General features: G+C 44.7%; 49 protein-coding genes (1 of these 49 running past the window's edge). 32 read left to right on the forward strand and 17 right to left on the reverse strand.

The genetic code is table 11. From position 1 onward, the window contains the following. Positions 1-60 precede the first annotated feature (60 nt). The 5 genes from GPLA_RS17495 (at position 61) to GPLA_RS17515 (ending at position 4,262) form a co-directional block, all read left to right on the forward strand. Complete coding sequence (locus GPLA_RS17495; protein WP_007106297.1) at positions 61-1,470, forward strand: flavin monoamine oxidase family protein; 1,410 nt, start codon at positions 61-63, stop codon at positions 1,468-1,470. 36 nt (positions 1,471-1,506) lie between these two features. Continuing rightward, complete coding sequence (locus GPLA_RS17500; protein WP_007106298.1) at positions 1,507-1,845, forward strand: MliC family protein; 339 nt, start codon at positions 1,507-1,509, stop codon at positions 1,843-1,845. A 161-nt stretch (positions 1,846-2,006) separates the two neighbouring features. Then, on the forward strand, positions 2,007-2,840 hold the full coding sequence (locus GPLA_RS17505; RefSeq protein ID WP_226993146.1) for a helix-turn-helix domain-containing protein: 834 nt from the start codon (positions 2,007-2,009) through the stop codon (positions 2,838-2,840). Between the two features lie 120 nt (positions 2,841-2,960). Further along, positions 2,961-3,761 (forward strand): SDR family NAD(P)-dependent oxidoreductase, encoded by an 801-nt coding sequence (locus tag GPLA_RS17510; RefSeq protein ID WP_007106300.1) that lies wholly within the window; start codon positions 2,961-2,963, stop codon positions 3,759-3,761. Positions 3,762-3,950: 189 nt separating this feature from the next. Beyond that, entirely contained in the window at positions 3,951-4,262 is a 312-nt protein-coding gene (locus GPLA_RS17515; protein ID WP_007106301.1) for an EthD family reductase, read from the forward strand. A gap of 391 nt (positions 4,263-4,653) precedes the next feature. On the opposite strand, the gene GPLA_RS17520 is transcribed toward GPLA_RS17515, so the two are convergent. Beyond that, entirely contained in the window at positions 4,654-5,619 is a 966-nt protein-coding gene (locus GPLA_RS17520; protein WP_007106302.1) for an NAD(P)H-dependent flavin oxidoreductase, read from the reverse strand. A gap of 714 nt (positions 5,620-6,333) precedes the next feature. Here GPLA_RS17520 and GPLA_RS17525 point away from each other — a divergent pair. The 3 genes from GPLA_RS17525 to zapE (GPLA_RS17535) all read left to right on the forward strand — a co-directional run bounded on the left by GPLA_RS17525 (position 6,334) and on the right by zapE (GPLA_RS17535) (position 8,372). After that, entirely contained in the window at positions 6,334-6,756 is a 423-nt protein-coding gene (locus GPLA_RS17525; protein ID WP_007106303.1) for a PaaI family thioesterase, read from the forward strand. A gap of 109 nt (positions 6,757-6,865) precedes the next feature. Beyond that, a complete protein-coding gene (locus tag GPLA_RS17530) occupies positions 6,866-7,744 on the forward strand; it encodes an alpha/beta fold hydrolase (protein WP_007106304.1) in 879 nt (292 codons plus the stop codon). Between the two features lie 217 nt (positions 7,745-7,961). Next, positions 7,962-8,372 carry an AFG1/ZapE family ATPase gene (gene zapE, locus GPLA_RS17535; RefSeq protein WP_040515276.1) on the forward strand — a complete coding sequence of 137 codons (411 nt, stop codon included), beginning with the start codon at positions 7,962-7,964 and terminating at the stop codon, positions 8,370-8,372. Here zapE (GPLA_RS17535) and GPLA_RS17540 read toward each other — a convergent pair whose 3' ends face one another. Beyond that, positions 8,373-9,254: a LysR family transcriptional regulator gene (locus GPLA_RS17540; RefSeq protein WP_007106306.1), complete on the reverse strand. Its 882-nt coding sequence runs from the start codon at positions 9,252-9,254 to the stop codon at positions 8,373-8,375. Between the two features lie 90 nt (positions 9,255-9,344). Here GPLA_RS17540 and GPLA_RS17545 point away from each other — a divergent pair, with 90 nt between their 5' ends. Then, positions 9,345-9,773 (forward strand): PACE efflux transporter, encoded by a 429-nt coding sequence (locus tag GPLA_RS17545; protein WP_007106307.1) that lies wholly within the window; start codon positions 9,345-9,347, stop codon positions 9,771-9,773. 38 nt (positions 9,774-9,811) lie between these two features. Here the strand turns inward: GPLA_RS17545 and GPLA_RS17550 are convergent, their stop codons facing one another. Then, entirely contained in the window at positions 9,812-10,132 is a 321-nt protein-coding gene (locus tag GPLA_RS17550; protein WP_007106308.1) for an ArsR/SmtB family transcription factor, read from the reverse strand. Beyond that, positions 10,132-10,569 carry an SRPBCC family protein gene (locus tag GPLA_RS17555; protein WP_007106309.1) on the reverse strand — a complete coding sequence of 146 codons (438 nt, stop codon included), beginning with the start codon at positions 10,567-10,569 and terminating at the stop codon, positions 10,132-10,134. Before GPLA_RS17555 ends, GPLA_RS17550 begins: the two co-directional genes overlap by 1 nt. Positions 10,570-10,806: 237 nt before the next feature. Between GPLA_RS17555 and zapE (GPLA_RS17560) the strand changes: the two genes are divergently transcribed. The 3 genes from zapE (GPLA_RS17560) to GPLA_RS17570 all read left to right on the forward strand — a co-directional run bounded on the left by zapE (GPLA_RS17560) (position 10,807) and on the right by GPLA_RS17570 (position 14,412). After that, positions 10,807-11,997: a cell division protein ZapE gene (gene zapE / locus GPLA_RS17560; protein WP_083882112.1), complete on the forward strand. Its 1,191-nt coding sequence runs from the start codon at positions 10,807-10,809 to the stop codon at positions 11,995-11,997. 221 nt (positions 11,998-12,218) lie between these two features. Continuing rightward, the gene (locus tag GPLA_RS17565; RefSeq protein WP_007106311.1) at positions 12,219-13,322 is read left to right on the forward strand and encodes a hypothetical protein; all 1,104 of its coding nucleotides are present in this window, start codon (positions 12,219-12,221) and stop codon (positions 13,320-13,322) included. Between the two features lies 1 nt (position 13,323). Beyond that, positions 13,324-14,412, forward strand: coding sequence for a hypothetical protein (locus tag GPLA_RS17570; RefSeq protein WP_007106312.1), 1,089 nt, complete (start codon positions 13,324-13,326; stop codon positions 14,410-14,412). Between the two features lie 84 nt (positions 14,413-14,496). Here GPLA_RS17570 and leuA read toward each other — a convergent pair whose 3' ends face one another. After that, complete coding sequence (gene leuA / locus GPLA_RS17575) at positions 14,497-16,164, reverse strand: 2-isopropylmalate synthase (protein WP_007106313.1); 1,668 nt, start codon at positions 16,162-16,164, stop codon at positions 14,497-14,499. Positions 16,165-16,320: 156 nt separating this feature from the next. On the opposite strand from leuA, the gene GPLA_RS17580 reads away from it, so the two are divergent. Then, positions 16,321-16,782, forward strand: a complete 462-nt coding sequence (locus tag GPLA_RS17580; RefSeq protein WP_007106314.1) for an Lrp/AsnC family transcriptional regulator — start codon at positions 16,321-16,323, stop codon at positions 16,780-16,782. A 97-nt stretch (positions 16,783-16,879) separates the two neighbouring features. Here GPLA_RS17580 and GPLA_RS17585 read toward each other — a convergent pair whose 3' ends face one another. The 8 genes from GPLA_RS17585 to GPLA_RS17615 all read right to left on the reverse strand — a co-directional run bounded on the left by GPLA_RS17585 (position 16,880) and on the right by GPLA_RS17615 (position 26,424). After that, positions 16,880-18,835: a PAS domain-containing hybrid sensor histidine kinase/response regulator gene (locus GPLA_RS17585; RefSeq protein ID WP_040515280.1), complete on the reverse strand. Its 1,956-nt coding sequence runs from the start codon at positions 18,833-18,835 to the stop codon at positions 16,880-16,882. 11 nt (positions 18,836-18,846) lie between these two features. Further along, on the reverse strand, positions 18,847-19,650 hold the full coding sequence (locus GPLA_RS17590; RefSeq protein ID WP_007106317.1) for an alpha/beta fold hydrolase: 804 nt from the start codon (positions 19,648-19,650) through the stop codon (positions 18,847-18,849). A gap of 528 nt (positions 19,651-20,178) precedes the next feature. Beyond that, entirely contained in the window at positions 20,179-22,449 is a 2,271-nt protein-coding gene (locus tag GPLA_RS17595; protein ID WP_007106318.1) for a TonB-dependent receptor, read from the reverse strand. A 38-nt stretch (positions 22,450-22,487) separates the two neighbouring features. After that, positions 22,488-22,643, reverse strand: coding sequence for a hypothetical protein (locus GPLA_RS24105; RefSeq protein ID WP_007106319.1), 156 nt, complete (start codon positions 22,641-22,643; stop codon positions 22,488-22,490). A gap of 249 nt (positions 22,644-22,892) precedes the next feature. Beyond that, the gene (locus GPLA_RS17600) at positions 22,893-23,459 is read right to left on the reverse strand and encodes a VOC family protein (protein ID WP_007106321.1); all 567 of its coding nucleotides are present in this window, start codon (positions 23,457-23,459) and stop codon (positions 22,893-22,895) included. A 142-nt stretch (positions 23,460-23,601) separates the two neighbouring features. Next, positions 23,602-24,300 (reverse strand): Crp/Fnr family transcriptional regulator, encoded by a 699-nt coding sequence (locus GPLA_RS17605; protein ID WP_007106322.1) that lies wholly within the window; start codon positions 24,298-24,300, stop codon positions 23,602-23,604. A 25-nt stretch (positions 24,301-24,325) separates the two neighbouring features. After that, on the reverse strand, positions 24,326-25,330 hold the full coding sequence (locus tag GPLA_RS17610) for a VOC family protein (RefSeq protein WP_007106323.1): 1,005 nt from the start codon (positions 25,328-25,330) through the stop codon (positions 24,326-24,328). After that, a complete protein-coding gene (locus GPLA_RS17615; protein ID WP_007106324.1) occupies positions 25,330-26,424 on the reverse strand; it encodes a VOC family protein in 1,095 nt (364 codons plus the stop codon). The genes GPLA_RS17610 and GPLA_RS17615 overlap by 1 nt, the downstream gene beginning before the upstream one ends. A gap of 68 nt (positions 26,425-26,492) precedes the next feature. Between GPLA_RS17615 and GPLA_RS17620 the strand changes: the two genes are divergently transcribed. Next, the gene (locus tag GPLA_RS17620; protein WP_007106325.1) at positions 26,493-27,623 is read left to right on the forward strand and encodes a VOC family protein; all 1,131 of its coding nucleotides are present in this window, start codon (positions 26,493-26,495) and stop codon (positions 27,621-27,623) included. A 106-nt stretch (positions 27,624-27,729) separates the two neighbouring features. After that, a complete protein-coding gene (locus tag GPLA_RS17625; RefSeq protein WP_007106326.1) occupies positions 27,730-28,224 on the forward strand; it encodes a GNAT family N-acetyltransferase in 495 nt (164 codons plus the stop codon). A gap of 65 nt (positions 28,225-28,289) precedes the next feature. Here the strand turns inward: GPLA_RS17625 and GPLA_RS17630 are convergent, their stop codons facing one another. After that, positions 28,290-29,750, reverse strand: a complete 1,461-nt coding sequence (locus GPLA_RS17630; protein WP_007106327.1) for a sulfatase family protein — start codon at positions 29,748-29,750, stop codon at positions 28,290-28,292. Between the two features lie 84 nt (positions 29,751-29,834). Continuing rightward, on the reverse strand, positions 29,835-32,672 hold the full coding sequence (locus tag GPLA_RS17635) for a TonB-dependent receptor (RefSeq protein WP_007106328.1): 2,838 nt from the start codon (positions 32,670-32,672) through the stop codon (positions 29,835-29,837). 564 nt (positions 32,673-33,236) lie between these two features. Between GPLA_RS17635 and GPLA_RS17640 the strand changes: the two genes are divergently transcribed. Continuing rightward, a complete protein-coding gene (locus GPLA_RS17640; RefSeq protein WP_007106329.1) occupies positions 33,237-33,908 on the forward strand; it encodes a GntR family transcriptional regulator in 672 nt (223 codons plus the stop codon). A gap of 73 nt (positions 33,909-33,981) precedes the next feature. On the opposite strand, the gene GPLA_RS17645 is transcribed toward GPLA_RS17640, so the two are convergent. Together GPLA_RS17645 and GPLA_RS17650 are read right to left on the reverse strand one after the other, a co-directional pair. Next, positions 33,982-34,884, reverse strand: coding sequence for a sugar phosphate isomerase/epimerase family protein (locus tag GPLA_RS17645; protein ID WP_007106330.1), 903 nt, complete (start codon positions 34,882-34,884; stop codon positions 33,982-33,984). An 83-nt stretch (positions 34,885-34,967) separates the two neighbouring features. After that, the gene (locus tag GPLA_RS17650) at positions 34,968-35,984 is read right to left on the reverse strand and encodes a LacI family DNA-binding transcriptional regulator (RefSeq protein WP_007106331.1); all 1,017 of its coding nucleotides are present in this window, start codon (positions 35,982-35,984) and stop codon (positions 34,968-34,970) included. A gap of 290 nt (positions 35,985-36,274) precedes the next feature. On the opposite strand from GPLA_RS17650, the gene GPLA_RS17655 reads away from it, so the two are divergent. The 16 genes from GPLA_RS17655 to GPLA_RS17730 form a co-directional block, all read left to right on the forward strand. Beyond that, on the forward strand, positions 36,275-37,447 hold the full coding sequence (locus GPLA_RS17655) for a Gfo/Idh/MocA family protein (RefSeq protein WP_040515301.1): 1,173 nt from the start codon (positions 36,275-36,277) through the stop codon (positions 37,445-37,447). Between the two features lie 75 nt (positions 37,448-37,522). Then, on the forward strand, positions 37,523-38,575 hold the full coding sequence (locus GPLA_RS17660; RefSeq protein ID WP_007106333.1) for a sugar phosphate isomerase/epimerase family protein: 1,053 nt from the start codon (positions 37,523-37,525) through the stop codon (positions 38,573-38,575). 106 nt (positions 38,576-38,681) lie between these two features. Continuing rightward, positions 38,682-39,902, forward strand: coding sequence for a nucleoside permease (locus tag GPLA_RS17665; protein ID WP_007106334.1), 1,221 nt, complete (start codon positions 38,682-38,684; stop codon positions 39,900-39,902). Next, positions 39,895-40,794, forward strand: coding sequence for a TIM barrel protein (locus GPLA_RS17670; RefSeq protein ID WP_007106335.1), 900 nt, complete (start codon positions 39,895-39,897; stop codon positions 40,792-40,794). Before GPLA_RS17665 ends, GPLA_RS17670 begins: the two co-directional genes overlap by 8 nt. Before the next feature lie 41 nt (positions 40,795-40,835). Beyond that, positions 40,836-42,521 carry a GMC oxidoreductase gene (locus GPLA_RS17675; protein ID WP_007106336.1) on the forward strand — a complete coding sequence of 562 codons (1,686 nt, stop codon included), beginning with the start codon at positions 40,836-40,838 and terminating at the stop codon, positions 42,519-42,521. 2 nt (positions 42,522-42,523) lie between these two features. Beyond that, positions 42,524-43,123, forward strand: a complete 600-nt coding sequence (locus GPLA_RS17680) for a gluconate 2-dehydrogenase subunit 3 family protein (RefSeq protein ID WP_007106337.1) — start codon at positions 42,524-42,526, stop codon at positions 43,121-43,123. 151 nt (positions 43,124-43,274) lie between these two features. After that, on the forward strand, positions 43,275-44,039 hold the full coding sequence (locus GPLA_RS17685; protein ID WP_007106338.1) for a 3-keto-disaccharide hydrolase: 765 nt from the start codon (positions 43,275-43,277) through the stop codon (positions 44,037-44,039). 371 nt (positions 44,040-44,410) lie between these two features. Further along, positions 44,411-45,979 carry a sodium/sugar symporter gene (locus GPLA_RS17690; RefSeq protein ID WP_007106339.1) on the forward strand — a complete coding sequence of 523 codons (1,569 nt, stop codon included), beginning with the start codon at positions 44,411-44,413 and terminating at the stop codon, positions 45,977-45,979. A 299-nt stretch (positions 45,980-46,278) separates the two neighbouring features. Beyond that, positions 46,279-47,481, forward strand: a complete 1,203-nt coding sequence (locus GPLA_RS17695) for an aldose epimerase family protein (protein ID WP_007106341.1) — start codon at positions 46,279-46,281, stop codon at positions 47,479-47,481. A 6-nt stretch (positions 47,482-47,487) separates the two neighbouring features. After that, positions 47,488-48,495, forward strand: coding sequence for a LacI family DNA-binding transcriptional regulator (locus tag GPLA_RS17700; RefSeq protein ID WP_007106342.1), 1,008 nt, complete (start codon positions 47,488-47,490; stop codon positions 48,493-48,495). A gap of 16 nt (positions 48,496-48,511) precedes the next feature. After that, positions 48,512-49,951, forward strand: coding sequence for an MFS transporter (locus tag GPLA_RS17705; protein WP_007106343.1), 1,440 nt, complete (start codon positions 48,512-48,514; stop codon positions 49,949-49,951). Positions 49,952-49,965: 14 nt separating this feature from the next. Beyond that, positions 49,966-50,982 carry a LacI family DNA-binding transcriptional regulator gene (locus GPLA_RS17710; RefSeq protein ID WP_007106344.1) on the forward strand — a complete coding sequence of 339 codons (1,017 nt, stop codon included), beginning with the start codon at positions 49,966-49,968 and terminating at the stop codon, positions 50,980-50,982. 505 nt (positions 50,983-51,487) lie between these two features. After that, the gene (locus GPLA_RS17715; protein WP_007106345.1) at positions 51,488-54,130 is read left to right on the forward strand and encodes a TonB-dependent receptor; all 2,643 of its coding nucleotides are present in this window, start codon (positions 51,488-51,490) and stop codon (positions 54,128-54,130) included. 169 nt (positions 54,131-54,299) lie between these two features. Continuing rightward, entirely contained in the window at positions 54,300-55,787 is a 1,488-nt protein-coding gene (locus GPLA_RS17720; RefSeq protein ID WP_226993147.1) for a sulfatase family protein, read from the forward strand. A gap of 56 nt (positions 55,788-55,843) precedes the next feature. Further along, positions 55,844-57,409: a sulfatase family protein gene (locus GPLA_RS17725; RefSeq protein WP_007106347.1), complete on the forward strand. Its 1,566-nt coding sequence runs from the start codon at positions 55,844-55,846 to the stop codon at positions 57,407-57,409. Between the two features lie 85 nt (positions 57,410-57,494). Further along, positions 57,495-57,671, forward strand: partial view of a right-handed parallel beta-helix repeat-containing protein gene (locus GPLA_RS17730; RefSeq protein ID WP_007106348.1) — the 5' end (the start) only. It continues 1,626 nt past the right edge of the window; 177 of the gene's 1,803 nt are visible here — the first part of the coding sequence; its start codon is at positions 57,495-57,497; the stop codon falls past the right edge of the window.

The raw sequence follows: 57,671 nt of genomic DNA on the forward strand, positions 1-57,671 counted from the left end.
CGAGTTATCTCGCTTTTTTATTGGCTGAAATTCAGCATCTAGCAATGACAAGGGAACCCGATGCAACGCAGGCAGATCGTAAAAGGCTTAGCTGCCAGTTCATTATTATTGGCCGCTGGCGGAGTAAGCGCACCACTTTGGGCGACAAGTGATACTAGCCTAGATGTTATTATCATTGGTGCCGGTTTGGCAGGGTTAACCAGTGCGGAATATTTAAAAAATCTGGGCTATAAGGTGCTGTTGTTAGAAGCTCGGGATCGAGTGGGGGGGCGTATATTGAGCTTGAACACACAGCCAAATTCACCAGAAGCCGGCGCACTGCAAATTGGTCAAGGTTACGGCATGATGCGTACCTTCGCCCAGCGCTTAGGTTTGCCTTTGGTGCCGTTAGGCAATTACGCTACACAAAACATCTTTGTGATAAACGGCCAACGTATTCAGGCCGCTGATTGGCCTACTCATGGTAGTAATCATTTACCTGAAGCAGACAAGCATACCTTACCGTCAAGCTTATATTTTCAAGCTCTGGGCAAGGGCCCGCAATATGCCTTGCCATCAGACTGGGCATCAGAAAAGTATGCGCACTTGGACATTCCGCTTAGGCAATACTTTAAACAGCAGAACTTGTCAGATGAAGCCCTGCGCTTAATCGACTCGAATTTAAATGCCTTGAGCTTACAGGGCCTGTCTGCGGCGGATGCTTTTTACCGCCTAAGTTTGGCGCGCATTGGTGGCCGGGGAGCCCATCGAATTGAAGGGGGCAATAGCCGTTTTACCCAAGCCTTAGCTAGCAACCTACAGGGGGTGATAAACACTAAAAAGGTGGTTAGCCGTATTAATCATGGTGGCGAGAAAGTCATAGTGGGCTGTGAAGACGGCAGCGAATATCGCGCTAAACGCACTATCATCACCACACCCTTTAGCACATTAAAAGACGTTGAATTAACGGGCGGTATTCGTGCATTTAAGCACAGGGCAATTAATGAAGCTGTGTACACTCCTGTTACCCAAGTGCATTTCGCCGTTAAAAAACAGGCCGACGTAGCCGCGCTTGAAGCGACAAACTTATGGACTGACAACGCGTTAGGGCGGGTGTTTAGCCAAATGAATAACAAGGGCCAACTAACGTACTTAACCAGTTGGGTAAACGGCAAACAGGCACAGGCGTTAGATAACCTTTCTGCTAAAGACGCGATAGCCACTGTCAGCGCCGCATTAGCGAAATATTGCCCGGCGTTAAAAGGCAAAGTCGAAGTTGTGCATCATCAGTCTTGGAGCAGTGAACGCTTTTCAAAAGGTGCGTATATTCAATTCGCTCCAGGACAAGTGCAAACCTTAGTACCGCATATGGCGTGTATCGAAGGCAGATTACATTTTGCCGGAGAGCACACAGAGTTTATGTACTCGGGAATGGAGTCTGCGATAGTATCTGGGTTACGGGCAGCACAGGAAGTTACTGAACGGTTATAATATCCCTGTGCTGGGACATTGATAAGGAGCACAAATATGAAATTTATTCTGGTCATCTCGTTTATTGCTGTTGGGCTTATGGCCTGTAGTCCACAAAATCAACAAGATGTAAAACAACAAAAAAGCGCAGAGGAGGCAGAGCAATCTACTCAGGTCATATTTGAATGTGAACGCGATGAAGCGATTACAGTACGTTTTTTCACCGACAGCGAACGTGCGGTGATGACCCGTAACAACGAAGACATTGAGCTAAAACAGGAACGCGCGGCATCGGGCTTTTTGTATAGTAATGGTCCCAATAGCATTCGCGGAAAAGGGGATGATTTGACGTTACATATAGGCCGCATGGCGCCAATCAACTGCCGAGCCATGTAGCGCCTTTGTATATTGAGCGATAGGTTATTACAGCCTGGTCAGGTCAGCCAGATGTGGCCAAGACGCCAGCAGTGAACAAACTGCTGGCGTAAAAAGCACATATAGCACATACTTGAACGACTGTTCATTTATGCCTTGTCACACTCATGCACGGTTCAGCCATGGAAAAAACACTTGAATACAAAGGCCATGTGGTCTTTAAGAAACTCACCGTTCCCAGGTTTAAACGTTTCTCCCGGGAATTTGCCTCTAACGAAGCCTGTTTTGCGTTTTTCACCCAAGGCGAATATCAGGTACGTACCGCTACGGGGGTATTAACAGTCAACCGTGATGTCGGGCTGCTGGCGAAATGTGTTAATTATTTCTACCAAACCGCCAGCGGTCAGGTAGAACAAGGCCGTGGTGAAGTGATTGGTGTTTTTTTATTTCCTGATATTTTTCAACGTTTATTCAGTTTCGATTTTAGTCAGTCCGACTACCGGGTCGATTACGACTTAAAGCAAGTGGAGTTAGATCAGCTGTTGACCCACTACCGTGACAGTATTTCGATTTTGCTCGACTCCCCTGATTTAGCCAGTCCGTTAATGATAGAAACCAAGTTGCGTGAATTCGTTCTTTTGATGACACAAAAGGTCTCTGCGCCGTCTGAGCTCGATTTTTTAGCGTCTATGTTCAAGCCCAACTTTGCTAAAGTTGAAGAAGTGATACAGCATAATTTATTCAGCGATTTAAACATCGATGAATTGGCGGCTTTGTGTCATATGAGTGTGTCGAGCTTCAAACGCAAGTTTAGCGACGTTTATGGGCAACCTCCAAAGAAGCACATTACCCAGTTGAAAATAGATAAAGCCATTAGCTTGTTAGGCGAGTCAAATTCCCGGGTCTCTGATATTGTTTTTCAAACTGGTTTTGAGTCGATATCCACGTTTAACCGCGCCTTTAAAAATCATACCGGTTGCTCGCCGTCAGAGTATCGTCAACGCCATTCCCATTAATTACACGCTTTGGCCTAAAGTGACCATTAACTGAACTTTTTTGATAAGTAGCTAGGTTAGTTATTGCGTAAAGTTGGCCCATTGAATTTCCACTGACAATGTGTAAAAGAGGCAACAAACATGAGCAATCAATTTAAACAACGTTATGGTGACTGGGCTTTAATCACAGGGGGTACGTCTGGTATCGGCGCTGAAATAGCCAGCCAACTTGCGGGTGAGGGCATGAACATTGTGCTTGTGGCGCGTAACGAGCAGGACTTAATTGCGCAAACAGAGCGTTTACAGCGCCTATATAAGGTTAAAACACAGTATATTTCTGCTGATCTTGCTACTCAACAAGGCATGGAAAAAGTGACGCAGGTTAATCAAGATATCGCCTTACTTGTTCACGCAGCAGGAGTAGAAGTTAGCGGTGCGTTTGAAAAAACGCCATTAGAAAAAGAAATGCAACTGGTTCAGCTTAATGTGACTTCAACCCTGTATTTGAGTCATTTTTTTGCTCAACAAATGGTTGCGCGTAAGCGCGGTGGCATTTTGTTGGTTTCCAGTTTGGTGTCGCACATGGTATCGCCATATTTTGCTAACTATGCGGGCTCTAAATCCTATGTGCTTAACTTAGGCGCGGCCTTATATGGTGAGCTTAAGCCCAAAGGCGTTGATGTCAGTGTGCTTTCGCCAGGCTTAACCAATACCGCTATGGCCGCTGGCGCTGATGTTGATTGGAGCAAATTACCCATGGCGCAAAAAGAACCTGCTGCAGTAGCAGAATTAGCATTAAGTGGCTTAGGTAAGCGCTTTTTAACCATTCCTGGTTTGCGCAATAAAATCATGTCATGGATGATGAATTTAACGCCGTTCGGACTACAAGCGACAATCGATCAAAAAATGATGGTGCGTGCTATTCCGAGCAACCGTTTGTAACATACCGAACAGAAAGCACAGGGCATAGGTCTCTGTTGCTGACCTTTAAAATGTGTACTGAGCATATTTATGGGGCATTAACAATTTGTGAATGAGAAGTGTGTCGACCGTTGCTTACGACAAAAGCCTCACGGCTGGCCAGTTCTTTAAATTATCTAGTATGTAACCTTAACCAAAAAAGAGAATGTTATGATTAAAGTCAGTGTATTGTACCCAAATAGTGATAGCGCTACCTTCGATATGGATTATTATCTTAATACCCATTTACCCCTTGTGGCTGAGTTAGTAGGCGAAGCACTTCTTAGTGGTCATGCAGATAAGGGTCTTGCGGGTGGCGCTCCCGGCGAAGCACCTGCGTACATCGCTATGGGGCATCTAACCTTTGATTCAGTTGAATCGTTCCAACAATCATTTGGTCCTCACCAAGGAGCGATATTGGCTGATTTAGCAAATTTCACTAACACGCATCCTACCGTGCAAATCAGTGAAATAAAGCAGTAAGTAAGGTTGCCGCGTCTTAGAATAACGAGGCGTTTTTAAGCCAGCGTTTTCGCTGGCTTTTTACTATCAGAGCGCTTAAAGCGGACGGAACGAAAAGAGCAGAGGGTGCGCAGAGAACATCGAAAACGCTGAGAGAAAACAGAAAGAGCGCGGACAAAGTAATGAACGCTAAGTACATTGCGCAGCGGTGAGTGTTGCTTATCGCGAGTCCATAGGCATATTATTTAATCAATGTAACATAGCGGCTAGGGCGCCTTGGCAGTAAATCGCGTATTTCTGCGGCGTCAATACACTTTGATTTGACCCTATACGGCGCGGGATAAGTCTCTAAACATTATCCCTTTCATATAAGGCTATTATTTGCTTTTCAATACTCTACCAGCTCTTATTTTTAAAGGGCTAGCAGCCTTTTTTTCGCTGCTTTATACTCAGACGTCAATTTGCTAACAAGATCTTGTGTAGATTGAACTTGTTTAATCGCGTTAATGCCCTGACCACAGCCCCATATATCTTTCCACGCTTTCGCTTTTGAAGTACTGCCTGAGCCAAAGTCCATCTTCAAAGCGTCGCTTTGGGGCAAGTTATCGGGATCCATGCCTGCTGCCACAATGGAAGGCTTTAGATAATTACCATGAACACCTGTAAATAAATTGGTATATACAATATCGCTCGCCGCATAGTCCACTAAGGCCTGCTTATAAGCTTGGTCTGCATTGGCTTCTTTAGTGGCGATAAAGGCAGACCCGATATAGGCTAAATCAGCGCCCATAGCTTGCGCTGCTAATACATTTTGGCCTGCAGAAATGGCCCCAGATAACAAAACAGGCCCATCGAACCACTCCCTCACTTCTTGAATAAACGCCATAGGTGAAAGGGTGCCTGCATGACCGCCCGCACCGGCAGCGACGCAGATAAGTCCGTCGGCACCTTTCTCAATTGCTTTTTTGGCAAAGCGATTGTCAATTACGTCGTGTAAACAGATCCCGCCATAAGAATGAATAGCATCAAATACCTCCGGTCTTGCCCCTAACGATGTGATGACAATGGGTACTTTGTGCTTTACGCATATTTCCACATCATGCATTAACCGATCGTTTGAGCTGTGCACTATCTGATTAACCGCGTAAGGAGCCGCCGGGCAGTCAGGGTTCGCTTGATTGTATTCATCTAGCTCTGTGTTGATTCTGGTCAGCCAGGTATCTAACATTTCTGCTGGGCGCGCATTTAATGCTGGGAAAGAACCAACAACTCCCGCTTTACATTGGCTGATCACTAATTCTGGTCCTGAAATAATAAATAGTGGAGCGCCAACGACAGGTATGGATAGACGACCTTGCATGACTTTTGGTATAGACACTTTATTCTCGATATTTAAATTAGGGGTTATTTACATATCTAAATAACCATTGATAAACAGCTTAAGGAAGCGATGAAAATTAGATTGATTTAAAATAACGTTCGATACATGAAGCCAATCAGTAATTTGGAACATCAGCCTATTAATGACGTAAGGAAAATGTATATAAATCTCAAAAATTAAAAGGTCAAAAACAAACCTTATCCTTGCAATGAAACAACAGTATATCCGCCTTGATATAGGTAAACGAACGATTGAAATTTATACTAACCCATAGTTTGCATTTATTAGAAAACTTGCGTTTCAAAAAGGTTAATGAATCTGGACGCAATTAGGTGGGGTTCCTTTGGTGCTGTTTAATAACGTCTATTTAAGTGTGGCATAACCACATCAATGCAAGATGAGCGATAGGACCGTCTGCAGTAATAAGTCACTATTTCGACAACGAAAATCAGGCAGCAAATAAACTATTATCGGGTGAAATTCAGATGTGCTATTCAAATAAATGCGCATTAATAGCAGCTGTTAATTTATCAGTCGATATTTCAAATTCAACAAAGTCTGTGCAGTGCCTAGTCTTGTAGACATTTTCCTTGCGTTATAAATACTCATCATCAGATGAAATTATCCATGCTTCATGGTATCGACAATAATTGCTCATGCTTATCGCGAGGCACTTTGCCGTATCACATGAAAACATAGGGAACTATTTTTATGACAAGTAAAGAACAAGCAATTGAAAAGATAAATCTGCATGCTCCCAAGTTCATCAGTTTACTTGGCGGAAAGTTAGTTGATTTTGATGTTGAAACAGACGCTTGCCAATTTGAATTCAATATTGGCAGAGACTTTTGTCATTCTATAGACGTTGTACAAGGAGGCTTTGTTACTGCCATGCTAGATACAGCGATGAGTCACGCGGTAATGGCACTAAATAAAGAGATTACTAATATTTCCTCGTTAGAAATAAAAACGACGTATCTGGAGCCAACACGTGCAGGAAAGTTGCGGGTTGAAGGTTGGGCGATAAAAAAAGGCTATAAAGTCGCCTTTATGGAAGGCCGAATTTATAACGAAAATAATGAGCTGACAGCCACTGCGAGTTCGGTGGCTAAACTATCCAGAGCGGCTAAATAATATTCCTGTAAATGCGCACAAGCCTGAGTGTGCTTAATTGCACATAAATCAGCGAGTGGTTTTGTCGGTAAACATCTCACGTAAACCATAACTTGAATTCGGAAATTTAATGCCACAACGTCGACCTAAAAATTACTCTGTTGAATTACACGCCGGTAAAGCAAATAGCACCGCCTTGAATGTTTATGAGTGGGAAGGTATAGGCCCGCCGTTGCTATTGGTTCACGCAGCTGGGTTTCATGGCCGGATGTGGGACAAAATAATCAAGGATCTGGGTAATCGGCACGTTTACGCCGTGGATCTGCGTTGTCATGGGTTAAGTGAATATTCTGCATCACCTTATAGCTTTCAGCTATTTGGTGATGATGTTGTGGCGCTAATTGAACGCCTAGATTTGTACAATATTATCGCGTGTGGGCACTCAATGGGAGGTCATGTGGTTTTACATGCAGCGAGCACGTTGCCTCATCGATTCACCCATGCTTTGCTATTAGATCCGGTGGTTTTCCCACCGAATACACCCGACCCGATACAAACGGACCCAGCAAAAAGCCCTATAGCCTCTAGGCGCAACGAATGGACATCTGCAGCTGAAATGTTCACTCGTTTTAGCAGTCGTGCACCGTTTAGCGAGTGGGACTCTGAGGTATTGAAAGACTATTGCGACTATGGGCTGGTTCATAAAAACAAAGGGGAATTGTTTGAGTTGGCTTGCCCGCCAGTCTGCGAGGCGGCAATTTACCAAAGCTCAGGCAACGGTTTATTATTGGACAAGGTGTCATCAATCACCGCAAGCGTAAAAATATTGCGAGTGAAAGAACGCACGCCAGAGGACGAGCCTTTTGATTTTCGACCATCCACCACATACAAGGGCTTAGTCGACCTAATACCAAAAGCAACAGAAACTTACTTGCCCAACCACACGCATTTTGTTCCTATGGAAGATCCTCATTTAGTCGCCAGCGAAATTACCGGACTAGGCACATAAACCCCTTATGCTAAAAGTGCTTTTTTAGGCAAAAAGCGATGTTTAGTATCATCCAATAGTCACTAAACTTCATTTGGCTCGCGGGTTAAAAGTAGTTAGAGTGCCGGTGTATTGATTGTTTACCTTGGTACTAATTAGCACGCCTGATGGGCACAGCCTACGCTCAATGTCACATTCACCACTGGCCGTTTATCAGTCTCAACTGGGTAAACCTTAATTGAAGATACTAATCAGCGCCAAACGATTGAAGCTCTTGATAGTCTTTATCATCAACTCAGCAAACCAAAGTGGGCCTGCTCAAGTAAAAGGGCTTTATTTGTGGGGAGATGTGGGCCGAGGTAAAATATTTTTGCTGGACTTGTTTTACGATTGTTTACCGCAAAAGGGCAAGCTACAGTTACACTTTCATCCCTTTATGGCACGTATTCATCAGGCACTTAACGAGCAAACTGGCCAGCAGGACCCATTGATACAGATAGCGAAAAACCTCGCTCAAAAGTTGCATTATAAACGTTATTTCATGGTAGGTAGATTTGTACTGCAATATCACTTTCGTGTTTGTTTAACTCGCCATGCGAGGTTAAAAAGGGTTGCTTGCGCACCTATGACGTTTACATACGCAAACTAATCAGTCTTTTAGTAAGTTACGTAATAATTGCCTGAGCACGCTAAACACCGCTAAATTACTGTGGCGCTGATGTTGTAACACATCAACATTAGCCTGCCAGCCCATTTCTTTGAACTCCAGTGGTAGTTTAACCAGTGCGCCGCTTAGCACTGATTCATTGGCTACATGCTCAGGTAATAAACACCATCCGTGCCCCTGCAGCGCTAGCTCTAGTAATAAGTAGTAGTTGTCGGCGTACCAAGTGTCTGGGCTTATTTTTAATTGAAAGCTACTTGTTTGGGTATTTCGCGAGCGGATCAGTAACTGACGATGCAATCGTAAACCGTCTATATTTTTACATACTTGACCCGCTAAGGGATGGGTTTGGGCAACGTACAAGTCAAATTTCACACTGCCAATACACTCATAATCTAAATAACTGGGGATATCCAATTCGCTAAAAATAATCCCCGTCAGTACTTTCTGGCGCTTTAACATGTCGATGATATCGAGGCTGGAGGCACTTAAAAATTCTAGGGTGACAAACGGGTATTTCGTCTGTAACTCATTAATAGTATGCGTGATTTTTTGAAAGGGAATACCTTCATCAAGGGCTATTGTGATTTCGCTCGGTGTTTTGTCGCTCAGTGCTAACGCAGCATTTTTTAAGCGCTGATGCTGATTGAGTAATGCCTGAGCCTGGGGTAATAACTTGATACCTGCGTCGGTAAGTTTTGGATAGCGGCCAGAGCGCTCAAACAGTGTGGTATTGCAGTCTATTTCTAAGTTAATAATATGCTGGCTCACGACAGACTGCACTTTACCTAAGCGCCGAGCTGCTGCTGAAAACGAGCCCGTCTCGACGGTAATCACAAACGCCTGAAGTTGTTCCACACTAAACATATCGTTTTTCCAGATACTAGTTAACTATTACGTATCTTCATTTTGGATGAAAATGACGCCATCGTCACTTAAAACAGCAATAAACATATTATGAAAACAATCGAGCGAGTCTTTCAGGCCATATTTTTTGAAGTCAGTACATTGTCGATAGTCGTGCCTGTTAGCGTGTTAATCGGCGGTTTCGAAACGGGCAAAATGGCAATTGTGGGTATTGGATTATCTCTGTTTGCCATGGTTTGGAATTATGTTTACAACATAGTGTTTGATAAATGTGTAGGCAACAACCGGGTTGCGCGAGGAATGGCTATTCGCATGACTCATGCCATTGGGTTTGAGCTGGGTATGGTGGTTATCACGTTGCCCGTATTGGCGTGGTTTCTCGATATAACCTGGTTAGTCGCGACTATTCTAGAGGCCGGATTTTTAATCTTTATATTATTTTATACCTTGCTCTTTAATTGGCTTTACGACAGGTATCAACCTTACCAAAAGTGGTTCAGTAAAACACAATACATCTAATGCTAAGTTAGGTGTAAACCCGTTAAGATGGATTGAGATTATGAAGTGGGATCGTCTTGGACCAATTTTTTCAGGGCGTGGAGTCTTAGATCCCACTGAGCCTCTAATTTAGCGATAAACAGTCCGGCGACCTTTAACTTAGTCGTATCTAAGGTCACTGCTGTTTCTCGTCCTTTGGGTAACAAACGGACCAAATTTGCCGACACCAGTACCTGAAGTTGCTTTCTGGCTCCTTGGCGAGATACCCCAAGGTTTTTTGAAAGTTCAGTAATCGTGTTAGATGATCCGTTAGCAAGCCGCCTTATGATTTCTAACCTAACTGGATCACCCAAGGCCTTGTAAATATCAGCTTCGATCATTAGGGTTGCAAATACGTCACTAACCGTCCTAGCATAAAGTCCCAGCCACCTGAGTTTTGCTCGAACGCGGCTGCCATCATTTCACTTGGTAATTCAGCAAAGCCTGTTTCTGTGAGTACTAGCTTACATGATCCTGAGGACTCTTCATAAATTCGAAACTCTACGAGAGTATTTGGCACACTGCGTACATCTCCAATAAAATTGTTGGCCCCAGGCACCCAGCGATAGGCAAAATAATCATGGGGGGTAGCCTGCACTATATAAATCTGATTTTTGCCGTACTCGCCAAATCCTAAAATAGGCTGTTGACCAACAGCCAAGTCACCGTCTAGGGTTTCTGGGAACCATAGTACCACTTGCTCAGGTGTGGCTATTGCCCGATAAATCCTTTCCTTGGAAGCGTTAATGATAATTTCACGTTGAATGGTATTTTGCATCTTACGTTTCTCTTTTCGCTGTGTATTGGACGTTCAAATAAGTAAAGTACAGAGTAATCAATTATGCAACAAAATGGTTGCATGTTTATTGGCTAAGCATTACCAGTCCGAAAATATCTAGGGATTTTCCGGTAAAACTAAAGCGGGGCAGGGCAAAAGTAATTTACATTTGGCTGGGCTGCTAAAAATCGCTAAAGTCCTCGTTTGTTGTTAGTCATTCAAGTGGATAAATTTACTATGCCTGATGGGGCAAGCGCTACACCAATACTCAATTCTCCCCTGGCTGTCTACCAAGCGCAATTGGGCAGCAAGCTTGTCGAGGATCCCGCCCAGATCGAAGCGATAAAAAGACTCGATACATTATTTGGGCAGTTACATCAGCAAAATACTGCGCCTTTTGAACCTACAACGGGAATATATTTGTGGGGTGATGTGGGCCGGGGTAAAACATTTTTAATGGACCTGTTTTACGATTGCTTGCCAACAAAAGGTAAGTTAAGGCTTCACTTTCATCGCTTTATGGCGCGTATTCATCAGGCGCTTAACGCGCAAGCTGGCATGCAAGATCCTCTGGTAGGCATTGCCAACGATCTGGCTAAAGAATGCCGTATATTGTGTTTTGACGAGTTTTTTGTGTCCGACATTGCTGATGCCATGATATTGGCCGGGTTATTCAAGTCGTTGTTTGAGCACGGTGTGATATTAGTCGCCACATCGAATATTCCCATTGAGCGTTTATATGAGAATGGCTTAGCCAGGCATAAATTTTTGCCTTGCATCGCGTTACTGCAGCAGCATACGCACATGTTGCATCTAGCGGGCGAGCAAGACCATCGCTTGCATCAATTACATGCTTCACAAAACGGCGCCTTATTGAGCCGAGGATCTAAGAATGTGGGCACGACAGCCGAAATGGATTTAGCCGCTATTTTTTCTGCGCTAACCCACACAACCGAACCAGCGAACGTTCGTGCTACCAGCATTAATATTTGCCACCGGGATATCCCAGTGGTTGGTGTTACTGATATCAATAGCCCAAATGCACTCGTATGGTTCGACTTTTACGCTTTGTGTGAAGGCCCACGTTCGCAGCTGGACTACATGGAAATCGCCACACGTTTCAACACTGTATTGTTAAGTGGTGTGCCACAACTAGGCGGCGAAGTAAGGGGATGGATTAAGGCTCGAGGCACTGAAGATGGCACAGGTGACAATCAAGCTGCCAGTACCGGGGAACGCGTTTTATCTTATTCTGTGAACGACGATAAGGCCCGACGTTTTATCAGCTTAATCGATGAGTTATATGACCAAAACGTCACCCTGTATTTAAGCTGTGATGTGCCGTTGGCAGAGCTTTATTTAGAAGGTGCACTGATCTTTGAATTTCGCCGTACCTATAGTCGTTTAATTGAAATGAGTCAGGGTTAATGGCGTCTACATGTGTGGCTGGATGACGAACAGGATAGCAATAGTGCAACCTAGCATACACTCAAGTAAAACAACCTAGCGAGATAATAAGGCCGTTATAAATCTTTGTAAGTAAACAAAAAATAAACTAGCCTTTTTTTGTACAACTTATCTTGCAATGGAAATGCAGTAATGTTCTATCAGTATGCAAGTGGCTAACTTGAATCATATTGGAACACACTATGAAACCACCTATTGTACTAGTCATTCATGGCATGGGTACACACGTTACTGGCGATGTTATTAAAGAGGTTAAAACAGGATTAAACGCCTCAGCGTCATTTCTCGGACTGCAAAATTTTGCCCTAGATACCCATTTCGACTTTGAGGAATATAACTATTCTGAATATTTCGATGAGCAGCGAAAAGCACAAGGAGATTTTTTCAAAGCACTGGGCAAGGTTATTCCATTTTCATCAAGATTTCTCCAAGAACTGTTTCAATTTCAAGCAAAACTCGCTGACGATAGTTTCTTTTATACCCACTGGTTAGACGTCATTACCTATGGTGTACTAGATACCATCCGTATTACCGCTATGTTGCGCTTAAAAGAGAAATTGCTGACGCTCTTAAGAGATGCTGCCAATGATGCCGAGGGGAAACGTGACGTTATTGTGGTTGCCCATAGTCTTGGTACCGCTATGACTCACGATGTGCTGACATCGCTTTATTTACGTCCTGACGAACCCGACGACGATGAAAAAATTCGCTACATTAATCATCCTTTGTCGGGTTTATGGATGGTGGCTAATGTTTCGCGCATGACCCAAATTCTGACGCGATATTTAGATCCTAATCATTCAATTGTACGTGATGATAGTGCTAACTCAGCCGGTGTGGCGAAAATATATTACCCTATTTATAATCAGTTTGACCCTTTTACCGTATTTAAGCGCTATCTGGTCGAGCCCGTATATGGTGATTTGATACGCACTAATAGTCTTCGTTTTATTAAACATACAGATGGTTCAAAAACGGTAAACCCACACTCGTTAACGGAGTACTTTTCAAACCCTGAAGTGGGGGCGGAATTCTTGTATCAGCATACTATGCTGCAAATAACCCCAGCCATGCGCCAAGCAGCAAAAGTTAAATATTTAACTACCACTATTGATGGCGAACTTAAAGATGCGGTGAAAGAAATACTGGCCAAGATTAAAGCGCTGAGCAATACCGTTAACGCAAGCAATGACCTTTTATCGCTGATTTCATGCTCCATGCAACTCTTCTTGTTTGTTAAAGAGCTGAAAGACTTATACGCCACTTCATCGAAGCAAGGAGCGTAAGATGAAAAGATTAACATTGTTCGTGACAACCCTATTATTGCTCAATTCATTCGCATGGGTTGTGCATGCGGATAATAACGCAATAGCTGACTATCCCGATTGCGCTAAACTTCTAACCCATAATAATGTGCGAGAGACAGACGTTGCCATACTCCAACCGATTTTAGCAGCAACGACAGAGTTTATGTTGGCCACGTGCGCCGCCTTTAATGAAGACGATATGCGCGCCTTAAACGATAGGCATTTTTTAACCGCTGGAAAGCCAAATGGCAATCGGGCAGAGCTCGTCAAACTATTACGTAAAAACTTTTCCGATGAGCCTTTTCCTGATATCTCTGACGTGATAGTTGAATGGCAGTCAGTTGATTACACACAAGCACTCAACTCACAGCTGTACTCGCTTAACGTTATTCAGGGCAAGCGGCGTGATGAGTATGCATTCATGTTACAAAGCGGCACGTCAAACATTTCCTTTATGGTTGATGATCGAATGCAGCAAGCGTGTCTTAAATTGAGCACCATGGCATGCGACCTGTTTTTTAAAGAAGTAGAGCGTGTTACCTCGGTACAAAATATATTTTTAGGCTCAAATGAAATTAAACAGGCGTTAGTTAACACGGCTCAAAAACGTCAAGATTGGCATCGTTTTGGCGAAGAAGGGCGCTTTATGACCTTTATTGACATAGCTTTTACCTCATGGATATACAGTGAGGAATTTTCCAATGGAAAAAGTCTCCCACCCCCACCTAAGTATCAGTTTTTTGCCCTGCGCCCATCAATTGCATATGAGCATTTTTCAGCAGCAGAGTCCGGTGATAAAGACGAGATGACCCTTGCAGTTGAATGGGTGGGGATTAATCAATGGGACGCTGATATCCCTTGGGGAGTGAGTATTGCCAGTGTGTATGCCGATCGTAGTAAAGGCAGGAAACTCGGTCATGGATTAATGTTGCACCTGAACAATAAACTAAGCATTGGGTTTGCTAATCGTGGAGGCGGTGACAACAGTGTTTACATTAATATTGATTTGCTAAATTGGTTTAGTCGCTTCGACGCTTACGCTAGTTTTAAAAATGCCATGTTAGATTAACGATATTGATTCAATAAATTTGCTCGTCACTAAGGTTAAACTGGCGCATTCGATGGGCAATTCCAACGAATGCGTCGTTTACATTTATGCTGCTACCGCTACTTTTCGGTTGATACCACCTAACATGGCTTTTATTGCGGCCGTCATGATGTTGCTGTCTTTGGCGACCCCGAAGCGAGTGTTATTATTATCGGTTTTTAATTCCAAATAACATACTGCGGTCACTGCTGACCCTTCACCAATAGCGTGCTCGTGGTAGTCGACAATTTCTAGAGGCTCATCGGTAAAGCTGCGAATGGCATTGGCAGCGGCGTCGATGGGGCCGTTCCCTATGCCGCTAATGCTGATCGGCGAATCATTATATATCAACTGAATATCGATTTTTTGTCGGTTATCCGCAAGGGTGTTAATTTGGCTTTGCTTGTATTCTATCCAGTCTGGTTGGGTTAAATAGGTGGCTTCGAACAATGCCACAATATCAACCGCACTCATTTCTTTGCCGCTGCTGTCATTATTTTGCTGCACAATTCGACTGAACTCTATTTGTAATTTACGTGGTAATTGCAAACCGGCTTGGCGATCCAATAAGAAGCTAACGCCGCCCTTACCTGACTGGCTGTTAACCCGCACAACCGCATCGTAACCACGGCCTAGGTCGGCGGGATCAATAGGTAAATAGGGCACTTGCCAGATATCGTTTGGTTTTTGAACGGCTAACCCTTTTTTGATCGCGTCTTGATGTGAGCCAGAGAAAGCGGTAAATACCAACTCGCCCGCATAAGGATGGCGTGGGTGAACCGGCAGTTGATTGCATTCTTCGACCAATTTACGTACTTGATCTATTTTCGAAAAATCTAAATTTGGGTGCACACCCTGTGTATACAAATTCAACGCTAGGGTGACAAGGTCTACGTTACCTGTGCGTTCGCCATTACCAAACAAACAGCCTTCCACTCTGTCTGCACCGGCCATGACAGCCAATTCAGCCGCCGCAACCGCGGTACCACGGTCATTGTGGGGGTGCACACTCAGAATAATATGTTCGCGCTGATTTAAATGACGGTGCATCCATTCAATTTGATCTGCATAGGTATTGGGCGTGTTCATTTCGATGGTGGCAGGCAGGTTGATGATAATTTTGTTATCTCTGCTTGGCTGCCAGATATCCACTACAGCATCACAGACTTCTTTCGCAAATTCAATTTCAGTACTGGAAAAAACTTCCGGTGAATATTGATAAGTCCAATTAACCTCTGGGGCCTGCTCGGTCAGCGCTTTGACCCAAGTTGTGCCTTGGGTAGCAATGCCTTTTACACCCGCTTTATCGGTTTTATATACGAGCTCTCTAAACGCAGGGGCGATAGGATTATACAGATGTAAAATCGCTTGTTTGGCGCCACGTAAACTCTCTACTGTGCGTTCAATCAAGTCATAACGGGCTTGCACTAATACTTCGATGGTGACGTCATCCGGAATGTGATCCTGTTCGATGAGCAAACGCACAAAATTAAAGTCGATATCTGATGCCGAGGGAAAGCCCACTTCAATTTGCTTAAAGCCAATCGCCACAAGTTGTTTAAAGAAACGTAACTTTGTCTCAATGGACATGGGATCAATCAGAGCTTGATTGCCATCGCGTAAATCGGTACTCATCCAGATGGGCGGGTGGGTAATATGATTATTGGGCCACTGACGATCGGGTAAGCTGACACCTCTAAAAGGTTGATATTTGGTCTGGGGTTGGCTAATCATATGGGGCTCCGGAGAATGGGATAAAATCTGTTAATAAGCTTAACCGAAGAAGATCCATAGATGATTGCGTAAATGTGTATAATTCATTCTCGTATAACAATATTATTGCTCAATAATTGATAATATTGATATTTACTATCTTAGGATGTCGCTGTTATGGTACTTGATAAGTATGATCGTTTAATTCTTGAAATAATCCAACAGAAAGGGCGTGTGTCTAACCAAGAACTGGCAGACGCCATTAATTTATCGCCGTCGCCTTGTTTACGCCGAGTACGCCAACTAGAAGAAGCGGGACTCATTGATGGCTATGTAGCGTTATTAAATGCCCGTAAATTAGGTTTAACGCTATTGTCGTTTATTCAAATTATTATGGACAAACATACACCGGAACGTTTCGCGATTTTTGAAGATAGCGTCACCGGTTTTAGTGAGGTACTAGAATGCCATTTGATCACCGGACAAACGGCGGATTACCTTCTTAAAGTGATCGTTAAAGACATGGATGACTTTCAGCAGTTTTTGCTCAACAAACTTACGCGAATTGAAGGGGTCAGCGGTGTCCATTCTTCCTTTGTGCTTAAGTCGCCGGTAAAAACCACGGCACTACCTGTGTAATTAACACTTCGTTAAACATAAAAAGAGCTGGTGCTTAATTGAAATAACTGATGGGTAAGCTAATTTTCGTAGAAGCAAAGCGTTATTGCGCCACCGTTTAGCGGTTAATTTTCTGCAATAACGATTTAAGATCTTGAAAATTGATCGGTTTTATCAAATGTTTATCAAATCCAGCTTCTTTGGCTAACGCCTTATCTTTATCTTGTCCCCAGCCGGTAGCGGCAATGAGAAAGATATCTTTGCCCCACGTCTGTTGACGAATGTGCTGTGCGACTTGGTAACCATTGATATCAGGCAGGCCTATATCTAACAAAATCACGTCAGGGCAAAATTCTTCTGCGGCAATGATCCCATCCATACCACTGTGGGCAATGCGGGTCGAGTGGCCGCTGAACTCTAATAGCATTGATAAGCTTTCGGCAGCATCAATATTGTCTTCAATCACTAAAATGCGCTTGCTATCGGTAACCAAATCAATCGGCTTTTCAACAATGGGAGTGATTTCGATAGGGGCGCGAGATATGGGTAAGCGCACAATAAACTCACTGCCTTTTCCATCGCCTTCACTGTGAGCCACAATGCTGCCATCGTGTAACTTAACTAATCCATGGACAAGGGCAAGACCTATACCTAAGCCACCTTGTGCATGTTCAAGTGCCGGGGTGAGTTGAGAGAACATGTTAAAAACGTTGGTCAGCTGTTCGGGTGGGATCCCCATCCCTGAATCCTTAACTGACAAAACCACTTCATTACCTTGTTGAAATGCACTCAAGGAAATATCACCACCATCCGGCGTATATTTTCCTGCGTTATTCAATAAGTTAGCAATAATTTGCGTCAATCGAGTGGTATCGGCTTCAACAAATATCGGGGATTCGGGGCGTGTTACGGTCAACGTATGCTTGGACTTGTCCATTATGGATTGGGTTGACTCAATGGCGCTTTGCATGGGGTCAGCGATATCAATATTTCGCATTCTAAGTTCCAACCGACCCTGGGAAATGCGTGACGCTTCCATTAAATCATCAACCAAATGTGTCATCTGAGATATATGTCGTTCAATCATCTCGCGTGACCAGTGCATGAAAGAATCTTCAGTTTCTTTGAGTCGCATAATTTCTAAAACATTTCTTATTGGGGCTAACGGGTTGCGCAGCTCGTGGCCCAAAGTTGCTAGAAATTCATCTTTGCGCCGATCGGCAATGGATAACTGTTGGTTTAATTGATGTAATTCTCTTTCCGTCGCTTTGCGCTCAGATACATCCATTATGACACCCACAATCGTTAGTGCCTCACCGGTTTCTGAATAGGTAGCATGCCCTCGGCCTTCCATCGCCAACCAGCTTGCGTCAGAATGCTTAAGACGGAATTGAATGTCGAAGTCTGATTTCGTGTCGATAGAATTTTGGAGTGCAGTGGCAAATGAGCTCAAATCATCTGGGTGTATTAAGTTATAAAATTGTTCTGGTGTCGCCCATATTTCTTTATCAGTCCACCCCGTCAGTTGTTGCAGCTCTGGAGTCCACCAAACTTCACCGGATTTTATATCTTGAGTCCATACGCCCATCCGAGCACTGCGAATGGCAATACTCAAAATGTCGCGGCTTTCCTGCAATTCCTCTTGCGAGGTATGTAAAGACGCTAAAGACTCCTCTACAGATTTACGGGCGGAAATTAATTCGCGCTCATAATTTTTGCGTTCCGTAGCAACAAAAAACGCCAGTTGATCAAATTGACTATCACCGTGTTTCTGACGAGAAACATTAATCAGCATGGGCAGCGTTTTACCGTCGCTAGTCACTAAATCCATTTGCACTTCTGATACCGAGCCTTGTAGCTGCAGAAGAGGTGCCCAATGGGTATGATGGAAAAAACGTCCACCAATGGTAAACAAGTCTTGGATTCTTTTATTGTTAATTAATTCGCTGGGCGTAAAACCAAGCCAATTGCAAAAGGTGGTATTCACCCTGCAGATTGTTCCATTCACTTCGGTGGTGACTAAGCCGCAAGGTGCGCAGTCAAATGATGATGACAGGTCTGGAATGTTATTCATTGTCGCGTTTTTTATTCATAAAACCGTTTAAGATAGTTTTTTATGGCTTGGGTACTGGCATCTGGGGCGCTAAGGTGCGGGCAATGGCCCACATTATCGATAATGCATAACTCAGCATCTGCCATGGTTTTATGCATATACTGACCAACGGTACAGGGGGCTATGAAATCATCACTACACTGAAGGATCAGGGCAGGTGTGGTGGATTTTGACAAGGCGTCTCTGTGATCAGATAAAAATGTAGCCCGGGCAAAGTGTTTGGCTATTTCTGGATCGGTCCGGCAAAAGCTGTTTGTCAGTTCAACTGATAATTCGGGCTGGTTGGGGGCTCCCATGATAGTGGGTGCCATAGTGCTAGACCAACCTAGGTAGTTACTATCTATGGTGTTACACAATTCTTCAACGTCGGCTTGTGAAAAACCACCGATATAATCCCCCTCATTGATGTAACACGGTGATGGCCCCACCATGATTTGACACGTAAATTTTTCGGGTGCCTGTACTGAGGCAAGTAAGCCGATAATAGAACTCACAGAATGACCGACAAATATAACGGGTTGGTCTGTTAGTTCATCTATTATTTCAATTAAATCTGCTGCATAACCGTGCAATGACGCATATTTTTCGAAATCGTAGGCCGATAGATCTGATTTGCCGCTACCCACAAGATCAAATAACACAATTTTGAAACGCGCTTGAAAAGACGGCGTGAGATATCGCCACATATTTTGGTCACAACCAAAACCGTGTGCAAACACCAATGTGGTGGAACCACTTCCTATTACTTGAATATTATTGCGTATTTGAACGCTCATGATGGTTCTCTCAATTTACAGCTGTATCTAATTAGATTTTTTCATCGACGATTAAGCAGTGCAATAGACACTATACGCTCGGTCAGTTATTGAATGGGAATACGATTAAATTATGATGGTTTATACAGGTTGATCTCACCTCGAGCAAATTAATTAGCATAATAGAAATACCATCTTCATTTAGCTATTTTCCGCGGAGGGGTAAAAAAAAACGAACAAAGTAAAGTAGAGATCATAAATAGAAGTGGTAATTATATCTTACGAATATTGTGCTTGGTAAATGGCTGAGCAGGACCGCGGGTAATGCTTTTATTGCTACACTTTTATCACGTCAAATTCCCTATGATCAAAATGGCCCGTAACCAATAAGTAAGGAGATTTCACGCGACATTGCATGTAGAGCAATAAACTTAGTTGCCGGCCATTGCTAGGCGGTCAATTTTGCGTAACCACTGTTTGTACCTGAGATTGATTTTAATGCAAAAAAACGGAGCCTTGAGCTCCGTTTTTTAGTTTGCTAGATAAACACTAGAAACGATAGGTCATGTCGATACCGACTTGACGACCTCGGCGTGCAGCACTAAAAAATGCACGGGGCGAACCGTTGTCTGCACCATCGGGCGCGGTATTGAGGGATGAAAAGGTAAAATAAGGAATACCTAACCAACGAGATGTCAGAATAGGCGCGTCCTCATCGGTTAAGTTTCGAGCATAAAGACTGACCCGCCAATTTTCACTGTTTATGCCCATGCGTGCACCCATAATGATCGCGCTTGGTACATAGGCTAGGTTGTGTACCTGCACATACTTCTTCGACTCGTAGCTGGCATCCAGATTAAAGAAGGCTTCAAGTTCGCCTGTGATGGGCGTGATGTATTCTAAAAACGCGCTTGCTTGGTGTTTTGAACTTAGGGGGAACGCATTGCCATCGATGGAGCAACTGGCAGGTGTGGTGATAGCAAAGTCACTGCGAAAATCCGTTCCGGTTGTTGTCCCTGGTGTTAGCACGCCACCACCACTGGTTAATGACCACTGAAAGTCGTCACAGCCTTGAGTGAATTTGGTGTCAGCTAGGGCGTAAGTAAAACGACCAGATAGATTGTCAGTAAATTGTGCGTTTATATCCACTTCGACACCGAATACTTCACCTTTTCCTTGGTTTGTGGCGACAGAGGCGACATTGCCCGCCGGTACATTCAGTGGGGTCGTCAGTTGAATGTCACTTACATCGTTGTAGAACATAGATACGGTGGCATAGACCTTGTTAATGGCACTGCTTTTTATACCTAGCTCGTAGGTCGTAATTTCTTCTTGCTCGTAGGTAGGTTTGCCCGTTTCAGCGCCGGCTGAGCCATTAATACCACCGGGTTTAACGCCTTGACCGACGATACCGTAAAAAATGGTGTTGCTGTCATAACGGTAATTCAAGGTGGCTCTAGGGGTAAAGTTGTTCCAACTGCCGCCGGCATCAAACGTTGTTAAGCCATCCGGGTCAAACTCGGTAACCGTTTTTTCTTCCTCTGCCCAGCGGGCTTCAAATGTACCGTCAATCTTATCGCTTAGTTGATAATCAACTGAAGCATAAACCGCTTTGTTCGTCACAGTACTGTTATCTTGAAAGACACCCACCTTTGCGTCTTCGAAAGTTAAATCGAAATTATCTCTGTCTTGATCGTAGTAAAAGGCGCCAGCCATCCATTCCAATTTACCCTCGGGAGAGTGCAGAGTAAATTCAACGGTTTTGTCTTTGGTTTCCTGACGAGAGGTATTAGCAAAAAATGCCTCTTGGCCCGGAGCAAAGGTGTAGTTTACTGATGAGTTGTCACCATCAGAGCCAGTGCTTATATCATCGTCACGATAGCCCAGCGCCAATGACATGGAATAGCCAGCATCGGTTTCGTAATCTATGGCTAAGCTTGAAATAATCAGGTCGCGACCTACGCCGTCATAAGCTGTGCCATCAGCTGTGTCATATGGGCTGCCAAAAAATGTTGAACCAGAGGGTAAAAAGCTATTAACCGGGATGCCTGGGACTTCATTTGGTATACCATCTGCATCTGCTTTATCGTTAAGGGCGATGGGTTGATTCTTAATTTCGCCGCAGAAGTATTGAAAGTTATTCCCTGAGCCTGAAGCTGCCCAAGATGATAATGATCGATAGCCGGGTGCGCAGTTATTCTCGCTGGTAGGCGTTAAGAAAAACGGTCGTGTTTCATCTCTATCTTCTTGGCTTTGAAGTCGAAAACGTACCCCTAGTTTGTCAGACGGCGCGGCGTCTAGCACTATGCTCACGGAGCGCGTGTCTTCGCCGCCTACTATCTCATCGGTGACTATGTTGCGCCAATCCTCATCGCCGTCGACTTGATAATCTCGCACACTCAAACTCGCTGCTAGCCAGTCGTTTAATGGCCCGCTGATATAAGCGGATGCCGTGTGTTCTGAATCTTGCGCCAAGTTAAGTTTAACGTTACCCATGAAGTCGTCATGATCCGGTCCCTTGGTAATAAAATTAATCGCGCCAGAATAAGAATTACGGCCATATAACGCGCTTTGCGGGCCTTTTACTACTTCAACTCTGGCGATATCAGACATGTCTAAACTTTGCACATCACCAGAGTAGTAATTACCATCGATAAAGTAGGCAGCGCCTGATTCGACACCAAATTGTATGCCGGCAAGTACATTACCCATGCCACGGATAACGGGTCGCTCAGTCGCGCGGCCGAAGGCTTTTGAAAAGCTTAAGCCGGATGAAAAGCGTGCAATGTCATCTATGCTTTGAAAACCTTGTTCAATCATGGTGTCAGAGAAAGCAGATACCGCGACAGGAATACGATTTAACGATTCGGCTTTTTTCGAGACGTTACTTCTATTATTTCCAAAGCGTCTAGATTGCTGGATTCAGTTAGCGCTTCTTGCGCAAAGGCCATCATGGGCTGAGTCATCAAGATAGATGTTATCGCCAGAGGGAGTTTTTTTATTATTAGTGTCATCGGCATTCCTGGTGTGTATTGATATGTATAAACAGGTTTTTTATTTTTATCGTCAGCGACAATCTAGCACTGCTTATGCGCTGCCGGTTTGATAAAAATCAACAATGTGAACCATTGCAACTAACTGATTATAAGATACTTTTTACTGTGCACTCAGGTTTTTCATGCATAAAAAAGCACCTAGTTAACACGAGGTTGAATAGGTGCTATAGGATAAGAATTTAACTCGGGGCGGTGTGCCTAGAACGGTTAATCGCTGGCCTTTGCTGGCGCATCGAGTAACTGGTTCACCTCTAACCAGTAGCCGTCAGGATCGCGGATCATGGATACCATTACCGCTATTTTGCCACCATCCGCACGGGGATACTCCACATGGTGCGGCGCTTCGATTACCGCTACTTTAGGGGCTTTTTCAACGCGTTTCCACCTGATATCTAAGTCAGCTACGTTCATCACCATAATTGGGTCGCCTGGTACTGGCTCATCAAATTTTTCTTGGCGTTGAGGTTTTTCAGGGTAAATATATTGCAATAAGCCCAAAGCACCAATAAAGGTGTCGTTAGCTTGTAGCAAGACCAAGCGACGCTTGCGGGTCTCGCCATTTTCCATGGGGCTGTTGATCATCTGATCATAAATGACGTTCAAGCCAAGCGCATCACGATACAGCTGCAAAGAGGTATCAATGTCGTTGACCAAAAACGTGGTGCGGCGAATATCGACTGAAATACGTTGCTCTTCATTAACGGGCGCTGCCGTAGCATAAAGACTGGGCAGAGCACATAACAGGATTGCAAAAAGAGACGAGCTGATTTTCATGTGGGGGTCATCCATTGTTTTTGTTGTTTAGCAGATGCCAATATCAACGCCATTTGAGAATGGCGCATTGATAATAATCAAGTCTACTGGCTTGGCGCACAGTCGGGGATTATTGCTTGGCTACGTTAATTAGCCGGACAGGCTAGTCCGCGTATGCAATCAGTTTTTCGCTTTCGAGCACGGTAATTTGGTAGTTGCTTTCAATAGAAATCAAACCATCTTTTTTCAGCTTACTAAAGCCGCGACTGGCCGTTTCTAAACTCATACCTAAGTAGTCTGCTATGTCTTGGCGACTCATAGGAAGAAAGAAACGGTGGGTACCACGACCGAGTCTATGCTCCATATCCAATAGAAAATGCGCCAATCGTTGGTGCGCTGACTTCTGGCCCATGATGAATAATTGGTCGAGTATCAGCGACAAAATATGGCCGGTTACATCGTGATAGCGTTTGGCGACCGCTGGGTATTTATCGAAGATATCTTGCATGAGCTGACGACTGATACGGATCACGACACAGTTGGTTAATGCCTTGGCACTAAAGCTATAGCTAACGTTTTCAGATAATCCGGCAAGGTTACCGGTAAACAAAAACGCAAAGACCTGCCGGGAGCCAGATGCTGTGGAACGCTCGAGCATAAGTGAACCGGACTCGGGGATATATACGTATTCCGGCGCGTCTTTTTCTCTAAATACGTATTCTCCTTGAGCGAAGGATACTTCTTCTGCATCTTTAGCGAGCTCGTCGATGAAGGCGTTAGCACCTTCGACCTCTTTAAAATGGCTTCCAAAACACGAGGTAAGGGAGGTTTTAATGATTACTTTGTTGATATCGAGTGACATGAATTCAGCCTATTTTATTATTATGTTAACGCGCTTGATAAAACTCGATCCATGTTTGGTCTGGCGATCTAATTGCCAGCATATCCACTTGTCCATATGGGGGTAAATTCAAGCTCGCCTGGGATATTATTTCCACATCATTTGCTAATAGATGTGTTCTCAGTGCCGCTAAATTGTCTACTGGAAAACGCAAAGTGACAATGCCTAAATTGGGTGGCGACGCCAAGGCGCTAACATTTTTACCCTCAGCGCCATGAAACTGTAATAACTCTATTGAGCCTTCGTTGGATTTTTGCGGGTGTAAAATATATACGGAACGCGGGATTTCTGTCGTCAGATTGTAAGGCAAGCCCAGCACATTTGGCCCAGCTTCTTTGCTGGCCCCTTTATGTTCTAGATATACCTGAAACCCTAGTACGTCACGATAAAATGCCAGCGATGTCGCTATATTGCTTACTACTTGCGTCGAGTTGAACACACGACTCATATGTTTAACGTTGGGCCATCCTTCTAAGGTCGGTTTGATGCGCTCGATCATGGCGAAACTAATGCCGTCTGAGCCTGTTGTTATCCATTCTGTCACTTCATAAGGACCGAATGTGAAAGAGACTGGGTCGCTCGTGCCGCGCCATCCTGCACTTTGCAGTTGTTCGCGCTTCTGTATCATGTTGGCTACGCGTACATTGACGTCAAATATACCGCCTACATCCCAAGACTGTGTATTACCACGAATGACCTGTTGCGCAAGGTTATCGATTTGAATAAAGCGTACATAACCCCGCTGCTCGCCTTTATTAGCCAGCAGTACTTGTTTGACGTCTGCGTTTGCGGGCAGTTGCCACAGTTGCTTTAACTGGGGATCAACCGCGGCCGTTGACCTTACTTCCCAGCCCGCATATTGTTGATAAAATGCGCTGCTTTTGTCGATATCAGAAACAATGAAAACCGCCTCAGTAAAGCCCTGTAAAGTGAAGTCTTGTGCGTTGCTTAATGGACTCAGCAGCAGTAAAAATCCAAGTAGAGCGCGCATTATTTTTGCTCCTCAAATACTTCGATCAAAAAGCCATTTGGTGCTCGCAGTGTGGCGACGTTGGCGCTACCCACTAACGGATCGACCACCTTGATTGGTGCACTGACTATTTCTGCACCGTATGCGTTAGCGTTTTCCAATACCGTTTGCAATGAACGCACCGGAAAGCTCCACATGCCTAGGCCAATATTGGGTAGGCTAGGGGCATTTTTAGGCTTGATCGGTTCAACATTATGAAAGTCCACAAACAACATGTGACCAGTTGTGGCCCCTTTGCTATACACGATAGCAAATCTAAATTCGGTGCCGTTTGGTAGGTTCATGGCGCCTTTATCACCTGCGGATTTAAATACCCGGTCGGAACGAATTTCTAATCCTAGTACGTCGGTGTAAAATTTAAGTTGCGAGTCGGAGTCAGTGATCACCTGGGCTGAATAGGCTGGGCCACCTTTGCCATGTTTGTCTGTAGGCCCAAGTTGCGCCATGCCATCTCCACGGGTAATGGCCACTCCATGGTTAAAGTCAGGCGCGTTAAAAATGGTTTCATCAATGGGGTAAGTACTGCCGTCGGGTCTGGGAATTGGGTAACTTTCAAGTGCATTAAGGGCTTCAAAACCTAAGGTGCGAATGTGTTTGTCTAGCGCAATTGTATTGTTGTTCGGAAAACCCAATGAAAATGGGCCAAGTTCTCGCGAATTCCAGCTATCGTGAATACTCGGCATAGGTTTGCTAAGCACTAAGAGACGAATTTGAATCGCGCTGTCTATCCCTTTTCGATACAAACGGTAAGTTTGCCAACTGAGGTCGCCAGGCATATCCCATAAGGTGCGTTGGGATTTTTCTAATGCTGGGCCGATAGTTAACGGCCCCTCAACACTCATGCCCATACCATCACGGTAAAATAACAGGCTTTGCTCCAATGAGACGGTGGCAATGGTTACCGTATGCAGCGGCATAGCTAACGCGTCTCGTACTTGGCTTTTGGGTGCCAAAGCATCGTTTGATTCGCTATGGGCATGGGGCATAAATCCAAGGCAAGTGAGTAACACACCCATGATTAATATCAAAAATCGGTTATTCAATTTCAAACTCATTTAAAATTTGTCCGTACAAATGTTAGTGTCAGCAAATCATATACAAGTACAGAAAAAAAGGTAACTAAATGACGGTATTTACTCGGTTATGCATTTTGGGGCTTTTATTAGGCATATCATCAACAAGTCGCGGCCAGTCAGAATTGCTCCCAGATACCGGCGTAGGTGGAGTGTACGAGGTTATGATTGGCACAGATGACAGTGAAAGCCTACTTAAATATCTGGCGCAATTCGGCTTTCGGGAAATTGACAAAGGTCAAATAGGGCGCGAAAAGGCACTCGCTTTATATGGGGTCGATAGCGGGCTGACTTCCTATCGTTTGCAAAATGCTGAGGTTGACAGCCATGGTCTTATTCGCGTACTCGCATGGGAAACGCTACTTGGGACGGGTGTGGGGTATGCCCAACCAGAAACGGTTGGCCAGCGCATGATGGTCATGCGTACCGAGGACGTGTTTCGCATTCATGATGCGTTTGCCGATGCGCGAAAAGCGGGTCAAAAATGGCTCCCCACTGCACCCGTTTATGCGGATTTGTATGCTATGACCGAAGGTAAACCGGACGTATTAAATCGCCGCACTGGGGTACGTGAAATGGCGGTATATGGGGAGCTTTTTAACCTAGTGTTGTTTCAGCGTTACGGTTACACCATAAAAGGTTATGGCAGCATATCCCCAGACAGCCCCCTTAGAACCAGCGAAATTACGCACAATGATTTTATGTTAGCCGGCAACAGTAAAGCAGATATGCACCGTCAAACCGACTATTACCGGGATGTGTTTGGCTTAAAACCTGAGGGGCCGGTGGTACTGGATGGGGATTGGCAGGATGGCCCAAAAGTGGTGTTTAACATGGCCGATGGTAGTAGCCATTACTATCGTGGTTTTGTGAGTCCAAATAATATCTCCGGCAAGCTGAAATTTTTTGTAAACCCGGACCAGCGTCCTGATCGTAGTGCCGCGCAACAACCTGGCTATGGAGGGATCACTATGCATTCTTTATTCGCAGACAAACCTGAATTGGTCAAACAGCTAGCGGAAGAGCACGGTATTATTACCACTGACGTGCAAAAAAACGAGTTTGGTGAAAATAGCTTTGTACTGCGCGGCCCCGATGGTTCAAGCTGGCAAATATTACCCAAGCCAAAGTTAACGACACCAGAAGTGACTGAGCTAACATTCGAGACTACTGCGCATTAACGTGAGCTCTTAATGGGGTATACGGGCTTCGACTGTGTATGCAGATTGTCCCAAATAGGTTAATTTTAAAAACACACATGACAGAGCATATAGGGAGCGAAAACCGATGCAGATAACTGTAGATAACCTTACGTGCGATGGTGTCCGTGGGCTGCTGGAAGAGCATCTAACGGATATGTATGCCACATCACCGCCGGAAAGTGTCCATGCTTTGGATATGAACGCCTTAAAGCACTCTGCCATTACGTTCTGGTCTGCTCGGGAAAATGGGGTTGTGCTGGGGTGTGTTGCGTTAAAAGCGCTGACGCTCACTCACGGCGAAATTAAGTCTATGCGAACGGCAGATAAAGGGCGTAATCGGGGTGTTGGATCTGCATTATTAACGCATCTGATTCATCAGGCCAAGCAGCGAGGTTATCAACAATTGAGCTTGGAAACGGGTAGCATGGAATATTTTGCACCTGCAAGGCGGTTGTACCATAAATTTGGCTTTGAATATTGTGGTCCGTTTGCGGATTATGCATGGGATCCGAATAGTTGTTATATGACACGCGTTATCGACAATAACGCCACTGGTCCAACACTTGCTCAGTTAAATTGAAAAAGGGCAGTGACAACAGACATCACTCCCCCTACCGGGAAATCAATTACGTTAAAACAACGCCGTTAGTATTGGCCTGAGGCGTGGTACATCTCCATTTTTGACGGTCTTGGGCGTTTTCTGTGCGGCGCGTAGGCGCCGGTTGTACGGTCAAAGTCGTCTAGAGTACGAAAACTGGGGATAAAATCCTTAGTTGATGTTATCCAGCTGTCTAAAATTTGACGGTGCCGTTGCAGTACACCTTGATATTTTATATCAGTGGCTAGGTTAGTTAACTCAAATGGATCGTTTTTAAGATCGTACAACTCGTCTTTTGGTCGAGGGGTTAAAAACGGACGTGCTTGCTGTTGTGTTAATGCGCCTTGTTCGAATAAACGTGTGAGCTCCCACCAGGTTTTATGATAAACCGTGTCGGCGCTGGGTGTCGCAGGCAAATCAAAGTAATTATTGCGAATATAACGGTACTTTTCAGTACGCACCGAACGGCCATGATCTTCAAAGTCATGCCAGTTACGTTCCGATATGGCGTATTCTCTAAACGCTTCATTCGGCTCTTGAAACAGTCCATCGATACTTTTGCCTTCAAAAGATTGGGGGATATCCGCTTCGGCAAGCGTGAGAAAGGTCGGGGCTAAATCAATCGCGCTAATAATGCTTTTACTTGCCGTGCCCTTAGGGATCCCACTTGGCCAATAGGCGATAAACGGGGTTTTAACACCTGAGTCATACAAAGTGGTTTTGTCTCTGGCAAACGGGCGGCCGTTATCGGCAACAAAAACAATCAAGGTATTGTCTGCAACGCCCTGTTTTTCTAGCGTCTGCACTACTTTACCAACCGATTCATCGAGACGCGCAATTTCGTCATAATAAGCGGCAAAATCGTTCAGATACAGCTCGGTTGCCGGATAATAAGGCGGTAAGCGCACATCACTCTGGGTATGCTTAACTGGGTATTCACCCTGATAAAAAGGTCGATGAGAATCCCATGAGGCAAACCACATGAAAAAGGGTTGATCCTTAGGGCGTTCTTCTAATAACGGAACCCACTGAGCGCTGCCTGATGGCTCATCGATAGCATACTCAGACTCCCGCACTTCATTAAACCGCTCTTTGATTGCTTCACCTAAGTGCCACTTTCCTGCTGCTGCGGTCCAATAACCTGCCTCTCGTAGTTTCTCAGAGACGGTAATTTGCTCTGCAGGCAATGGCCAGTGTAATTGTTCAGCATCGGTATTGTGTGGGTAACGTCCAGTGATCATGCTTGCTCGGCTGGGACTGCACGAACTGGCCGTTAGAAAAGCGTTATCAAAACGCATTCCACCCTTGGCGAGTTTGTCTAAGTTAGGTGTTTTCACCCCTGGGTTACCGTACGCACCAATATCGTCCCAGTTCAGGTCATCGGCAATAATTAATATTATATTTGGCCTTTGCTCGGCAAAAACTTGCGCTGAGAGTAATAAAGCGAATATTAATGCCATTATCCGAGTAACGTATATGTAGCGCGGATGACAGATGTATTCCAACATGTTGAGTTCCTTGATTCGGTGTTTATCACGCACAGAGTACGGTGCTTTCGTACCCTGAATGATCACCTGTGTACGGTTGTGTTATTAAAATTTGGCGCTAAGCCCAATATTGTAACGGGCACCAAATTGCTCGCTACTGATCAACTGGTCGGCAAAGCGTCCGTGGCGACGGGTGGTTTCTTCGGTGATGTTTAACCCTTCAACAAATACCGATACATTATCGTTTATCTCGTAACTTACGTTGATATCCCATTGGCCATACGCTTCGACGAAATTAGGCTCACCTTGACGTTGGGGTTGATAAAGTGCCAGTAGAAAGTCGTCTCGCCAGTTGTAGGCGATACGCGCCTGAAACCCGTCTTTCTCGTAAAATGCAATCAGGTTCGCAGAGTTACTTAGGCCGGTGAGGGCGAAGGTACTGTTAACGTCGTATACATCGTATTCTACGTTTCCATCTACAAAGGTCATGTTGGCGACAGTCCCGAAACCCGTTTCGCCAAAAATATGCTGAACGTTCAGTTCCCAGCCATCTACTTCAGCGTCGTTTAGGTTATCCGGAGAGGAGATCAAAAAGTTGATTTCTGGATCATCAGCGTTCGAGAAGCATGCTGGGTTACCACCAACCACTTCATCTGGGCAACCAGGACGTGGATTGATGCTCGGATCGGTTAACGGGTTACCGTTTACATCAGGCATGGTGCCTTCGCGAGTCGTAATACCAATGAAGTTCTCGACGTATTTTTTAAAGAAACCAACCGACGCATAACTGCCGTTACCGTAATACCACTCAAGAGAGAAATCGATGTTCTTTGATTCGAGGGGGAGTAATCCTGGGTTACCGATAGACGCGCTATAAGGGCCGTCGGGGCGTGCATCTATGGTGGTTGATGGGAATAGTGAAGACAGATCAGGACGGCTAAGGGTTGTGCTGTACGACACTCGGCCCACTAGATCGTCGGTAAATTCAATATTGAAATCTACATTTGGCAGTAATCGGGTATAGCTACCCTCAAGGCTGAGGTTTGTTGGCTGATCTGTGAATACTTCACCAAAGCGGCCTGCGGTATTAACATAATTTAGTGCTTCGATACCTTGTTGTAGTGAGGTTGATGTAACATCTGTTTCTTCCCAGCGCAGCCCAGCATTCATTTTAACTGGCATGTGATTGAATTCAGTTTCAAAATCAAAAGACAGATATAAGGCCAAGGTTTCTTCGCTTACGCCGTTGTATACAGGATCGACCTGAAAGTAATGCCCTTGGTCTTTGACCAGTTGCAATGCCTCTTGCGCGCTGTAATCAGATAATAAAGGGAAAAGATTTTTGTTTCCGCCTATGTCTTTACCGAAGCCTTTACTGTCGTGGAATTGTATATCTAGGTTAGAGATATCAAGAGGGACAAATGCAATGGTACGTCTGGCGTAGGTATCTATATTGTAGTCTGTGTTGGCTAAGCCAAAGTTTATTTTGCTTAGCGCACCACTGTAGGCATTTACCCATTCCCCATGCAGTTGCATTTGCTTGATATTATTCTCAATTTCATAGCCTCGGGTTTGAAATAAATCAAATTGGATATTCTCTGAGGCATAAGGGTCTTGGCCGGGCAGGTCAGCCGCATCAAAGAAAATATCAGGTCGACCATTAGGGTGGGTAATGATACCCACATCGACCCCACCACGGTCGGCAATACCATCATCGTTTGTATCGTTCACCCTGGGGTTTTTAAGGTTCATGATGGTTTCAGAGTTACGCCCATCTGGCTGTGAGTGTGACGTTGAGTCGTGGTAATCGACCGTAAAGCTGAGGTTCTCAGTGGCTTGGTAAGCAATATTTAAACCCAGTGAATCATTCTCAGTATTGAAGTAATTATGGTACGACCAAAAGTTAAGTTCATCGTCAGGACGAAATGGATTGGTTACCGTGCCGTTGGCATCTGCATCGCCGCCTGTGTCTCCGTCAAACCAAAAGCTAGTGCGGTTAATATCTGACGTTTCTTTAAACCGCGAAAGGGTGTAATCCAGTGTGGCGACCAAGGTATCAGTGGGGGCGAATTGCAGAACGAGTTGCCCATTTTGTCTTACTCGATGATTGTCGTGGGTATCAACACTGATGCTAAGTGGAGCCCAGTGTGTTTGACTTGGGTTTAAATTTGTATCGATGGCACTTTTGTCCACATTCGAGCCTCGCTCAGGTACCCAGCCCGGCGTTCCAACACGCTCTTTACGACTATCACGTTCAGCATGAGATAAAGAAAGCAGTACACCGATTTTACCATCAGCGAATTGCTGGCTGACCATGCCAGAAACTTCCGGCGTTACACTGTCTCCCACTTCAACACTGGTATCAACGACACCTTTAACCGTTGCAACAGCTTTGAATCCATCGTAATCAAAGGGTTTTGCAGTTTTTATATTAATGGTTGAACCAATGCCTCCTGATGAAATGTTGGCCTTACCGGTTTTATATACTTCTACGCCGGACACACTTTCAGCCGCAATTTCACGAAAATTGAAGCTACGATCAATGCCGTCTTCTAATAAAGTCGATGAGGTGGGCATCTGACGATTATTTAGGGTGACGAGGTTAAAGCTAGGACCAAATCCACGCACTGTTACTTGATTGCCTTCATTATTCGAACGATCAATTGATACCCCAGTAATGCGCTGCAAGGATTCGGCTAAGTTGGTATCTGGAAACTTTCCGATATCTTGTGCGGTAATGGCGTCGACGACGCCGTCTGAGTCACGTTTGATATTTGCCGCACTGATTAAAGAACCTCGGACACCTTTTACATTGATGACTTCAACTTCGGCTTCATTCGATTGTTGGGCGTAAACGGATGAGGTGGGTTGCAACGTTAGCAGTGCAAACGTAATCCCAGTGGCGAGCTTGGTTTGGGTAAAACTGTGTGTAAAGTGTTTCATGCATGTCTACCTTGTTGTCCTGAATTATTTAAGGCATTTCACGGATATTGCTTAATGCACTAGGCATAACGCACTGTAAAAATGCCGTATTTAACGTATTCGTCACCTCAAGATTGCCTGTAATGAGGTTGTCACGATAAATTGAAACAATTAATTGTTAACAATTAAAACTGATAATTGCACATTGTTTTAACAATCACAATACAAATTGGTTAAATTGTGTGTAATTAATATTAGATTATGTGTAATTAATATTAGATTATGTGTAATTTATTGATTTGTAATGTGACGTTACATGACATAATAAAGTGTCTGCCAGCTCAGCTGTTATTGCGTGTGGCCCTACAGAAGCTGCCATGTTAATTCGGTAAGGCTGTTTAATTGGATGGAAAAATGCTATCGCTCGCCTATGTTCAATGGTCGATCAGCACGCTAAGATGAACTAGGTACTGCAAGTATTATTATTAAGGCGTAGTCGGGGATTATTCAATTTAGTGCTCGTTATCTTGCGCACACACGAACATTGTTAACTGAAGTTAAATTGACGGAAGTGAGAATAAAATATTGTCTGAGAAACACATTTTAACATCGCCACTACTCACCGAGCAGGGCACCGTTTACGCCAATATACTAAGTGACATTACCAATGCTATTTTTATTAGCGGTGACCGTTTAGTGACCACCAAATTGGCCCAGCGCTACAACACCAGTATTAATCCTATACGTGAAGCCCTGAAACAATTGCAAGGTGAGGGCTTTGTGCATGTGGCGGCAAACTCTGGGGCACGGGTCGCTAAATTTGAAGCCAGTACCACCAGAAATGTATTTGAAATATTGCAGTTACTCGACCCGTATTTAATGGAATGGTTCGTTGAAGAGCACAGTCGGGAGCAGCGCGAAGATTTGTTTAGGATCTTGCGTAAAATGGAAGATATAGAATTAGTCGATCAATATGCGCATGTTTTATACCGCCATCTGGACACAGAATTTCATTGGTTGATGTACAAAGATCACTATAATAAAAATGCCGTTGAATTATGGCGGCGTAATCGCCTTATCCTGCATGTCATGCATGGCAGTTTGAAACTCAGTGCGAGGCGCATTGAGCAAAGTATCAGCGAGCATAGGGCGTTATTGGATTTACTTGAAAAGCGCGATCTAGCAGGCACATTAGCAATGTTAAAGGCTCATATCACTAACAGCGGACGTTACTGGTCACGTTATCAAATCCGCTAATACCTAGTGAGCAAAAAAGCCGTGAAGAATACAGTCTCTCACGGCTTTTTTTTAGTATTTTTCTTGCGGCATATTAAGCGAGTAACTGAGAAACCGCTTTGTAACCTTGTTGAATGGTTTTTAATTTATCGTCGGTTTTATCACGTTCAACAAATCTATGTTCAACACCTGAAAGTGCAGATTGAGCGAAAATAGGCGCAAAATCTATCGTTCCCGTGCCAACATCGGCGAAATTACCTGCTTCGTCCATGTCTTTAACATGCCATAACTTAAAGCGACCTGGATGTTTTTTGAAATAGGCGAGGGGATCTTGTTTGGCTTTTACCATCCAGAACAAATCCATTTCCATGGCCATTAAGTCTTTGTCTGTTTCGTTTAACAACACATCATAAGGCAATTGCCCGTCACGCATCTCGAATTCAAACGCATGGTTATGATAAGCCAATTGGAGTCCGGCTTTATTACAGGCTTCGCCTATGCCATTACAGCGTTCGGCTAATTTTTTATAAACGTCTATGCCAGTGCCGCGCTGCTCTTCGGTTAAATATGGAATAACAATGTATTTATGACCCATTTCTAGGGCGTGATCTATGACGCCATTTACGCCACTATCGAAGTTGGTGAGTGCAATGTGTGCTGAGGGAGCGGTTAAGCCTTCGTTTTGTAAAATTGTTTTTATTTCACTGGGTTTATGATCGAAGTAACCTGCAAATTCCAGCTCTTTATAACCCACTGCGGCGACCAATTTTAACGTCGCAGGCAAACTAACGGCCATCATATCTCGAAGGGTATATAGCTGAAGACCGACCTTGGCTGATGTGGCCATCATGTTTGCCGCAAACGCGATAGAGCCGGGCATTGCCGCAAGACCCATAGCGGCAGCGCTTAGTTTGACGAAACGTCGTCGGCTAGTTTGATACTCTGCGTCGTTACGTGTGCTCAGCGCAGCAGATGCACTATGGGTAAGGTTTTTCATGTTGATTCTCCATGTGAGTGTTTAGGTCATGCTAAGCATTAGGTTTATTTAATGCACTGGCATTGATAAAAACGGTTAACGAGTTATGCGACTGTGCTTTTGGGCGCAGGCCCAGTGCTGCCACGTACAATTAATTCAAAGGGCATGATGACTTTTGGTGCTTTGGTGATCTTGCCTTCAAGTAAGTCAATTAATAACGAAACGGCGGACTGACCAAATTCCTCGGCTGGCTGGGCAATCGTGGTAAGGGGGGGATCACAAAAGGCGGAAAAAGAAATGTCATCAAATCCGGCAATCGATATATCTCGAGGAATACTCAGTCCAGCTTGCTTAAAGCATTGCATGGCACCAATGGCTGTTTCGTCGTTTTCGCAAAATACCGCACTTGGGCGATTTTTACTGGCCAAAATTTTACTCGCTGCATTGTGGCCCGACTGTAAGGTAAAGTCCCCGGGGTAGAGCAGTGATTCATCAAAGGTTAACCCAGCATCTGTTAGCGCATCTCTATATCCGGCTAACCGCTCCCGGGTTAGGGGGCTCGATTGCGGGCCTTTTATCAATGCAATTCGGCTGTGTCCTTGTTCTATTAAATGTAGGGTCATGGCTTTTGCTGCAGCACGATTATCTAGGGTGACAACGGGGCAATTAATGTCGCTCATTACTTCACACACATTTACCATCGGCAACAACTCACCAGGCTTATTCATTGATGAGTCGAACGGATTATGGGCTCTTAATTGAATCAACCCATCAGCTTGGGAGGTTTGCACCATCTTAGCGTAATTCGCTTCGATGCTTTCATCGCCTAAGGTGTTGGCTAACAATATGGCATAACCACGTTGAGCTGCCGCGATTTGCATGCCGCTAATGACACGAGCAAAAAACACGTTTGCAACTGTGGGTACCAATGCGACTAAGTTATGGGTTTTACCAGAACGAAACTTCACCGCCATTAGATTCGGCTTATAACCGACCTCATTCACCGCTAGCATGACCTTAGTACGAGTCTTGGGCGATACGCGTTCAGGTTGCTGCAATGCTCTGGATACGGTGGCAACTGACACGCCAGCCATAGTGGCAACTTGACGAATGTTACTCATATGAGGTTATTAAGGTATTTTTCATGGTTTAAATTACAAAATGTAACCGTTAGCATTTGATGTAAAAATAATACCGAAGTAATTTCAAAAATCTAGTTAAATTGTGCGATATAACATTTTATTCGTACGTTATTACCACGAATTATTAACAAATAACCATTAATTATCATACTTATTGGCAAATTCAGTTGACATAACCAAATGAAACCCGTTACATTTTAACGATATTGTACATTTGTATAACAATTGCTGTGTGCCTAAAACAGTAAGGGAGCGATTAAGTGGCAAAAATGAACAAAGTACGTATGGGGATGGTAGGAGGCGGTGAAGGCGCTTTTATTGGTGCTGTGCACCGTCATGCTTTGGCGTTAGATGGTCAAATTGAATTGGTTTGCGGGGCATTCAGTCGCGACAATCAGAATAACCAGCGTACGGGAGACAGTTTAGGTTTAGACGATAACCGTGTCTATTCCAGCTGGGAAACGTTATTAACCGCTGAACTTGCACTGCCAGAAGATGAACGTATGCAAGCGCTTATCATTGTTACCCCGAATCATTTGCATGTGCCAATTTCCATCGCGGCAATTGAAGCTGGCTTTCACGTTTTTTGTGAAAAACCGGCGGCAATATCTTTAGATGAAGCACAGGTATTAAAATCTAAACTCAAACAAAGCGATGTTTTATATGGGCTTGCGCACACCTATTTGGGCTATCCCATGGTGTGGCAAGCACAACATATGGTGACCAGTGGTTTACTTGGCAATATTCGTAAAGTGTATGTGGAATACCCACAAGGTTGGTTATCGGCGAATGAAGAAAGCCATAACAAGCAAGCGTCCTGGCGCACCGATCCTGCCCAATCTGGTGGCAGTGGTGCCATGGGCGATATAGGTACACATGCTTTCGGTTTAGTCGAATTCGTATTGCAGCAGCAGGTAACGTCGCTTTGCGCTGATCTGCAAACCCATGTTGATGGCCGCAGATTAGATGACGACGGTGCTGCACTTATTCGTACCGATGGCGGCGCGAGTGGTGTGTTGATTGCCAGTCAAGTGTGCGCCGGTGAAGAAAACGCTTTGAAAATACGAGTTTATGGTGACAAAGGCGCTATTGAGTGGCAGCAGATGGAGCCTAATTCTATTATTCATCGTCCTTTAGGTGAACCTTATCGCGTATTCCGTGCAGGAATGGGGCAACCAGGTTTATGTGAAGACGCATCTGCGCGATGCCGTACACCTGCGGGTCACCCAGAAGGATATTTAGAAGCGATGGCTAACTTATATGGCTATTTTGCCAAGGCCATTAACGCTGCAAAAGCGGCTGAACTGACGATAAGTGAACTTGGAAAAGCCCCTGGCGTACCGGGGATCGATTCGGGCTTGAGGGGAATGGCGTTTATTGACGCTATGCTCACCAGTAGCGACAGCGAAACCAAGTGGCACTCCGTACCTAATACTAAATAAACGATTACTGCATAAGCGCGTAATCAGTAAGCCGCTTAGCGGATTACATAAGCCGAACAATAAAGGAGATAAGCAATGCCAGCGATCAAAGGCCCTGGGATATTTTTAGCCCAGTTCATGGGCGATGAAGCGCCATTTAATAGTTTAGAGTCGATTGCGACTTGGGCAGCATCGTTAGGCTATAAAGGCATTCAGGTGCCTACTACTGATAATCGTATATTTGATTTGGAACGTGCGGCCAACAGTCAAGAGTACTGTGATGAAGTGATGGCCATCTGTGCAAAAGCAGGTGTGGAGATCACAGAGCTATCGACCCATTTACAAGGTCAGTTGGTTGCAGTGCATCCTGCTTATGATGAATTATTTGATAACTTTGCCCCAGAAGCATTACGCGGCAAACCAGCTCAGCGCACCGAATGGGCAATAGAGCAAATGAAGTGGGCGGCCAAGGCGAGTCAACGTTTAGGTTTAACCGCACACGCTACATTTTCTGGTGCGTTTTTATGGCACCTAGCTTATCCATGGCCACAACGACCAGCAGGTCTAGTTGAGCAAGGGTTTGCAGAGCTGGCAAAACGTTGGTTACCTATTTTAGATGCGTTTGATGACGCGGGTGTGGACGTTTGTTATGAAATTCACCCAGGCGAAGATTTACATGATGGAGCCTCGTTTGAGCTGTTTTTGGCTGCGGTGAACAATCACCCTCGGGCCAATATCTTATTCGACCCAAGCCATTTTGTGTTGCAACAACTGGATTATCTGGCGTTTATCGATTTGTACCATGAGCGTATCAAGATGTTTCACGTAAAAGACGCGGAGTTTAATCCTAATGGTCGTTCAGGGGTATACGGCGGCTATCAAGACTGGAAGGAGCGTCCAGGACGCTTTCGCTCTCTGGGCGATGGACAAGTGGACTTCAATGGGATCTTCAGCAAATTGACGCAATACGGTTTTGAAGGTTGGGCGATACTCGAATGGGAGTGCTGCTTGAAAGATTCAAACCAAGGTGCAGCAGAGGGCGCACCGTTTATTGCCAAGCATATTATTACCCCAGCTGGGCGTGCATTTGATGATTTTGCCGGAGCAAGTAGTGACGAGCAACGTAATCGTCGAATTTTGGGATTATAACAAGGTAAAGGCAGTATGAACGGGCGTGAGCGCTGGTGAATACCGCATAGAAATGATGAGTCGGCGCAGACACAAGCTCGCCAGTGCCATAATCAAGGGTTAACAAATGAATACGATAACAACGCGATTAAGCGTGATGATGTTCCTGCAGTTTTTTATCTGGGGTGGTTGGTTTGTAACCTTAGGTACTTTCTTAGCCAATACCTTACAAGCATCCGGTGGCGAGATTGGTATGGCTTTTTCGACTCAGTCATGGGGAGCGATTATTGCGCCGTTTGTGATTGGTTTGATTGCTGACCGATACTTTAACGCCGAGCGTATTCTGGGTGTGCTGCATTTGATTGGCGCCGTATTGTTGTATTGCTTATATCAGGCAGCAGATTTTGAAGCGTTCTACCCATTTGTGCTAGCGTACATGATTGCCTATATGCCCACGTTGGCCTTAGTTAATTCGGTCTCATTTGCCCAAATGGACAATCCGTCTAAGCAGTTCGGTAAAATTCGAGTGTGGGGCACAGTGGGCTGGATCGTTGCCGGTTTGGCGATCAGCTATGCGTTTTCATGGGATTCAAAGCAAGCGATTGAAGATGGCATGTTACGCAATACATTTTTACTGTGTGCCGGCGCGTCATTAATACTCGGCTTATTTAGTTTTACTCTGCCCAAAACCCCCCCTAAAAGTGCCGGTGAGCGCGTTGGTCTAAAAGAAGTACTTGGCCTTGATGCCTTGGCATTGTTAAAAGACCGAAATTTCTTAGTGTTCTTTTTATCCTCAGTGCTGATTTGTATTCCATTGGCGTTTTATTACCAAAATGCCAATCCGTTTTTAACGGAAATTGGTGTGGATAACGCCACGGGCAAAATGACCTTAGGTCAGGTGTCAGAAGTATTATTTATGTTAGCGTTACCGATCTTTTTAAACCGTTTCGGCATCAAAATTACGTTATTGATCGGTATGTTGGCTTGGGTTGTGCGCTACGCGCTATTTGCCTACGGCGATGCGGATGGCGGTATTGCCTTATTGCTTGTGGGTATCGCGTTGCACGGTATTTGTTACGACTTCTTCTTTGTTTCAGGGCAAATCTACACAGATTCAAAAGCCGGTGACAAAATAAAAAGCGCTGCACAAGGATTAATCACATTAGCCACTTACGGGGTGGGTATGCTGATCGGTTTTTGGGTGGCTGGGCAGATTACCGAAAAATACACAAATGGATCAACGCACTCATGGATCGACATTTGGTTATTCCCTGCTGCGTTTGCCCTAGTCGTGTTCGTTATTTTTATGTTTACATTTAAGGATGAAAAGGTATCAGCTAATGAATAATCCTCGTCGAAGCATGCTTAAAGGCATGGCGTTAACCAGCGCCGCATTAGCCGCGGGCACTGTGGTAAGTGGCTGCGCTAGTACAGCCAAAGAAGCAGGTAAGGCGGCAATGCCGCATTATAAAGGTAATATCAATCATTCAGTTGCACGCTGGACATACGGTGATTTATCCGTTGAAGAGCTGTGCCAAGTGGTTAAATCATTAGGCTTCTCTGCTATCGATTTAATCGGCCCTGATGAGTGGCCAATATTAAAACGTTACGGCATTGACTCGTCTATGTGTAACGGCGCTGAGCTTAATTTGGTCGATGGGTTTATTCATCCTCAGTTTCATGACGAGCTAGAAAAACGTTATCTCAAGCACATCGATTTAGTTGCTGAAGCCGGATACAAGAACCTCATTTGCTTTAGTGGTAATGCCCGTGGCATGAGCAAAGAGCAAGGATTGAAAAACGCCGTCGCGGGACTTAAGCGGATCATGCCCTACGCAGAAGAAAAAGGTGTGATCATTCAAATGGAGTTGTTCAACAGTCGAATCGATCATCCAGATTGTATGGCTGATAGCTCCCAGTGGGGGGTTGCTTTGTGCAAAGCCTTAGGATCGCCTAACTTCAAATTGTTGTTTGATATCTATCACATGCAAATTAATGAAGGCGATATTATTCGCACCATTCAAGATCATCATCAGTACTTTGGCCATTATCACACCGCAGGTGTGCCAGGACGCCATGAAATAGGCGATAACCAAGAGCTTTATTATCCGGCAATCGCTCGGGCGATTAAAGATGTTGGTTTTAGCGGCTATCTCGCTCAGGAGTTTATACCCACCCCTGAAACCAAAATAGGCAAAATCGAATCGTTACGCGATGCAATTAAAATCTGTGATGTTTAACCCTATTGGGTCATCACACAGCAAGTAATTAGGGACCAAAAATGGCAAATAATCATTATGACGCAATCGTCGTTGGCTCAGGTATCAGCGGTGGTTGGGCAGCAAAAGAGTTAACTGAAAAAGGGCTTAAAGTGTTAATGCTTGAACGTGGCAGAAACATTGAGCATATCAAAGACTATACCAACGCCCATAAAGAAGCGTGGGATTATCCGCATCGTGGCGAACGCACCCAAGAGATGATTGAAAATTATCCGGTTCTGAAACGTGATTACCCTTTGAATGAACCGACGCTTGGTATGTGGGCAAACGAAAAAGACAGCCCCTACGTCGAAGAAAAACGTTTTGATTGGTATCGCGGTTATCACGTAGGTGGACGCTCGTTAACTTGGGGTCGTCAGAGTTACCGTTTGAACAAAGAAGATTTTCAAGCGAACGGCAAAGAAGGTATCGCGGTTGATTGGCCAATTCGTTATGAAGACGTGTCGCCTTGGTATGATTACGTAGAACGTTTCGCTGGCATCAGTGGTAGCCGCGACGGGTTAGATGTGTTGCCCGACGGTCAGTACCAAATGCCTATGCCCCTGAACTGCGTAGAAAAAGACGTCGCAGCTAGAATTCAAAAGTCCTTTAAAGGTCAGCGTCACTTGATCCCTGGGCGTACGTCGAACATGACCGAGCCGAAGCCGAAAGAAGGGCGGACTAACTGTCAATATCGTAATAAATGTTGGTTAGGTTGTCCGTTTGGTGGCTATTTCAGTACTCAGTCATCGACCTTACCGGCGGCAGTGAAAACCGGTAACTTAACGGTTCGTCCGCATTCAATCGTGACCGAAATTTTGTATGACAAAGATAAAAAGCGCGCAACAGGCGTGGCCATCATTGATGCAGAAACGAACGAAACCTATGAATTCACGAGTAAAATATTGTTTGTGAATGCTTCGTCGTTTAACTCGACTTGGTTGTTGATGAATTCAGCCACTGACATTTGGGATGGTGGTTTGGGTAGTAGCAGTGGCGAATTAGGCCACAATGTTATGGATCACCATTTCAGAATCGGTGCTCATGCCATGGTCGATGGTTATGAAGACAAATATCACTATGGTCGTCGCCCAAGTGGTTTCTACGTACCACGTTTTCGTAACTGGGGCGGGGATAAGCGTGATTATGTGCGAGGTTTTGGTTACCAGGGCTCTGCAAGCAGACAAGGTTGGGGACGTGACGTAGCCGAAATGGGCATTGGTGCTAATCTGAAAAATGCGGTGAGTGAACCAGGCTCTTGGCAGATTGGCATGACTGCATTTGGTGAAATGTTACCCGATCACAGCAACCGAATTTTCTTGGATCCGAACAAACGTGATAAATGGGGATTACCTGTTTTAGCCATGGATGTAGAGATAAAAGAAAACGAGAAGCGCATGCGTAAAGACATGATGCAGGATGCTATCGACATGTTCGAAGCGGCCGGCATGAAAAATGTACAAGGTTACGATGCCGATTATTTCCCAGGCCAGGGCATTCACGAAATGGGGACGGCGCGTATGGGCCGAGATCCTAAAACATCTGTGTTAAACGGTAATAACCAAGTATGGGATGCGTTAAACGTGTTTGTTACTGATGGTGCGTGTATGACCTCGGCTTCGTGTGTTAATCCTTCTTTAACTTACATGGCGTTAACCGCTCGTGCGGCAGACTTCGCAGTTGAAGAGCTGAAAAAAGGGAACCTGTGATCATGAGTATGAACAGACGTGACTTATTAAAAATGATAGCCGCTGCCACAGGCACGGCGTTTATCAGTAGCAATGCCATGGCATACGTTACACTTCCGATGAAAAGCCTTAGTCAAACGGACTTTTCTAAAGATGACGTGGCTTTTTTCAACGAAGTAGGGGAAGTGATTATTCCTCGCACTGACACCCCTGGGGCAAAAGACGCTAATGTGGGTCTGATGATGGCCGTTATGGTTACCGACTGTTATACCCCTGCCCAGCGTAAAGCGTTCACTGAGGGAATGGCGTCAATCAAAAAACTGGCTAAGTCTACTTACGGCAAAGACTTTTTGTTATTAAGTGGTGAAGAACGCGCCGCTTTGTTGGCATCGCTGGACGATGAGGCCGGCGTGTTTAACAAGAAACAGGAGCTTGCCAGTAAAGACCTTAAAGACGAAGACAAGCCGTTACCACATTCGTTTACACTGATTAAACAGTTAACCCTGTTCACCTTTTTCACCTCTGAAGTCGGGGCCAATAAAGTGCTGCGTTATGTGGCCATTCCCGGGCGTTATGACGGTGATTTCCCGTATAAAAAAGGCGACAAAGCCTGGGCTACATAAGCTTTCAAGGCTTTATTTAACAGATTGGAGCTAAGGTACGATGGGCGTTATTTGCCTATTTTATCGCTAAGAAAATTGACTTCCCTGGCAATTATTTGAACAGGGAAGCAATGCTCAGCAGAAAATGAACTTAACCAACACGGATTACCCCATGAAGCGATATAAAAACCTGATCAACGTCACGTTACTTCTAGCCAGTTCAGTGGCTATCAGCAGCTATGCTCAAGCAGAGCAGAGTCAGGCTGAGCGTGAGAAATTGGCCCAGAAAACCGAAGTTTGGGAACCGGTACCTGCAAGCGTATCAACACCGGTTGGCAAAGCACCGTCGGACGCTATTGTGTTATTTAGTGGTGATGACTTAAACGCGTGGGAAGCGCTTAAGGGGGGCGATGCGCCTTGGAGCATTGGCGGTGACGTATTAACGGTTAAACCTGGTACGGGTGATATTAAAACTAAGCAAAATTTCTGTGATGTACAATTACACATGGAATGGCGTACACCGCCCCAAGTAGAAGGCATGAAGGGGCAGCAGCGTAATAATAGCGGTGTTTTCTTTCAGCAGCGTTATGAAGTACAAGTGCTTGACTCATATGACAATCCAACTTATGCAAACGGTCAAGCCGGCAGTGTATACAAACAAACTATCCCTCTTGCAAACGCTATGCGCCCAGCAGGTGAGTGGCAGTACTATGACATTATTTACACAGCGCCACGTTTTGAAGGTAAAGCGCTCAGCCAGCCAGGATACGTAACTGTGATGCATAACGGTGTGTTGTTACAAAACCACACTGAGATACAAGGCAAAACAGAATGGATTGGTGCACCTAGCTACGAAGCCCATGGTTGTGCCCCATTGCAGTTACAGGACCACGGTAATTTAGTGAGTTTTAGAAACATCTGGGTACGTGAGCTATAAATCGCTAGTTTGTTAGATTAAGTATTTTACAAGGGCCGCATTTGCGGCTCTTTTTTCATCTACTCAATGCGACTACTTGAACAGTTGTGCCGTTATTGAGTCGAGAACAGTAAGTCACGCTATTTTACGGTGTATTCCTAAAATAGCGAGAAATAGTAAGGTAAACCGATTTCATTTTTTTATGGTGTTGCTGCTAATGCTCTAGTATAGTTTTGTGCATGTTAGCTTTTAATTTGAGCGTAAAGTTGACGGTTTTACCTTGATGTTTTGTTTTACATACAAGAATGAAGCGTGACGTTAACGCTAAAAAACGCCCACCTCTATTAGCAAGGGTGAGTGTTAGATTTCAACAAATGTGTGAAGGATAATAAATGAACTACTCACTCCACCCCATTGATTTGGGGGTGTTTATTGTATACGCCATCGGCTTATTGGCGATCGCTTTATGGATTTCTCGCGACGAGAAATCCCATGATAGAACAACCCAAGATTATTTCTTGGCCAGCAAATCACTACCGTGGTGGGCTATAGGCGCGTCTTTAATTGCGGCGAATATTTCTGCAGAACAAATTATCGGTATGTCAGGTTCGGGGTTTGCATTGGGGTTGGGTATAGCATCATATGAATGGATGGCCGCTATTACCTTGATCCTGGTGGGTAAATACTTATTACCTATCTTTCTTAAAAATGGCATTTACACCATGCCGCAATATTTAGAGCAGCGTTTCGATAGTCGGGTAAAAACGACGTTGGCATTGTTTTGGTTAGGGGTGTTTATTTTCGTTAATTTGACATCTGTATTGTGGCTTGGGGGGCTGGCGATTCAAAGTGTGGCTGGCATTGATTGGCTATATGGCATGATTTTCCTTGCTATATTTTCGGTTGCCTATTCCACTTACGGTGGACTTAAGGCTGTGGCTTACACCGATATTATTCAGGTTGTGTTATTGGTTTTTGGTGGCTTCTTCTTAAGTTATTTGGCGTTACAGCAAATATCTGGTGGAGAAGGCGTGATCAAAGGATTCAGTATATTGACCGAAAAAGTACCTGGGCATTTCGATATGATTTTAAGCCCAGATAACAGTGAATATATGAACCTACCAGGTATCTCAGTACTCGTGGGTGGTTTGTGGGTGATGAATGTGGGTTATTGGGGTTTTAATCAATACATTATTCAGCGGGCCTTGGCGGCAAAAAGTATTCAAGAAGCACAAAAAGGCATCGCATTTGCAGCCTATTTAAAAATGCTAATGCCTATTATTGTGGTGCTGCCGGGTATTGCTGCGGTGATACTATTTCCTGAGATTGAAAAACCTGACCAGGCGTACCCATCTATGATGTCATTGATGCCTGTAGGCATTAAAGGTTTGGTATTTGCGGCATTAGTCGCGGCGATCATCTCATCGTTAGCATCGATGACCAACAGTATATCCACTATATTTACCATGGATCTCTATCGTCCTATGCGCCAAGGTAAAGATGAGAATCACTATGTTAATGTGGGCCGTTTGGCCACGGTTACATCGCTTTTTATTGCGGTTTGTGTGGCACAGCCTTTGATTGGTCAATCTGAACAGGCGTTCCAATATATTCAAGAATTTACTGGGCTATTCTCTCCTGGCATCACGGTTATTTTCTTGATGGGTATGTTCTGGAAACGCACCACATCAACGGGGGCTCTGGCAGCCGCTATTGGCTCTGCGCTGTTCTCTGTTTTGTTTGCTGTATTGTTACCTGAGCTGCCGTTTATGGATCGCATCGGTATTGTGTTCTTGATGTGTTTGGCATTGACCTATGTGGTGTCTTTGCAAGAATCGGCACCGAAAAACGATCATAGTGTGAGCATAAGTGACGTAAGCTTCACTACCACAAAAGGCTTTAATATTGCCGGTGTTGGTTGTGTGCTTATTCTAATCGGTTTGTACGCCACTTGGTGGTAACAGATCTATGCAAAGGGCTGTATTAACAGCCCTTTTCTTTAAGTGCTGGCAAGCACATTTCATCGTCAATGCTTTTCCCTGTGCCTAGATTAAACCTGCTGTATTTCTTCTTGTTTCCCTGTTCCAGTATTTGCCTTGTGTTCATCCGTCATCGATAAAAACCGTTTGCACTGACGTTGCGCAATACACTATTGGTAAAATCCGCTCTTCGAGGTAAACCGTTTTCATTTTTATGGTTTTTATAACGATGTTGACGTATAGTTTTAGATAACTTATTACACTACTTGAGCTTGAACTGAATGATATTACCCTTGGGCTATTTATTCACCCTGACGCGTGACGTACGTAAATTGACGGCTTTATTGTTAATAGTAGGCTTAAGTTGGGGCGTTAATGGGCATGCGCTAGCGAATACCCAACAGGTCGAGGTGAGTCAAGAGATTTGGGGGCAATACCAAGGCCAGGATATTTTACGTTTTACCCTTGAGAACCAGCAGGGGATGCAAGTCAGTGTTACCAATTGGGGGGCTTATGTCACCTCGATGATAGTGCCAGACCGAAATGGCACATTAGAAGATGTTGTGCTCGGTTACGACAGTGCCGATGCTTACGTGCAGGATTGTTGTTACAACGGTGCAACTGTGGGGCGTTATGCAAACCGTATTGCTGGCGGTCGTTTTAATATTGATGGTAAGCCAGTGCAGTTGAGCGTTAAGACTGATGGTGGTAACAAGGGCAATCACTTACATGGAGGTGATCAGGGTTTTAATAAAAAATTGTGGCACGCTGAGCAGGTAGGTGAGCGAGTTGAAATGCGCTATTTGTCAGTTGACGGTGAAGAAGGTTACCCTGGGAATGTCCAAATTAAGGTGATATTTAGTCTTAACAGTGATAATGAATTCAAAATACGTTTCAGCGCGACCAGCGATAAAAAAACACCGATCAATCTTATTTCGCATATTTATTTTAATTTAACCGGTAATCAAAAGCGCGATATTGAGCAGCATCAACTGCGCATCGCCGCAGATCGCATCGTCGAAGTAAAAGCAGGTTTATTGCCAACCGGCAACCTCATTCCTGTAACCGGTACGCCGTTTGATTTAACCTCATCCGTTACCTTGCATAAAAGCCTGACAACTGCCAATGAACAGTTGAAATTAGCCGGAGGATTGGATAAAACCTATGGTGGTTTTGATCATACTTGGGTGTTTAATCAATATGATGGTAAGTTGCGTCATCAAGGTCAGTTGTACGATCCCGACAGTGGCCGGGTGTTAGATATTTTGACTACCCAACCAGGTGTACAGGTGTACACAGGAAACTATATGAACGGCAGCGCGATAGGCAAACAGGGGCGACGGATGAAAAATCGTCACGGTATCGCCCTAGAAACCCAGCACTTTGCTGACTCTGTCAATCACGCTAATTTTCCATCAACCGTATTAGCGCCTGGCGCAACCTACACAGAATTTACCCTCTATCGATTTGGGAGCAGGCAGTAATATCCAATGGCAACCATTAAAGATGTAGCAAAACTAGCGGGGGTGTCTCCAGCCACCGTGTCTCGAGTATTGAGTTCAACCGTAGTGGTGAGTCCTAAAACCAAAACGCGAATTGAAAAAGCGATTGCTGAACTGGATTTCAGGCCCAATGCCCACGCTCGGGCGCTAGTGAGTAAAAGCACCCACACCATAGGAGTGGTGATATCCCAGTTGGCTGACCCCTTTTTTGCGCAAATGGCCAGTAGTATTGAAGACGTCGCGAAAAAGCGTAAATTCCAAGTTTTAGTGAGCACCGGTTCATTGGATGCTCAAAAGGAGCTGACGGCGATAAAAAGCTTACAGGCACAACGTTGTGAGGCTATGGTCGTCAACAGTAAAGCCCTAGCTGACGATGTATTGATTGATTTAGCCCAGCGCATTCCAGGCTTCGTATTGATCAATAAATTTATTCCTCAGATCAGCCAGCGCTGCGTCTGGTTTGACAATGTTGCTGGTGGCAAAGTGATGGCGGATTATATGGCGTCATTGGGGCATGCGAATATTGTGGTGTTATCCACTAAAGAGCGTGTCTACGATGCTACGCACAGATTAAATGGCATTCGCCAATCGCTGAGCCAACACAATATTAACTTGCCAGATCAGCATATTGCTTACGGCTCACCGGATTACGCTGGCGGACGCGAAGCGATAGAACACCTTATTGAGCAAGGCATAACGTTCACCGCTGTCTTATGTTACAACGATGCGATGGCCACAGGCGTGATATCCGCGCTGACCGATTTAGGTAGGCGTATTCCTGATGACGTGTCGATCGTGGGATTTGATGACGTGTTGTTGGCAAAGTACTGTATGCCAAAATTAACCACGGTAAAATATCCCATTGATATCATGGCACGCAAAGCCACTGAATTGGCTCTGAGTCTGATTGCTAAAGACCGGCCACTGAATCAAAGTGACAAGGATTATCAGTACAAGCCTTTTTTGGTGAAGCGTGAATCTGCCGCAAAATGTTAATGTGATGCCTGGTTAAATGCTTGCCCTACCAGACATCTCTCGCCAGCATAAAGTGGCCCTTGGATTTGGTTTTTTAGCACTATTTTTTGCTAATCAAAGCCTTAGCGCCATGGCGATCCCCTATTTTCAAATGACGTTAGGCCTTGACCCTTTTGGACTGAGCTTAGCCATTGCTGCACCTCTTATGTTCGCAGGGTTTATCAGTCAGAGCGTTGGGCGACTGTCTGATGCTATCCAGCAAAAAAAGGGCGACAGGCGCGTCATTTTGCTGGTATCCGGCGTGGTCTCTGGGTTGCTCTTTGGTGCCATATGGATGGTGCCTTATGAATGGGGCGACAATGCCACCTTACTGTATATATTGGTGCTTAATTTTTTGTTTTGTATTGGCCTGACGTTTCTCACCATAAATGTGAAGTCCTTGGCTTTTGAGGTCAGTGTCGATGTAAAGCAACGGGTTAAAGTCATGGCCTATGGCTCGTTATTTGAGCGTGCCGGCACCTTTGCCTATTTTTGGTTGTTTCCGTTGGCACAGCTGTCGTTGTGGGGCAGTGTTTACATTGGTATTCAATATGTTGGTTGGTTTATTGGGATTGTGCTAATTGGCTTTTTTAGCGTGTTCAGCGCTTGGTTTTCGGTGGCACGATCGACAAATGACAGCGTGCAAATGAGCATAGATGCCGACAGCAATCCCCTGAGTGACGAGCATGTCAGTAAAAATCCGGCTAGCACAACAACGTTATCTCACCCCCAAGTGACAGATAAAACCGTTAAGGCAGCCCTGTTTTTACTGCTCAGCCTCACCTTGATTAAATTTGGCGCCATCAGTATTTTCACTAGTCTCGATTTTTACTTATTGGTGTATTTTGTTAAAGCAGGTGATTTAGCCGCAGGGGCGTCTTGGAAAGGTATTTTGTCCTCTACTTTTGCACTTGTGACCCTATTCATGATCCCATTGTTTGCCTATTTAAGCTTAACGCTAGGTAAACTTAAAACCTTGAATATCATATACTGGACCACCGCACTGGGTGCGTTACTTAAATGGTTTATATACCAACCTGGACATGAATGGGCGGTAGTGATTGATGCATTATTGGGTGCGCCATCTTGGGTGGCAATTTCGGTGATCATACCCAGTATGCTGGCCGATTTATGTGCCTATGAACGCACAATATCGGGGCAAAATAAAATCGGTTATTTTATTTCAGTACAGAACAAAGCCATCAATTTCGCTGTCGTTATCACCATGATAGGTGCAGGGTTGCTATTAAATACCCTAGGTTTTGATGCAGATCTGGGAGCAGAGCAAGATCCCGACAGTCTATTATGGATGCGTATTTGTTTATCCGGTGGGCCGCTGTTACTGTGTTTTGTGTCGTTATATATAGTCAAAATTTATCCCTTAACTGAACAGCAAATGGCATCTAGCCAAGCTAAAAAAGCCTTAGGCCAAACGTAAAATGAGCGTGTGTTATGCCAACGATTAAAGATATTGCCAAAGCCGCCGGTGTGTCACCGGCCAGCGTTTCCCGCGTGATCAATAACGGGCCGAAAGTGGGTGCCAAAACCCGTGAGAAAATCAAACGTATCATGGGCGAGATGGAATACCAGCCTAACGCGAATGCCCAAGCGATCAACGTACAGAATAATGCGTCGATTGGTATCGTGCTGGCTGATTTAACCGACCCACTGTTTGCTAAAATGGCCCATGGTATAGAGAAAGTTGCGGCGCAAAAAGATCTGCAAATTTTTCTTAATTCTGGTGCATTTGACCAAACCAGTGAACTTAATGCCATAGAAGTATTGCTTGAACATAGATACAAGGCATTAGTGGTGCACAGCGCCATGATTGACGATAAAACCCTGATTGAATTTGCACGAAAAGTTCCTGGTTTAGTACTGCTTAATCGGCACATTAAAGAGATTGAAAGCCGTTGTATTTGGCTAGACGATAAGGCCGGGGGCGGTTTAATGGCCGAGCATATTGTTGAGCAAGGCCATAAAAAAATAGCCATTATTGCTGTCGACGGTATTCAAAACAACACACGTCATCGAATAGAAGGCATGAAGGCGCAACTCGCTAAGTATCCCGTGCATTATCAAATTGAAGTGCTTGAGCAGGGGGCTGCGACCTACGAAGGGGGGGAAGTTGCGGTGCAAAACCTATTGGCGAGAGGAGTGGAGTTTAGTGCCATTTTAGCTTACAACGATGCTATCGCCGTAGGTGCGGTGTCCATGCTCAAAGCGCATGGCCTAAGCGTACCGGACGATGTCTCCGTGGTTGGTTTTAATAACCTAATCTTGGCCCAGTGCATGAAGCCGAAACTGACAACCATTCATAATCCTATTGAAGAAATGGCCATGAAAGCCACCGAGCTGGCTTTGCGCCTGAGTAAAGGTGAGGGAACTGACGTAGCTTCATTTTCAATCGAAGAGCATCAATACACACCTGAATTAGTGATAAGGCAGTCAGTCAAACGGATTGACTGATTCTAAGCTCAATATGCATGTGATTATTATCCTCTTATCTCATCCCACTCCCAAATAGAGCCACAATGGCGTAGCGGTCATTGTGGTTGTTCTCACGCTCATTCTAAGAATTCGACTAAACCGATTTAATGTTAATTATTTTAATGTATTAGCTTGTCATTTAAGGTAAACCGTTATCATTTGTTTTCATTTTTATATTTTTTGGTTAATTATTATTACCTTTGACCTAATGAAATTTCGTTATTTATCAGTGTTTTATTATCAAATGTTAAACGTGGCATTATATCTTATAGGGAAACTGTTTTCATTTTGATGTTGAGATCTTGTTAACTGCATGCTAATTTATTTACAAGCTTAGGCTGGGTACTGCACTGAGCAAGCTAGTTTGACTGTATCGTATTTGGTATCAGATTCGACGGATGTACTGACTAGTGAGGATTGAGGGTAGCAGCGCGTTACTCATGCCTATAACGGACACACACGACAAGAATTTTCGGAGAACGAAATGAAGGCCAGCACACAACACACAATTTTAGCATCTGCGGTTTCAATGATACTTAGCACTGGGCAATTATGGGCTCAGGAAAATGCACCTGCAACTGGGGCGAGTGAAGATATTGAGCAGATTTCGGTTGTTGGTATACGTTCAAGTATTGCCAGCTCTGTGGCACGCAAACAAGAGTCCGGCCAAATGGCTGATGTCATCACTGCTGAGGACATCGGTAAGTTCCCTGACTTGAACGTAGCAGAATCGTTGCAGCGGATCCCGGGAATTCAAATTTCGCGTTCGCGGGGTGAGGCGTCAGGTGTATCAATTCGTGGACTTGATGAAGTTGCAACCTTACTCAACGGACGTAACTATTTCGGTGGTGGTTCTGAGTTAAGTATAAATCGATTTGCCAGCTTCGAAGATATTCCAGCAGAACTGGTGGGCTCAGTTGTGGTGTATAAATCCGTATCGGCAGACATTCTAGAAGGTGGCATAGGTGGTGTGGTTGATATTGAGCGCACCGATGCCTTAAGTCTAAGCGGCCCTACCATTGCGGGCAGCTTTAAAGAGCATTATGGCGATTTATCTAAAAAGTGGTCACCTCGCGGGTCTTTAGTCGCGGGTAACATTTGGGACTACGGTAATAGTGGTGGCGAAATTGGCGTTATCTTTGGGGTATCGTATTTAGAACGTGAGTACCGTGAAGACTTAGTGCGCAATTCAAGCTCGACGCCCATAGTGGGTGATTTTCTCGGAGGTAGCGCACCTGAAGGAGCTAAAACCAGTGCGTCACTTAACTCTTCACCTGCATGGGGCGATAGAGAGCGAACTGTGTATTCATTAGGTGTGGATATTTCACTGAATAGCGATACCAAGTTTTATTTTGATTCTGGTTATACCAACTACACAACGACTCAATTTCGTCAGGAATTTGTCTGGGCTTTCGACGGCAGCAATGTGGTTGATGCAGACTTTTCGAACATGGACGAAAACCACTTATATCCTGCATCTGTGGCCTTAAGCGACATGGATTTTGATGCGTTAAGCATGGTCGACAACCGTAAAACTAAAACATACGATTTAGCCACAGGGTTTGAAACGGTGGCGGGGCCGTGGAGCATTGAGGGGGAAGTCAGTTACGTTAATACTGATAACGATACTAACTTCCACAATACCAGAATTCGCGATGACTGGGATGCCTTACCCGTTACTGTTAATAATAGTGGTTCGCCCAGTCAGCCGCCGTCTTTTGACTTTGGGAATTTTAATGTTGCCGACGAAAATAATTATGACATAGTGCAGTGGCGTCATGAGAGTCGTCAACTTAAAGCCGATGAGTCAGCGGCGAAATTAGACGTTGACTATGCGTTTGAAGACGGCATGATCCGCTCAATTGAAGCGGGTTTACGCTTCGCAAATTTAGGCACCACCAAGAATATACAGAACAACCATATATTTGATGCTTCCGGGGCGACGTATGGTAGTGACGACCCGCTAAATTTAGTGGAACCCAGTGTATGGGACAACTTTATGGATGAGTATGACGGCGCGAATTTCCCCAACGGTTATGTGGCAGTAAACCCCGATTATTTGTTATCACGCAATGATGAAATTCGCGACTATTACGGTTTTACCGGTCAGTCGGAAACAGAAAACCCACGGGACTCTTTTGACTATGAAGAAAAGGTATCGGCCTTTTATGTTAAAGCGAATTTCGAAACCGAAGTTGGCGGTTTGTTTGTCAGTGGGGATTTGGGTGGTCGCTATGTGCAAACCGACACTACGGCTGATTACTTCTTTGACACCGGCAATACTGAGCAAAGCGGCGCGCCGATTTATGAAGGTACAAAAAGTGCGAAGGACTACAGTGAATTTTTACCTTCATTTAATGTGAAAGTTGAATTAAATGAAGAGCTGTTAGTGCGTGTGGCGGGCTCAAAAACCTTTTCACGGCCGCATTTTGGAGATTTAGCTCCATCATTGAATCTCAACTTTGAACAAGGCCGAGGCACAGGCGGCAACCCAGACTTAGACCCCTTTACTGCTACTAATTTGGATTTGAGCCTAGAGTACTATTTCGCTAGCGGTGGCTTGGCGTCATCAACCGTTTTTTATAAAGACATAGATGGTTTCTTACAAACCTCAGAAAGTGCAGAAACCATAGGGGGAAACGATTTTGTTATCTTGCGTAAAAGTAATGGTGGTTCAGGCACTGTGCGCGGAATCGAGCTTGCTTATCAGCAATTCTTTGATTTTTTACCGGCCCCATTTGACGGCCTAGGCTTACAAGCAAACTACACCTATGTGGACTCAGACGTACCTTCGCCTAACCCTTTATTGCCTAATATTTCATTAGAAGGCCTGTCAGACAACAGTTATAACCTGGTGGCAATTTATGAAGATGATTTGGTCTCAGGACGTTTGTCTTACAACTATCGCTCTGACTTCTTAGTCTCGACTGAGGTCGCGCAAGAAGGCTTTGGGCAATTGGATTTATCTCTCGCTTATAACGTGTCAGAAAGCTTCCGTTTAACCCTTGATGCTTTGAACCTGCTACGCCGTGACCATTTTGAGTACCGTGCAGGAGACAAGTATGACCCGTATCACTGGATCGCCACTGAAAAACAAGTGCTGGTCGGTGTGTCGTATACCTTTTAATTCTGTCTGCCTAGGGGCGCATCATAGGGGCGTGTTTCCTAGGGTATCGCTAGCAGGTTAATCGGTATCGTTCCCGTAAGGAAAAGAACAGGCCACAGGACGCCATTTGTGGCTCTGTTCTTTTATTTATGACTCAGCGACATAGACGAAATATCAAGGAGCATTCATCGTGAGATGTATAAGAACAGTTACATTAGGCGCCATGACTGTGGCGTTGTGTACCGCAAACTTTGCGGTTCAAAGTGCACAAGACACAAGCAAAATGGACAGTAGGCCAAACATAGTGATGATCGTTGCCGATGATCATGGCCTAGATGCCATTGGTGCATATGGAAATCAGGTCGTGCAGACCCCCAACATAGATGCATTGGCAAAAGATGGCTCTCGGTTTGAAAATGCGTTTGCCACAGTATCGAGTTGTAGCCCAAGCCGTTCTGTCATTTTAACCGGTCAGCAAAATCATACTAATGGAATGTATGGCTTAGAGCATAAACAGCATCACTTTCGTAGCTTTGACGATGTGAAATCCTTGCCTGTCATGCTCGGTGAAAATGGTTATCGCACCGGGCGAATTGGTAAGTATCACTTAGGCCCAGAAGACGTTTATAAATTTGATCAGGTGTTGTCAAAAGGGGCGGCTAACGACATGCAATCAATTGCACGTAGCCCAGTAGAAATGGCCGATAAAAGTGCAGGGTTCATCGGAGAAAGTCAGCAGCCTTTCTTCTTATATTTTGCCAGTGATGATCCCCATCGAGGACATCCTTTTGAAACTTACCCACAACCGAATACTTTTGGTAACCGCCAACAAGGGTACCCTGGAATAACGGAAGTCGTTTATCAACCTGAAGATGTGTTAGTTCCACCTTACTTGCCTGATACACCAGCAGCCCGTAAAGAACTTGCGCAATACTATCAATCCATTTCTCGCCTTGACCAAGGAATTGGCAAACTCGTTCAGGTCCTAAAGGCACAGGGCAAATACCAAAATACCCTGATTCTGTATTTGTCAGACAATGGTATTGCTTTTCCTGGAGCCAAAACCACCTTATACGATGCCGGCATTCATCTGCCGTTAATTGTTAAAGCGCCAGGCGTTATTCAACCGTCTGAAGGTTGTGCCCAAGATGCACAGCTATGCACTTCTCATGAGCAAATGGTGTCTTGGGTCGACTTAACACCCACTATTTTAGATTACGCAAACGTGTCGCGATCAGGGGCAGAAATTCAAGGAAAATCATTTAAACCCGTGATTGAAAGCGATCAAAAATCCGGCTGGGATCAAGTATTTGCTTCGCACACTATGCATGAGGTGATGATGTATTACCCCATGCGTATGGTACGAACCAAAGATTACAAATTGATCTGGAATATTGCCAACGGCTTGAGTTATCCCTTTGCTGCGGACTTGCAGCAGTCCTTGATTTGGCAAGATGTGCTTCGCCGCGGAATCACTCAATACGCGGGTCGCCAAATCGAGGACTTTTTACACCGTCCAGAGTTTGAGTTGTTTGATATGAAGAACGACCCACAAGAGTTACACAATTTAGCTTATTTAGCGCAATTTCATGAATTACGCGCACAGCTCACATTGCAACTTAAAACTTTTGAACAAAATACTGATGATCCTTGGCTTAGCAAATGGCAATACGAGTGAAGGGCATAAATCAATATCAGTTAATCGGCTTAGTAATACTTTAGGACTCACAAACAATGAAATTATTTAATACCGCGCTAGCACGTTATTCAGCATTACTTGTAGGCTGCTCATCTTTGCTCGTTGGCTTTTCGACTCACGCAGAGCAAAGTTCAACTGCTCAGAAACCCAATGTCATTGTGTTTTACGTGGATGATCTGGGTTATGGCGATATTTCACCAAATGGTGCAAAAGGGGTCAGTACGCCTAACTTGGATGTATTGGCAAGTAAGGGCGTAAGCTTTTCAGACGCCCACAGTACGGCTTCAACGTGCACACCTTCGCGCTATTCTTTATTAACCGGAGAGCATGGTTTTCGTCAAAATGCCGCGATTTTAGCCGGTGATGCCCCCGCGCTGATCCGTCCAGGTAAAGCAACATTACCCAGCATGTTACAAAAAGCCGGCTACACCACAGGTGTGGTGGGTAAATGGCATTTAGGCCTAGGCGATGGCTCGGTTGACTGGAACAAAGACGTTAAGCCAGGACCATTGGAAATCGGCTTTGATTACAGCTTTTTATTACCCGCTACGGGAGACAGGGTACCGACTGTGTATTTAGAAAATCACAGTGTGGTGGATCTCGAAGACACCGATCCCATTGAAGTCAGTTACGACCATAAGGTCGGTAATCGACCCACGGGTGTTGAAAATCCAGAATTGCTGCGTATGAAAGCCGATTTACAGCATAGCCAAACGATTGTTAATGGCGTCAGCCGTATTGGTAGTATGCGCGGTGGCGAAAGTGCCTTGTGGGTTGATGAGGAATTCCCCGATGTGTTTACTGAAAAAGCCGTCAATTTTATTGAGAAAAATAAAGAAGACCCGTTCTTTTTGTTCTTCTCATTTCAAGATATTCACGTTCCACGATTACCTAATGAGCGCTTCAAAGGGAAAAGTACCATGGGCCCACGTGGCGATGCCATTGTGCAAATGGATTGGATGGTCGGCAGATTGATGCAAGAGTTAACAACCCAAGGAGTTGCAGATAATACCTTGGTGATTTTCACCAGTGATAACGGACCCGTACTTGATGATGGTTATGACGACAACGCAGCAGAAATGCTTGGCGAACATACACCTGCAGGGCCCCTTAGGGGCGGAAAATACAGTATATTTGAAGGCGGCACGCGTGTTCCTATGATTGTTTACTGGCCGGGTAAAACTGCTCACACCCGCAGCAATGCGCTGATATCACAAATTGACATCTATGCCTCATTGGCCAATTTAGTTAAGCAGCCTTTGGCCGAGGAAGAAGCTATCGACAGCTTAGATGTGATGGATGCATTTTTAGGCCAAACGCAATCGGCGCGCACTTATTTACTTGAAGAGTCAGCAGGCACGGTTGCATTACGGAAAAACAATTGGAAATACATCCAAGCGATCAGTAAAGACAAAGGTTTGCCAGATTGGCTAGGTAATAAAGACATTGAAATGGGCTTTGAATTAACGCCACAGTTGTTTGATTTAACCGACGACGTTAACGAGCAAACCAATCGTGCAGGGCAATATCCTAAGTTGGTCAACGCGCTAGAGCAAAAGACCCAACAATTGATTAAAAATGGTTTCCGGCACACAAAATAAGTCGATATTCGACTGATTACTCTTAAAGCGCGGGTGCTAAGTATCTATCTCTTAGCCGAGCGCTTGATATCATCAGGAAAGTGACATGAATAAAAATCTAATAATCGCTGTAAGTTGCTTTGTCATCGCACTTTCTATGTTCAATGCCAATGCGACAACGGTGATAAGACTGTCCCCATCCGCTGATGATATGACCCCTGTTTTGGTAAAAGCACTACAAGGTACAACGGATAAAGATATTAAAATCATATTTGAAAAAGGA

It is taken from the genome of Paraglaciecola polaris LMG 21857 (genome assembly GCF_000315055.1).
In the GTDB taxonomy this organism is placed as follows: domain Bacteria; phylum Pseudomonadota; class Gammaproteobacteria; order Enterobacterales; family Alteromonadaceae; genus Paraglaciecola; species Paraglaciecola polaris.

Bases quoted from the DNA above. Each gene is read 5' to 3' on its own strand.
- GPLA_RS17550 (WP_007106308.1), bottom strand. From the start codon at position 10,132: ATGATCGAAGCTGATATTTACAAGGCCTTGGGTGATCCAGTTAGGTTA.
- GPLA_RS17495 (WP_007106297.1), top strand. From the start codon at position 61: ATGCAACGCAGGCAGATCGTAAAAGGCTTAGCTGCCAGTTCATTATTA.
- GPLA_RS17705 (WP_007106343.1), top strand. From the start codon at position 48,512: ATGCTTGCCCTACCAGACATCTCTCGCCAGCATAAAGTGGCCCTTGGA.
- GPLA_RS17700 (WP_007106342.1), top strand. From the start codon at position 47,488: ATGGCAACCATTAAAGATGTAGCAAAACTAGCGGGGGTGTCTCCAGCC.
- GPLA_RS17635 (WP_007106328.1), bottom strand. From the start codon at position 32,672: ATGAAACACTTTACACACAGTTTTACCCAAACCAAGCTCGCCACTGGG.
- GPLA_RS17690 (WP_007106339.1), top strand. From the start codon at position 44,411: ATGAACTACTCACTCCACCCCATTGATTTGGGGGTGTTTATTGTATAC.
- GPLA_RS17615 (WP_007106324.1), bottom strand. From the start codon at position 26,424: ATGAGTTTGAAATTGAATAACCGATTTTTGATATTAATCATGGGTGTG.
- GPLA_RS17580 (WP_007106314.1), top strand. From the start codon at position 16,321: ATGGTACTTGATAAGTATGATCGTTTAATTCTTGAAATAATCCAACAG.
- GPLA_RS17685 (WP_007106338.1), top strand. From the start codon at position 43,275: ATGAAGCGATATAAAAACCTGATCAACGTCACGTTACTTCTAGCCAGT.
- GPLA_RS17660 (WP_007106333.1), top strand. From the start codon at position 37,523: ATGCCAGCGATCAAAGGCCCTGGGATATTTTTAGCCCAGTTCATGGGC.
- GPLA_RS17620 (WP_007106325.1), top strand. From the start codon at position 26,493: ATGACGGTATTTACTCGGTTATGCATTTTGGGGCTTTTATTAGGCATA.
- GPLA_RS17665 (WP_007106334.1), top strand. From the start codon at position 38,682: ATGAATACGATAACAACGCGATTAAGCGTGATGATGTTCCTGCAGTTT.
- GPLA_RS17625 (WP_007106326.1), top strand. From the start codon at position 27,730: ATGCAGATAACTGTAGATAACCTTACGTGCGATGGTGTCCGTGGGCTG.
- GPLA_RS17565 (WP_007106311.1), top strand. From the start codon at position 12,219: ATGAAACCACCTATTGTACTAGTCATTCATGGCATGGGTACACACGTT.
- GPLA_RS17545 (WP_007106307.1), top strand. From the start codon at position 9,345: ATGAAAACAATCGAGCGAGTCTTTCAGGCCATATTTTTTGAAGTCAGT.
- GPLA_RS17600 (WP_007106321.1), bottom strand. From the start codon at position 23,459: ATGAAAATCAGCTCGTCTCTTTTTGCAATCCTGTTATGTGCTCTGCCC.
- GPLA_RS17570 (WP_007106312.1), top strand. From the start codon at position 13,324: ATGAAAAGATTAACATTGTTCGTGACAACCCTATTATTGCTCAATTCA.
- GPLA_RS17630 (WP_007106327.1), bottom strand. From the start codon at position 29,750: ATGTTGGAATACATCTGTCATCCGCGCTACATATACGTTACTCGGATA.
- GPLA_RS17645 (WP_007106330.1), bottom strand. From the start codon at position 34,884: ATGAAAAACCTTACCCATAGTGCATCTGCTGCGCTGAGCACACGTAAC.
- GPLA_RS17650 (WP_007106331.1), bottom strand. From the start codon at position 35,984: ATGAGTAACATTCGTCAAGTTGCCACTATGGCTGGCGTGTCAGTTGCC.
- GPLA_RS17715 (WP_007106345.1), top strand. From the start codon at position 51,488: ATGAAGGCCAGCACACAACACACAATTTTAGCATCTGCGGTTTCAATG.
- GPLA_RS17590 (WP_007106317.1), bottom strand. From the start codon at position 19,650: ATGAGCGTTCAAATACGCAATAATATTCAAGTAATAGGAAGTGGTTCC.
- leuA (WP_007106313.1), bottom strand. From the start codon at position 16,164: ATGATTAGCCAACCCCAGACCAAATATCAACCTTTTAGAGGTGTCAGC.
- GPLA_RS17710 (WP_007106344.1), top strand. From the start codon at position 49,966: ATGCCAACGATTAAAGATATTGCCAAAGCCGCCGGTGTGTCACCGGCC.
- GPLA_RS17510 (WP_007106300.1), top strand. From the start codon at position 2,961: ATGAGCAATCAATTTAAACAACGTTATGGTGACTGGGCTTTAATCACA.
- GPLA_RS17515 (WP_007106301.1), top strand. From the start codon at position 3,951: ATGATTAAAGTCAGTGTATTGTACCCAAATAGTGATAGCGCTACCTTC.
- GPLA_RS17655 (WP_040515301.1), top strand. From the start codon at position 36,275: ATGAACAAAGTACGTATGGGGATGGTAGGAGGCGGTGAAGGCGCTTTT.
- GPLA_RS24105 (WP_007106319.1), bottom strand. From the start codon at position 22,643: ATGACACTAATAATAAAAAAACTCCCTCTGGCGATAACATCTATCTTG.
- GPLA_RS17725 (WP_007106347.1), top strand. From the start codon at position 55,844: ATGAAATTATTTAATACCGCGCTAGCACGTTATTCAGCATTACTTGTA.
- GPLA_RS17670 (WP_007106335.1), top strand. From the start codon at position 39,895: ATGAATAATCCTCGTCGAAGCATGCTTAAAGGCATGGCGTTAACCAGC.
- GPLA_RS17610 (WP_007106323.1), bottom strand. From the start codon at position 25,330: ATGCGCGCTCTACTTGGATTTTTACTGCTGCTGAGTCCATTAAGCAAC.
- GPLA_RS17500 (WP_007106298.1), top strand. From the start codon at position 1,507: ATGAAATTTATTCTGGTCATCTCGTTTATTGCTGTTGGGCTTATGGCC.
- GPLA_RS17530 (WP_007106304.1), top strand. From the start codon at position 6,866: ATGCCACAACGTCGACCTAAAAATTACTCTGTTGAATTACACGCCGGT.
- GPLA_RS17605 (WP_007106322.1), bottom strand. From the start codon at position 24,300: ATGTCACTCGATATCAACAAAGTAATCATTAAAACCTCCCTTACCTCG.
- GPLA_RS17505 (WP_226993146.1), top strand. From the start codon at position 2,007: ATGGAAAAAACACTTGAATACAAAGGCCATGTGGTCTTTAAGAAACTC.
- GPLA_RS17680 (WP_007106337.1), top strand. From the start codon at position 42,524: ATGAGTATGAACAGACGTGACTTATTAAAAATGATAGCCGCTGCCACA.
- GPLA_RS17525 (WP_007106303.1), top strand. From the start codon at position 6,334: ATGACAAGTAAAGAACAAGCAATTGAAAAGATAAATCTGCATGCTCCC.
- GPLA_RS17585 (WP_040515280.1), bottom strand. From the start codon at position 18,835: ATGAATAACATTCCAGACCTGTCATCATCATTTGACTGCGCACCTTGC.
- GPLA_RS17540 (WP_007106306.1), bottom strand. From the start codon at position 9,254: ATGTTTAGTGTGGAACAACTTCAGGCGTTTGTGATTACCGTCGAGACG.
- GPLA_RS17695 (WP_007106341.1), top strand. From the start codon at position 46,279: ATGATATTACCCTTGGGCTATTTATTCACCCTGACGCGTGACGTACGT.
- GPLA_RS17675 (WP_007106336.1), top strand. From the start codon at position 40,836: ATGGCAAATAATCATTATGACGCAATCGTCGTTGGCTCAGGTATCAGC.
- zapE (WP_083882112.1), top strand. From the start codon at position 10,807: ATGCCTGATGGGGCAAGCGCTACACCAATACTCAATTCTCCCCTGGCT.
- GPLA_RS17555 (WP_007106309.1), bottom strand. From the start codon at position 10,569: ATGCAAAATACCATTCAACGTGAAATTATCATTAACGCTTCCAAGGAA.
- GPLA_RS17595 (WP_007106318.1), bottom strand. From the start codon at position 22,449: ATGATTGAACAAGGTTTTCAAAGCATAGATGACATTGCACGCTTTTCA.